The organism is Cupriavidus sp. C2SS-8b, assembly GCF_057073745.1.
The window spans coordinates 2,664,890-2,722,033 of the sequence record NZ_CP172717.1 but is presented as its reverse complement, the minus strand read 5'-3'; the positions used below and the strand labels follow the sequence as shown (position 1 = coordinate 2,722,033).

Here is a 57,144-nt window from a genome sequence, read left to right as displayed (position 1 = left end):
TGGCTCAGCATCGCCGAGAGGATTTCCGGCGCGCCCTTGTACGGGACATGCACGGCCTCGCAGCCGGCCTGGTGCAACAGCGCCTCGACCGCAAGATGCGCGATGCTGCCCTTGCCGCCCGAGCCGTAGTTGAACTTGCCCGGCGCCTTCTTCATCGCCTGGATCAGTTCGGACGCGGTCTTGTAGGGCGAGTCCGCCGGCACCACCAGCGCGGTCGGGCCGCCCGAAATGGCAGAAATCGCGGTGAAGTCGTGCGCCGGATCGTACGGCGGCTGCCGGTACATATGCACGTTGATGACATGCGTATTCGCCAGCAAGCCGATGGTGTAGCCGTCGGCGGCGGCGCGCTTGAGCGCATTGGCGCCGATGATGCCGCCTGCGCCGGGCATGTTCTCGACCACCAGGGGCTGGCCGAGCCGCGCGCCGAGTTCGGCCGAAACGGTCCGCGCCGTGTTGTCGGGCGAACTGCCCGCAAGGAAAGGAACGATCAGCCGGATCGGGCGGTTGGGATAAGCGGCGGTCGCGGCGGTCGCGGCGGTCGCCGCGCGCACCGGTGCCAGCACGGAACTCACGGCGGCTGCGCCTGCCGTGGCAAGCCATTGTCGGCGGTTCATGGTTGTCTCCGTGGCGGGCGCCGTGTCCAGCGCCGCCTGATGTCGTTTGGGATGAAGCTGGCGGGCCGCGCAACGCGGCTTACGCCGCCGCCGGTGCCGGTTCGAGAATCGCCTTTGCAATGGTGTTGCGCTGGATCTCGCTGGTGCCGGTGAAGACGCGGAACATGCGCAGCTTGCGGAACGCCTGCTCGACCGGATGGCCGCGCGTCACGCCCACGTTGCCGTGGATCTGCACGGCCTTGTCGGCGACCTCGAAGCAGCGCTCCGACACGAACAGCTTGCACGCGGCGGCCTTCATGCGCAGGTCCGCGCCGGCATCGGCGAGCGCGGCGGTCTGCGCGATCATGCATTCGCAAGCCCACAGCGCCGCAGCCATGTCGGCCAGCATGTGCTGGATGGCCTGGAAGCGGGCGATCGGTCCGCCGAACTGGCGCCTGCGGCCCGCGTATTCCACCGACGACCGGTAAGCCTGTGTCGCCAGTCCGAGCATCGTCGGGCAGTGCAACAGGCGGTTGACGTTGATGCGCGACATGCCGAGGCGGAAGCCATTGCCCTCGCCGCCGAGGATGTTGGCGCGCGGCACGCGCACGTTGTCGAAGGCAATGTCGGCGTCGATATGCTGGCCCGACATCGGCACATAAGCCTGCGTCACCGTCACGCCCGGGAGGTCGAGGTCGACCAGCACGGCGCTGATGGCCGGCGGCGACACGCTCGCGTCGGTCACGCACATGACGATGGCGAAGTCGGCGAACGGCGCCCCGCTGATGTAGTGCTTGCCGCCGTTGATCACGAGTTCATCGCCATCCGCTACGGCAGTGGTGGCGATGCTTTGCGCATCGGAGCCCGAATGCGTTTCGGTGAGCGCGAAGCACGTCGACTTCTCGCCGCGGATCACGGGACGGAAGTAGCGTTGGAGTTGATCCGGCGTGGCGTACTTGAGCATATTGCCCACGCGCGGCGGCCCGCCGAGGTCGCCCAGCACATGTGGCGCCAGTGTGCAGCCGCTGGCCGCGAGGTCCGCCTTCAGCGCGCACTGCTCGGCGATATTCAGTCCCTTGCCACCAAGCGCTTCAGGCAGGCACGCGGCGTAGAGACCAAGCTCGCTGGAGCGGCGCCACACGCCGCGCAGGGTCTCGACGGGCCACGGGTCTTCCGAGCCAAGGCCGAGTTCGCGCTCCAGCGGGCGCAGCTCTTCATCGATAAAGCGCCGGATGGCTGCGCGCGTTTCAAGCAGCGCGGGATTGGTCAGAGTATCGAACATGGTGGTGCTTTCCTCAGTTCACGCGGCGCGATGCGCCGTGCCAGTACGGCTCGCGCACGAGCTTGCGGGCCAGCTTGCCGCTGGCGTTCTTGGGCAGTTCATCGACGAAGTCGACCGAACGCGGCGACTTGTAGTCGGCAATCCGTTCGCGGCAATGGGCAATCAATGCCTGCGCGCTGGCCTCGCGTCCCGGGCGCAGCGTGACCACGGCCTTCACGCTTTCGCCCCAGGTGTCGTCGGGCACGCTGATCACGCAGGCTTCGAGCACGTCGGGGTGCTGGTACAGCGTGGCCTCAACCTCGGTCGGGTAGACGTTGAAGCCGCCGGAAATGATCATGTCCTTCTTGCGGTCCACCAGGTAGAGGTAGCCCTGCGCATCGACACGCGCCATGTCGCCGGTGCGCAACCAGCCATCGACCAGCACCTCCTGCGTCAGAGCGGTCTCGCCCCAGTAGCCCTGGAAGACATCCTCGCCGCGGATCACCAGTTCGCCGATCTGGCCGACGTCGACCTCGCGGCCCTGGTCATCGACCACACGCACTTCGGTCTCGCCTAATGCACGGCCGCAAGAGGCCAGCCTTTCCGGGCACGACGCCATCGCCAGCGCGTGGTCGGCGATGGACAGGCGCGTGACGCCCGAGGTCGATTCGCTCGCGCCATAGCCTTGCGACAGCACCGGGCCAATGCGTTCCCACGCCTCGCGGATCCGCGCCGGGGCCATCGGCGCGGCGCCGTAGGCGAGCGTCTTCAGGCTGCTGAGGTCCGCGCTGGCGAGAGACGGCTCGGCCAGCAGCATGTTGATCATGGCCGGCACCATGAACACGTGCGTGATGCGCAGGCGCGCCACTTCGGCAAGGAAGTGCGCGGGCTCGTACTTCTCGAACAGCACCAGCGTGGCGCCGCAGTACAGGTAGGGCTGCATCAGCATGCCGGAGGCGTGCGTGACGGGGCCGATCAGCGCCAGGCGATCGCCGGGGCGCGGCGGGCAGTCCATGCTCATCAGCATCTTGCGCAGCGCCGCCAGCCGGTTGCCGTAGCTCTGCATGGCGGCCTTGATCTTGCCGGTCGATCCGGAAGAGAAGTGCAAGACGGCAAGGTCATCGGCTGCCGGCACAATATCGGGCAGTTCTGTGTCCGCCTGTGCCAGCAGGGCCTCGTAGCCCGCGTAGCCTGAAGCGCCGTCACCGATGGCGATGAAGGTCTCCACCGAGCCGAAGCCGCGCGTGGCGGACGCGTAGCCGGTGTAGCCGGGCCCCGCGATCAATACGCGCGGCTTGCAGTTGTCCACCACGTCAGAGGCTTCGGCAGCCGTGAAACGCGGGTTCAGCGCGGCCTTCACCAGCCCCGCCTTGTACAGCGCGCATTCGATCTCGACCAGTTCCGGGCGGTTGCGCGACTGCACGGCCACGCGGTCGCCCTTGCGCAGCCCGAGCGCGATCAGCGCGTTGGCGAGCCGCGTGGAGCGCTCATCCAGCTGCCGATAGGTCAACACCTGGTCGCGGTAAAGAACGGCCGGCTGGTCGCCCCAATAGCGCGCCGCGCGGCGCAGGAAGTATGCAAAGCCCATGGGCGTCTCCGTGTATTCGTTTTTGCGTCTTGCCTGGGGCTAAGTCTGTAAGATGGGCGACATCACCACAATGCAGGAACGGCTATAAAGCCATAACCGATGGGAATGCCCGTATGGAGACACGCGACGTTGAATACATCCTTGCCGTGGAACGCTGCGGAGGGATCGGCCGGGCCGCGGACCAATTGGGCATCAGCCAGCCCGCCCTGACCAAGGCCGTGCAGCGCGTCGAAGCCCAGGCTGGCCTGCCGCTGTTCGAGCGGACGGCCAACGGCATGAGCGTGACCCACGCGGGCCGGCGCTTTATCGAACGTGCGCGCCGCATCCATCTGGAATACGAAGACGCACTCAAGGAGATGCAAGGCATCCGCAGCGGCGAACTGGGCGTGCTGCGGCTCGGATATTCGCCGTCGCTGCCACATGCCATCGTGCTGGGCGCGTGCAGCCAGCTCATGAAGGAGCGGCCCGTGGCACGCCTGAAGCTGCGCCGCCGCCTTGCGCGTGACCTGATGGACCTGCTCGCGGCTGGGGAGCTTGACCTGGTGGTGGCACCCGTGCCGCGGCAGGCAAACGATGCCTTTGCCATCGAAGCGCTGTTCGACGACAAGCTGGTCGTGGTGGCCGACGAGTCCCATCCGCTGCAGCAGCGGCGCAACCTGAGCCTGGCGGACCTGGCCGGGCAGGAATGGCTGCTGCCCGAAGGACATATCCTGCTGCGCCAGCAGGTCGACGAGGCCTTCCGCCAGCGTGGCCTGCCGGCCGTTGTCTTGCGCGTCGAAGTCGATTTCGGTACCGCGTCGCTGTTCGCGCTGGTGCGCGGCACGCCAATGCTGAGCGTTTCCAGCGCCCAGGTCGAAGCCATCATGCCGGGGCTCAGGCCGCTGGACGTGGGCCTCGATGAACTGGACTTGAGGCGGCGCATCGGCGTGATGACGCGCGCGGGTGCCTATCTTTCGCCACTGGCACAGCGCATGACAACCTTGCTGCGCGAACAGGTCGGCTGAACTACGCACCCCAAAAGCGAAACCGCTGGCCCGCGGCGCCGACTCCGTTTAAGATTGCGCGATTATCGAACAAGACACGCAAGATGGAGACTACCCGCCCCCTTGGCATCGGCCAGGCACAGGCCGATTCGGTCCGAGTTGCCCGCCCGCAATCCGACCTGCTCGGCAGTTTCTCGGGCGATCCGAACTTCATGCTGTCGCTGGCGCGCGGGCTGACCGTGCTCGAAGCGTTTTCCGAGCGCAAGCGTCCGCTGACGATCTCGCAGGTGGCCCAGCGCACGCAGCTGTCGCGCGCGTCGGTGCGCCGCTGCCTGTACACGCTCGAGCAGCTCGGCTACGTGAGCCAGCAGGACGGCCAGTTCGCGCTGCGTCCGCGCGTGCTGCACCTGGGACATGCGTATTTCTCGTCGACGTCGCTGGTGTCGCTGTCGCAGCCGATCCTGGACAACCTGAGCGCGCGCATCCACGAGACCTGCACGCTGGCCATCCTGGACGGCACCGACATCCTGTACCTGGTGCGCTCGGAAGTGCAGCGCGTGGTCAATTACTCGCTGGGCATGGGCAGCCGGCTGCCGGCCTACTGCACGTCCAACGGGCGCCTGCTGCTGGCGCACCAGCCACCGTCGGTGCTCGACGGCTTCTTCGAGCATGCCGACTTGCGCCCGCGCACGCTGCAGACCAAGGTATCGCGCCAGGAACTGGAAAGCTGCTTTGAGCGCGCGCGGGAGCTGGACTACGTGATCGTCGATGAAGAGCTGGAACCCGGCCTGCGCGCGATCGCGGTGCCGGTGCGCTCGGCCGCCGGCATCGTGCTGGCGGGCATCAGCGTGAGCGTGCGCGCGGCCAAGGTGACCGAGGCGGAGATGGTGTCGCGCCTGCTGCCGCCGATGCGCGAAGCCGCCGCGGCCATCGGGCGCCTGATCACGGCGTGATCAGCGCGTGATCAGCCGGGAGGCGTTTTGGTCAGGCTTCGGCCGGGTACTTCATTCGAACACATCGAGGCCGGGACGCTCCTGCTCGGCGGGCTGTGTGGCAACAGCCGCCTCGAAATCCGCGTCGACGGGGCCGAGCAGAGGCGCCAGCCACGCCCAGTCTTGGGCGACGGGCTCCAGGATCACCGCTGCACCGTGCCGACGGATCCGGACTTCGGCGCTGTCAAAGCGGAAATCCCCGCTCGACGCCAACGCCGTGATTGCGATGCTCAAGGGCGAGCCCGCCATGCTGGCGCAATTGCACGCGCAGCTTCCCGCTGATTTCGGACTCCCGTCCCATGTTCGCCTCCTGCTGTTATCTACAAAACATAGATACGCTATGCCGATGAGGTTGGCGATGCAACTGCACGGCACGCTAGATGCTTTATGAGGCACTTTGAATCTTACTCCTCGTCGTGCCCGCATGGAATCTGGCGGCTTGAAGCCGCACTGACACGATGCCGCGATGCGAGGGGAAACCGAGCGCGCCCCCGCGTCAGCCGCGGTGCGCAAGCTCCAGCGAGAACACCAGCCTCTGCAGGAAGTTCTCCATGCGGCCGTCCGGGCTGACAAAGGCGCAGCCGTAGTGGTGAATGGCGCTGTCGTCGTTGCCGACCAGCCAGTGGCCCACGACCTGCAGGTCGACGTCGAGCTTGCCCAGCTCGCGGAAGTCCAGCCGGCAGCGGCTCACCATGGTGCCGACCGGCAGCTTGTCCACGCCCACGGTCCTGGAACGCAGGCCCACGCCAGACAGCGACAGATCGGCGATGTCCAGCGCCAGCACGCTGTTGTCCGGGTTGCGGATCTCGCAGCGGTAGCCCTTGGTCACCAGCGTGCGCGCGCGGAAATGGCGGCGGCGCTGGAAGTGGTAGAGCTTCTCGGGAAACTCCACGATGAAGGCCGGGCCTTCCTCGTAGCGCGTGGCCGACGGCCTGCCGACCATGAAGTTGACCGGCACGCCGCGCAACAAGCCGGAGAACGCGTTCTCGTCCGAGGTCATCAGCGCGTGGCGCTCGGCATCGGCGTTGCACCAGTCGAAGATAAAGGTGCGGTTGACCGGATCCATGTGCAGCACCGAGGTCACGAACTGATGGCCCGTGCGCGTGCGCACCGTGATCAGGCACTTCTGCCAGGACAGGTCCCGCAGCACCGTGCCGATCTGCGAGGTATGGGTCAGGCGGTAGCGCTCGTCAGGCTGCGCCGCGCCGGCCTCCGTGTCGGTTTCGTCTTGCCGGCCGGAACCGGCTTGGGTGGACTCGGAGGAATCTTGGAAGCTCATGGAATCACGCAACATCAGAGTGGCAGCACCGCGCGTTGGCAGGGGCGCCGCGGCAGGATCGGCTTGCGGCCCGAGCGCCGCATATTAAGGGGACGCTCCATTGGACGGCAAGACTCATGGCATGGGCTTCGGCATTCTGTGGCGAAACTTGAGCACAGACTTTTGAGGGGTAGCGCTTGCGCCGCTTTCGCGCTGCGGCGGGGCGGATCCCATTCACGCAGAAACGGGTACGCTTGCCGTCGTGTGCGTGTCGCCGGGGTCGATGAGCGGCCATGTGCCGATTGGCAAGTGCGTGGCACCGTGCCGGTCCAGGCGGCTCTCGAACAGGACGAAGCACCGCGCTTGCCAAGGGGGCAAGGCTAGCTCCCGATGCGCAGCAACCCAGTCGCGCAGCATCGCGTCGGGAACGGCCGGGCGGCACCGCGCAATCGTCAGGTGGGCGCGGAAATGGCGCCGCTCGGGCGCGATGCCTGCGGCCTGCAGGGCATCGGTCACGGCCGCATGGAGCGCGTCGAGCGCGGGGCACGGCGCAAGGCCGGCCCACAGCACGCTGCCCTGCTGGCCGCGGAAGCGTCCGGCGCCGGTCACGCGCAGCGTGAAATCCTCGGCAGCCAGCGTGTCGAGCGCGGCGGTGATGCGTCCGGCCTGCTCCGCATCGCACTCACCCAGGAAACGCAAGGTCAGGTGCACCTGCGCAGCTGGCGTGGGGCGGATGCCGCTTGCCGCCGGCACGATGCCCACCAGATGCGCCGCGATCGCCGGCGGTGTTTCCACGGCGATAAACAGGCGGGCCATGCTGGCTGCGCTGCCGCGCCTACGCTAACGCCAGCGCGGACTGCTGCATGATCGGCAGGCGCGCGGCCGCGGCAAAGCTTTCGAGCCTGAGCAGCGCGCGCTTGCGGTCGGTGCCGCCCGCATAGCCAGTCAGGTCCCCGTCGGCGCCCAGCACGCGGTGGCACGGCACGATCACCGACAGCGGATTGCGCCCCACCGCGCCACCGACCGCGCGGACATGGCCATGCGGCAGTTCGAGCTGCCGGGTCAGCTGGCCATAGGACACGGTCTCGCCAAACGGAATGGCCCGCAGCGCCTCCCACACGCGCATCTGGAAGTCGGTGCCCGCCAGCCGCAGCGGCACCGAGAACGCTTCGAGCGATCCATCGAAGTAGGCCGCGATCTGCGCCTCCACGTCGTCGAACAGGCTCGCGGTGGCTTCGGGCACGGCGCTTGGCACCGCGCCGTGCGGATAGTACTTCTGCCCGTCGAAATAGACACCTGTCAGGTAGTTGGCCTCCGCGCGCAGCAGCATGGCGCCAAGCGGGCTGTCGATCAGGCGGTAGCTGGTCATGTCATCACCTCGATATCGGGATTGGTAGGGACAGGGGCAGGAATCATGGCTGCCAAAGGTACCACTGCGCCGTCGCCCTGTGACTTCATCGCTTCATAGCGATGCCACAGGTGGATGGCGGCATACGCGCGCCACGGCGCCCACTGCGCGGTGCGGGCCTGCATGGCGCGCACGGTGTTCACGCCCAGCACCTTGCGCAATGCATAGTCGGTGCCCGGGAACGCGTCGGGCCATCCCAGCGCGCGCATCGCGACGTACTGCGCCGTCCAGTCGCCGATCCCGTCGATCTCGCGCAGCGACGCCACGGTCTGCTCGGGCGCCGTGTGCGGCTCCAGCGGCAGTTCGCCGCTGGCGACGCGCTGCGCCAGCGCACGCAGCGTACGCGCCTTGATCGGCGACACGCCGGCCACAGCCATCGCGGCGTCGGGCAGCGCGGCGAGCGCTGCGGCGGAGGGAAAACAGTGCTCCAGCGGCGTACAACCATCGATCGGCATCGCCGCGGCTGGCAAGGCATCTCCCGCCGCCTGCGCGAGCCGCGCCAGGATGCGCCGTGCCTGCACCACCGAAATCACTTGCCCGATCACGGCGCGCACCGCGATCTCGAAGCCGTCGACGCTACCCGGCAGGCGCATGCCCGGCACGTCGGCGGCCAGCTCGCCGAGATGGCGGTCGACGATATCGGGCCGGCAGCCGAGGTCGCACAGCCGCCGCACCTTGCCCAGCGCTTGCGGAATCACGCGCGCGAGCGAGGCCGACAGGGTCACGCGCAGCACCGACCGCGCAGGCACATGGTCCAGCCGCAGCCAGCCGCGATGCATCACGCCACCGGCTTCCACCGCCAGCGTGCGGGCATAGGCGCCATCGCGCACCTGCTCGATGCCATCGACCGCGCGCACGGCCAGGAAGCCCAGCAGCGCCTGCCACGCCAGCGGCGGGCGGTAGCCCAGCTCGAACACCAGCCGGTCGGCCACGCCGTCCGAGGCGCGCTTGCGCAAGGCCATCGGCGTCAGGCCGTAGCGCGTGCGCAGCACGTCGTTGAAGCGGCGCACGCTGCCGAAGCCCGCGGCCAGTGCCACTTCGGTCACGGGCAACGCGGTATCGGTCAGCAGGCGCTTGGCCAGCAGCAAGCGCTGCGTCTGCACGTACTCCAGCACCGACACGCCGAACTGCGCCGTGAACAGGCGATGCAGGTGGCGTTCGGTCACGCCGATGCGGGCCGCCAGCGCGGCCACGCCGGCATCGGCCATGAAGCCTTCGTCGATCAGCGTGGCCGCGGCCTGCGCGAGGCGGCCGGACAGGTCGGCCAGCCCGTGGCCGGGCGCCAGTTCGGGACGGCAGCGCAGGCACGGGCGAAAGCCTTGCTTCTCCGCGGCCGCGGCGCTTTCGTAGAAGGTGCAGTTCTCGCGCTTCGGGGTACGCACCGCGCACACGGGCCGGCAATAGATGCCCGTGGACGACACGCCCACGAAGAAGCGGCCGTCGAAGCGGCGATCGTGCGAGGCCACGGCCTTGTAGCAGGTATCGGGATCGAGTTCCATGCAGGCATGCTACCGCTTCAGGCACGCCCGCACCCGCTGGATTCGGACATTCCCCTCTGGCCAGCGACCGTGCCATGGAGCACAGTGACAGCCACGCCGTCCGGCTAGAATCACCAGCCTGTGTTGTTTCCCGGAGATTCCATGCGCCCAGCCACACCGCTTCCGCTGACCTGCTCGCTCGCGCTCGCGGGGCTGCTATGGCTTGGCTTGCCAGCGGCTGCCTCAGCCGCGCCGGCCACAGCCGCAGCGGCGGCCCAGTCGGCGGCAAGCGCGGTCGAGGTCACCTCGGTCGAGGGCATCACCGAGTACCGGCTGCCCAATGGCCTGCGTATCGTGCTCGCGCCCGATGCGGCCAAGCCGACCACCACGGTCAACATGACCTACCTGGTTGGCAGCCGCAACGAGAACTATGGCGAGACCGGCATGGCGCACCTGCTCGAACACCTGCTGTTCAAGGGCACGCCCACGTTGCCGAGCAAGACCATCCCGACCGAGTTCGCGCGGCGCGGCATGTCATCCAACGGCACCACGGCGCAGGACCGCACCAACTACTTCGAGACCTTCACCGCCAGCGACGACAACCTCGACTGGGCGCTGCGCATGGAGGCGGACCGCATGGTCAACAGCTTCGTCTCGCGCGCCGACCTCGACAGCGAGATGACGGTGGTGCGCAACGAGATGGAGATGGGCGAGAACAGCCCGGGCCGCATGCTGATCCAGCAGATGATGTCCGCCTCGTACCGCTGGCACAACTACGGCAAGGCGCCGATCGGCGCGCGCAGCGACGTGGAGCAGGTCAGCATCGACAACCTGCGCGCGTTCTACCGCCGCTACTACCAGCCCGACAATGCGGTGCTGGTGGTGGCCGGCAAGTTCGATCCGGCGTGGGCGCTCGCGCGCATCGAACGCTATTTCGGCCCGATCGCGCGCCCGACGCGCGTGCTGCCGCCCGAGCACACCGTGGAACCGCCGCAGGAAGGCGCGCGCGAACTGGTCGTGACGCGCCCCGGCGACAGCGGGCTGGTGGCGGCGCAGTACCACGTCAGCGCTGGCGCGCACCCCGATACCACGGCGCTGTCGATGCTGACCATCATCCTCGGCGACACGCCCGGCGGGCGCCTGTACAAGGCGCTCGTGGAGCAGAAGAAGGCCACCTCGGTCGGCACCTCGTTCAGTGCGATGAAGGATCCCGGCACGCTGCTTTTCATGGCCGAGACCTCGAAAGACCAGTCGCTGGCAGCGGCGCGCGCGGGGCTGATCACGCAGGTCGAGGGCTTCGCCGAAGCACCCGTGACGCCCGAGGAACTGGAACGTGCGCGCGTGCGCATGCGCAACGCCTACGAACACTACCTGAACGATCCGGGCGCACTCGGCATTGCACTGTCGGAGGCCATTGCCAAGGGCGACTGGCGCCTGTTCCTGATCGCGCGCGACCGCATCGAGACCGTGACACTTGAAGACGTGCAGCGCGTCGCGCTCAACTACTTCCAGACCTCGAACCGCACGGTAGGCGTGTTCCTGCCGCAGGACAAGCCGCTGCGCGCGCAGATTCCAGCGACTCCCGACGTGGCCGCGCAGGTGCGCGGCTACCAGGGCAAGCCGGCGCTGGCGGCGGTGCCGGCGTTCGATCCGAGCCCTGCCAACATCGAGGCCCACACCCGGCGCCAGACCCTGGCCAACGGCATGCAGCTGGCGCTGCTGCCCAAGCCCACGCGCGGCGGCGTGGTCAACGGCACGCTGATCCTGCGCATGGGCGATGTCCAGAGCCTGCAGGGCCTGACCACGGTGGGCGACCTGACGGCATCGATGCTCAAGCGCGGTGCCGGCAATATGGACCGCCTGCAGCTTGCCGACCGCATCGAGGCCCTGCGCGCGCGCGTGATGGTCTCGGGTGGTTCCGAGCGCGTCACCGTCAGCTTCGAAACCCGGCGCGAACAGCTGCCGGAACTGCTGGCGCTGCTGCGCGACATCTTGCGCGCGCCGACCTTCCCGCAAGCGGAATTCGATACGCTGCGCAGCACCGCCATCGCCGATATCGAAAGCGTGCGCCGGCAGCCGGGCGTGATGGCCTCCGATGCGCTGGGCCGCCATGGCGACCCCTACCCGGTCGGCGATCCGCGCCACGCGGCCACGTTCGACGAGACCATTGCCGCGCTCCAGGCCGCCACGCTGGAGCAGGTGCGCGATTTCCATGCGCGCTTCTACGGCTTGGGCAATGGGCAACTGAGCCTGGTGGGCGACTTCGACGCCGACGCGGCCACCGCGCAGGCGGCCGAGCTGTTCGGCGACTGGCGCGCGCAACAGCCGTTTGCGCGCGTGGAGCGGCCCTTCGTGGCGATTGCCCCGGCCGACTTCACGCTCGCCACCCCAGGCAAGGCCAACGCCGTGTACGTTGCCGCCGAACCGATCGACCTGGTCAGCGACCACCCCGACTTCGCGCTGATGCTGATCGCCAACCGCGTCTTTGGCGGCGGCTCGCTGCGCAGCCGCCTGGCCGACCGCCTGCGCCAGAAGGAAGGGCTCAGCTATGGTGCGTCGAGCTGGGTGAACGTGGGTGCGCTGGACCGCGCCGGCCGCTTCGGCCTGCAGGCACAATACGCCCCGCAGAACCTGGAGCGCCTGCAACGTGCCGTGGCCGAAGAGTTGCAGCGCTTCGTGCGCGACGGCATCAGCGCGCCGGAACTGTCGGAAGCCGTCAGCGGCATCCTGCAGCAGGGCATGGTGAGCCGCAGCAGCGACGGCGCATTGGCCGGCGCGCTCGCCAATCAGCTTTACCTCGGCCGCACCATGGCCTACACCGAAGAACTGGAAGCGCGATTGCGCGCGGCCACGCCCGAGGCGGTGAATGCGGCGATTCGCAAGTACGTGCGCCCGGACGGGCTGTCGCAAGTCTACGCGGGCGACTTCGCCACCGCACCGGCACCCGAGGGCGCCGCGGCAGGCGAGGTGCCGGCTGTGCGCCCGTAGCCGCTGTCACGCTAGCGACAAGGAGACAGGCCACAATCGACCGCTCCGGCATCCGGGCGCAGGAGCGGGGCAGCCCCTTGCCGTGCCCTGGTGTTGACTGTATATTCGTACAGTATAAGTAGAGATAAGAGGTGTGGATGTCAAACGTGCGGGCTGGCAGCAAGGCGGAAGCGCTCCGGCTTCTCGCCGCGGAAGGCGTGCTGGGTCTGGAGCTGGACTACGAGACCGGATGGCAGGACGCCGTCGAACTCGGCAGGCTAGGGGAGAAGCGCGGCATCAAGGTGCAGTATCGCGGCCAGGAAAGTGTCGCCGTACGCTCGCGCGAAGCGCTGATCGAGGGCCTCACCAAGGTCAAGGCAACATTCCGGCAACGTAACCTGTACTGTCAGTTCGATCTCGGCACGCTGACGGACCACGAATTGCTCGATCTCGAAGCCCGGGCCACACGGCTTGGCGACTACATTCTTGCCGGACACCTGCTGCGCGACGTGGACTGCGTCTGGCCTGCCGAATAAGGCGCGGGCGCCGCTTCCTCCAATAAGGCGCAGGCGCCGATTCCGAATCCGAATCCTCCCAAAACGAACATGCCGCCAACCGGCGGCATGTTTGCTTCATAGCGGGCAGCGCGTCACTCAGTGCCAGACGCGCGCGGCATTGGCCCAGCGCGCGGCGGCTGACTGCACCATCGCACTGCCGGCGACCTCCTCGACAACGGCGTCGCACGGCGTTGCCGCCGGCTGGATCGCGGTATGCCAGAGCACCGCCGACACCAGCGTCTGGCAGTCGCGACGCTCGCCATGGGCGAGCGCCAGCAGGCGCTCATAGCCATCGATCACAATCAGACGGTCACCGGCTTGTGGCCGCATTTCCAGCGCATACAGGTGGTCACATTCGCAATGCATGCGGCCCCCGCTTACCGCCACCACGATCGCGCCGGGCAGCGCGATGCCGCTGGCATGCACGTCTTCACGCAGGCGCTCCAGGTGCGCATGCGCGCGCGGATCGCGCGCCGCCGCCAGGTCGCCGGGCATGGCGCTGAGCGCCATCAGCTCGGCCGGGGACACCGCCAGCGTGTAGGCCGGAAAATCCGTCCGGTAGGTCGCCACCACGGCGCGCAGGCGACGCACGCCACGGCCATCCGGAAGGCTGCCCGGGTCGCGTCCCGAAGCCGTGACCGCCATCAGTCGCGCAGCAGGTGCTTGGCGATGATGACCTGCTGGATCTGCGTGGTGCCTTCGTACAGGCGCAGCAGGCGCACGTCGCGGTAGAAGCGCTCGGCCGTGTACTCGGCGATGTAGCCGGCGCCGCCATGGATCTGCACGGCACGGTCGGCAATGCGCCCGACCATTTCGGTACAGAACATCTTGGTGCACGAGGCCAGCATGCTGACTTCCGGATCGCTCTTGCCGGCCGGCTTGGCGTCATAGCGCTGCGCGCAATCGCGCATCATCGACAGGCCCGCGTACAACTCGGCCTGGCTGTCGGCCAGCATGCCCTGGATCAGCTGGAAGTCGCCGATCGGCTTGCCGAACTGCTTGCGTTCCTTGGCATAGGCCACGGCGTCGGTGATCAGGCGGTGCGCCATGCCGCAGGCCAGCGCCGACAGGTGCAGGCGGCCGCGGTCGAGCACTTTCATCGCGGTCTTGAAACCCACGCCGGGCACGCCGCCGATGATGTTGGCGGCCGGCACGCGCGCGTTTTCCAGCACCACGTCGCAGGTCTTGGTGCCGCGCTGGCCCATTTTCTTGTCCGGCTTGCCCAGCGAGATGCCCGGGGTGTCGGCCGGCACGATGAACGACGAGATGCCGGAGGCACCGGGACCGCCCGTGCGCGCCATCAGCGTGAAGGCACCGGCGCGCGGCGCGTTGGTGATGAAGCGCTTGGTGCCGTTGATGACGTAATGGTCGCCGTCCAGCTCGGCCTTGGTCTGCAGCGAAGCGGCGTCGGAGCCGGCGTTCGGCTCGGTCAGCGCGAACGAGATGATCAGCTCGCCGCTGGCGATCTTCGGCAGGTAGGCCTGCTTCTGCGCTTCGGTGCCATCCATCAGGATGCCTTGCGAGCCGATGCCGACATTGGTGCCGAACACCGAACGGAACGCGAACGCGGTGTGGCCCAGGTCGTAGACCACGTCGCATTCCTGCGACATCGACAGGCCGATGCCGCCGTAGTTTTCGGGGATGGAGATGCCGAACAGGCCCATTTCCTTCATGTCGGCGACGATGTCGGCCGGCACGTCGTCGAGCTCTTCGAGCGTGTCTTCCGCCGGCTTCAGGCGCTCGTCGATGAAGCGCTGCACCGAGGCGCGCAGCAGGGCAAAGGATTCCTGGTCAAGGGCCATGTTGGTTCTCCGATCAAGCCAATTCGACAGTATGGGCGCCAATGGTACGCGCACCGCCTGATTTGACAATCCACCCGATATTAGACAGAAGCGTCAACAAAATTTGACATTCAACCGCGTGTGACGGCGACCAGGCCTGCAAGGCCGATGGCCATCGCCGCGAGCGCATCGCCCGCAATCATCCCGCCGCCAACCAGCGACGTGGTGCTCATGTCGTCCGGCATGGACCGGCTTGCCCGGCGTGCCCCGAACCGTTCGGCGAGCCCCGACACGACGCCGCCGGCCGCCATCCATGCCGCGGCCGGCAGGTTGACGAAGCCGCCGAACGACGAGGCATAGGGAGAAGGCAGCAAGACGGCGTCCACCACGAAATCCAACGTCCCGCCCGCTTTGCCGGATTGTGCGAAGCGCCGGTAGCCCGCGTGCGCCCGCAGCCCCTTGCGCAGCACTTCCGTCAGCAGGCCAATCGCGACCCCGATGATGACGGCAAGGTGCTGGTAGCCGCGCGCCTCGGCCAGCCCGCGCAGCACGCCGACAATCTTGTACGTCATGGCCGAGGTCCAGCGCGCCGGCTGCTGCGCGGCCGTGAGCATGGTCTGGTCCAGCGCCAGCACCGGATACGCCTGCATGAACAGCCGCGCCAGCGCCACGGCAAGCAGCGCGCCGACGATGATCCCGGCAACCTGGTAGCCGAACTGCACCATGCGGTTGCTGCCCAGGCGCCAGCCGGTGGAGCGGTCCTGCTGCATGTCGCAGGCCTCGGCGGTGGACACCAGCAGCACGGTCGCGGCGATCAGGCCGACATGCGGCGCGCGCAGCCCGGCGGCGGCCATGAGGATCACGCACAGCACGAATGCCGACGAGATCGGGTTCTGGTCGACCATGCCGACGGAAATGCCATTGACCAGCGCGAACACCAGCACCAGCAGCACCGCCATCAGCTGGTAGCCCAGCGGCTGCCCGAACCAGGCCACGCCCGCGGCCACCACGGCCGCGCCCCAGAACAGCACCCATGCCGCCACCCAGCGCATGTCAGGCCCGCTGGCTTGCCGCGTCGCGGGCGCGGCGCCGCCACGCCACTGTCGCCACGCACGCACCAGCAGCAGCGAGACGTCGACCACCGCCGCCCCCACGATCATGCCGAGCGCGATCAGGAAGGTGATCTTGCGGAAGGGCTCGCCCGGGGCCAGCCAGCCGATCGAGACGAAGCTCGGGGTCATCGCCCATCCCGCCAGGCCGCCGGTCAGCGCGGCAATGCCGATGCGCGCGCCGACGATCATGCCGGCGCCGAGGGTCGAGGCCGACACATCGAGCGCCGCCAGCGGCGCCAGCCTGGAGAGCCACAGGCCGCTGGCCAGCCCCGCCGCCATGCCACCGGCCAGCCGCGACACCGAGCGGCGCAAGAGCTGCCGATCGGTCAGCGCGCGCAGGATATTCGCCACTGCCAGCCCGGACGGGAAGGTGAGCTGCATGCGGTCCACCAGCAGCGGCGTGTACAGCATGCCGACGCCAACGCCATACATGCCGATGCACAGCATGTATCCGACCAATTGCCATAGCGGCGGCTGGGCCAGCCCGAGCCAGCTCATCGCCTGGATCACGACGGCCATGCCGCCCATGCCGGCGACCGATGCCGCCGCGGTCTGGATGTAGTTGGCGCCATGCCGCCCCGAGGCACCGTAGCCGCAGGTCACCACCGAGCCAAGGATGCCGGCCAGCACCTGCCCGCCCACGAAAAAGCCGAGCGAGAAGTTCATATAGGCCGCGGCGATCCCGCCCAGCGGCCCGAGCACCAGCATGCCCGCCGCGCCGAGCAGCAGATGGTATGGCCAGCTCCCCGGCGCGGGTAGCCACTGCAGGCGCGGAGCAGTTTCTGATGGGACTGAGGGCATGGCAAAGGGCGGCGTGCCGGACAAGTGCTTCAGGCAAAGCATAGGCGAGAGCCGGCTCCGCCTGGGTTTACACTAGTTTCGTGCGCAACTATATTGTCGATATAGTTGCGCACGAAACTACATTGCAGAGGGTGTCCATGCCAGACCTTTCCGTCCCCGCTAGCGCGGCCATGCCCGCGCCGCCTGCCACCGGGCCGCGCCCATGGCCTTCATCCGTCCCGGTTCTCATCGCCGGCGGCGGCCCGGTAGGGCTGGCATTGAGCGCCCTGCTCGCGCGGCAGGGCATTGACTCGCTGGTGGTGGAGGCCGATGACGGCTACTGCGCGGGCAGCCGCGCCATCTGCATGTCGCGCCGTTCGCTGGAAATCCTCGGCTGGGTGGACGCCGACCAGGCCACCGTCGACAAGGGCCTGCCCTGGGTCGGCGGGCGCAGCTACTACCGCGACACGGAAGTGCTGCACTTCCAGATGCCAAGCGAACCCGGCGAGCGCTTCGCGCCGATGGTCAACATCCAGCAGTACTACCTGGAGGCCTTCGCCCACCAGGCCGCGCTGGCCTGCGGTCCGCACGCCGACGTGCGCTTCGGCGCGCGCGTGGCCGCCGTGCGCCACGATGCGGACGGCGTCAGCGTGGACATCGAGACCGCGCAGGGCAGCCGGCAGGTCCGCGTCCAATGGCTGGTGGCATGCGACGGCGGCCGCAGCACCGTGCGCGAACAGCTCGGCCTGCGCATGGAAGGCACGCAGTACGAAGGCCGCTACGTGATCGTCGATATCGTGCAGAAGACGCGGCGCGAGGTGGAGCGGCTGGCGTGGTTCGATCCGCCGTCGAATCCGGGCTCCACCATCCTGATGCACCGCCAGCCCGATGACGTCTGGCGCATCGACTACCAGATCCGCGACGACGAGGATCCGGTTGAAGCCGTCAAGCCCAAAAACGTGCTGCCGCGCGTGCAGAGCCATCTCGACATGATCGGCGAGACCGAACCGTGGGAACCGCTGTGGATTTCGATCTACAACGCCAAGTGCCTCACGCTCGATGCGTACCGGCACGGCCGCGTGCTGTTCGCCGGCGATGCCGCGCACCTGGTGCCGATCTTCGGCGTGCGCGGGCTCAACTCCGGGCTGGACGATGCCGGCAACCTGGCCTGGAAGCTCGCCTCGGTCATCGCGGGCCGCGCCGACGCGAGCCTGCTCGATTCCTATTCGACCGAACGTGTTCACGCCACGCGGCAGAACATCGCCTACGGCGCCAAGAGCACGGAGTTCATGGCGCCGCCCAATTTCGCCTTCAGCCTGATGCGCGAGGCCACGCTGCGCCTGGCGCTCGATCAACCGGCAGTGCGTTCGCTGATCAACCCGCGCCAGTCGGCGCCGATCGCCTATACGGGCGCCGGCGCGGCGCTGAACGGCCCGTCGGACTTCGGCGACGATTGTCCCGGCGCCGCACCCGGCATGCCCGCGCCGGAAGCGCGGCTCGATGGCGCACATTTGAGCGCCAGCTTCGGCCAGCGCTTCACGCTGCTGTGGTTCGGCGATCGCGCGGCCTTACCGGCTGAACTGGCGGCCTTTGCGCAGACGCATGCGGCGAACGTGCAGCTGCGCGTGGTGGTTCCCGCCGGCAGCCTGCCACAGGACGGCGCGCTGGCCGATATCGACGGCCACGCCTTTACACGCTATGGCGCGCAAGCGGGCACGCTGTACGTGATCCGTCCCGATGGCTATGTACTCGCGCGCTGGCGCGCACCGCAAGCGGCGCAGGTACGCGCCGCCCTCGCCCCTTTCCTGCAAACCCGCGCTGACGGAGCCAGCCATGCAAGCTGAAGAACTCGACCTCGCCTACACCCGCTTGTGCGAAGCCGTGGCCGGTGTCGGCCAGGACAAGGCGTCGCTGCTGCTCGCCATGGTTTGCCTGGGCCTGATGAGCCGCCAGGATGCACTGGACCCCGTGCTCGCCTTGATCGAAACCGCCCGGGCGCGGGTGTAAACTTCCGCTCCCCTGCACGGATCCGCTATGAAAGCCCTGCCCCGCCTGGACCAGTTCCTGACCTACCGCCTGCACCAGGTCAACAAACTCAGCGACAAGGACAGCGCCTACGCCTACCTGGAGCAATGTGGCCTGCTGCTCAGCGAAGGCCGCTGCCTGGCCGCCATTGGTGCGTTCGCGCCGCTGTCGGTCAATGCGCTGGCGCAGAAGGCCAACCTGACCAAGGGCCAGGCGAGCCGCTCGGCGCAAGCGCTGGTCGATCGCGGCCTGGTCAGCAAGTCCGCGAGCGAGGCGGACGGGCGCGGCGTGGTGCTCGCGCTAACGCCGCAAGGCAAGCCGATGTATCGGCAGGCCATTGCCATGATCGCCCGGCGCAACGAGGAAATCTTTGGCTGCCTGAACGAGCAGGAGCAGGCGGTGCTGGGCGGCTTGCTCGACAAGCTGGTGGCCCACGCCACCCGCGACGACCCGTCCGGCGACGCTTAGCGCCGCAGCCCGTCGACGTGGTCGCGCGCCGCGCCGCGTCGCGCGGCCTCGGCGACCTCGTTGGGCACCACGGTCTGCCCGATCGGTGCCAGCGCGATGCCGGCCAGCTTCAGGTGCTGGATGGCGAACGGAATGCCGATGATGGTCACGAAGCACGCGATGGCCGACATCACGTGGCCGATCGCCAGCCAGATCCCGGCAAAGAGGAACCACAGCACATTGCCGACCATGCCGAGCGCGCCGGTGCCGATATCGTCGCGCTGGTTCAGCTCGCGCCGACTGATCGCCTGCTGGCCGAACGGAAAGAACGTGAAGCTGCCGATCACGAAGCACGCCTTGCCCCAGGGAATGCCGATGATCGAGCAGAAGGCCAGCAGTCCCGCGAGCCACCAGGCCAGCCCCATGAACACGCCGCCAAGGACGAACCAGAGGAAATTACCAATCGCGCGCATGCATGGATTCCGGAAGTGAAGGACGGGACCATCATACGCGCCGGCAAAAGCGTACCCGTTTCTGCGTGCATCGCAAAAGCCCGGCAAGCCGCTGGATTTCTTCAATCAATCGCTATGCCGGTCAGCGCAAACGCGACCCATCCGAGATGGTGTGACGGTACTAAGCGTACCCATTTCTGCGCGCGTACCCGTTTCTGCGGATGCCGGGACGGCAAAAGCGTACCCGTTTCTGCGGTGATGACCCGTCGCATAGCACCGGCCGTCGGCGACGTCCGCGGTGCTGCGGGCGGCTGTGCTCAGGCGGCGGGGAACACCACTCGCACGCGCAGGCCCGGCGCGGCGTCTTCGAGCACCAGGCGGGCGCCGTGCGATTGCGCGATCTCGGCGACGATGGCCAGGCCGAGCCCGCTGCCGCCGGTCGGCGCATCGGGCAGGCGGTAGAAGCGGTCGAACACGCGCCCGCGCTCGGCTGCCGGAATGCCCGGCCCGTCGTCCTGCACCGCCAGCTCCACCTCGCTGCCCGCCTGCCTGACCTGCACGTCGACGCGGCTGCCGCGCGGAACGTACGCAAGCGCGTTGTCGATCAGGTTGGTCAGCAGGATGCGCAGGGCATCGGCATCGCCGCGTATGCGCGCTGCCGGCATGCTGTCGGCGTCCATGCCGAGGTCGATTTCACGGTCAAGCGCGGCCTGCGCCATATCGGCCACCACGCCGGCTGCCAGCTCGGGCAAGTCCAGCGGCTCATGCGGCAGCGTCACCGCGCCGGGCTCCTGGCGCGCCAGCGTCAGCAACTGCGCCACCAGGTGCGTCAGGCGCTCCAGCCCCTGGCGCAGCTTGCCGACCGCCTCGCGCCGGGCCTGCGGATCTTCGGCACGCTCCACCAGTTGCGCCTGCAGCTGCAATGCCGTCAGCGGCGTGCGCAGGGCATGCGCGGCATCGGCCACGAACGCGCGCTGGGTATCGAGCGCGTGCGACAGCCGTCCCAGCAGCTGGTCGAGTGCGGCGCTGAGCGGCGCGATCTCGTCGGGCATGGGGCGCTTGGCCAGTGGCGCGAGCGAACTGGCGTCGCGCGCCCGCACTTCGGTCGCGATCTCGCGCAAGGGCCGCAGCCCGCGGCCCACCGCCATCCATACCAGCCAGGCCAGCAACGGCAGCAGGAGCAGCAGCGGCGCCACGGTGCGCAGCGCCATGCGCGCGGCCAGCGTGCGCCGCGCGCTCATGGGCTGCGCGATCTGGACCACGGCGGGCCCCAGCTGCATGCTGTAGAGCCGCCATTCGCCTTCGCCGGTGGTGACATTGGAAAAGCCCAGCTCCGCCCGCGCCGGCAACGCCGGATGCGCGTGCGACAGGTACAGGCTGCGGCCCGAGCCATCCCAGATATGGATGACCACGTCCTCGTCCGCGTGCAGCAGGTCGGCGCTGGCGCCCCCTTCCATGATGAACGGCGCCGCCACCGGGTCCGCGAACTGGCTCGGCAAGGCGGCCGCGACCTGCTTCATCTGGTAGTCGAACAGCGCATTGGCCTCCTGGCGCGCCTGCCCGTAGATCAGCACGGTGGCCATGGCAATGCCGGCGAGCAGGCCGGCCGCGAGCCACCACAGCAGGGTTCGCTGGATCGAGCGCATCAGTGTCCTGGTTCCTCTTCGAGCCGGGGCACGACATAGCCCACGCCCCGGATATTGCGGATCAGCGCGGCGCCGAATTTCTTGCGCAGCGCGTGGATATAGACCTCCACGGTATTGCTGCCGACCTCGTCGTCCCAGCCGTACAAGCGCTCCTGCAGCTGCGCCACCGACCAGACCTTGCCCGGACGCGCCATCAGCGCCGACAGCAGCGAGAATTCGCGCGCGGACAGCCGCACGGGCTCGCCGCTCATCGTCACTTCGCGGGTCGCCGCATTGAGCGAAATCGTGCCGTAGCTGAGGATCGGCTCGGCCCGTCCTTCCGCGCGGCGTGCCAGCGCATGCATGCGCGCGGCCAGTTCCTGCAGGTCGAAGGGCTTGACGAGATAATCGTCCGCGCCCGCGTTGAGCCCCGCCACGCGGTCGGCCACCGCATCGCGTGCGGTCAGGATCAGCACCGGCGTGGAAACGCCGCGCGCGCGCAGCGCACGCAGCACATCCAGGCCCGACCGGCGCGGCAGTCCGAGGTCCAGCAGGATCAGGTCATAGCAGGCTGCGTCGCCGGACCCACCCGCGGGCGTGGCGGCGGCAAGACCGGCCTCGCCGTCCTGGACCCAGTCCACGGCAAACCCTTCCTGGCGCAGCGCGAGCTTCACGCTGTCGCCGATCATGGCATCGTCTTCCACCAGCAACACACGCATGTCTTATCCGATCGATGGCTGGCCGGGATGAAGCGTATCCGCCAGCGCGCGCGCCAGCCCTGGCAGCGCGGGATAGCTGGCGGTAATCACGTATACCGGCAGCTGGTCGAGGTAGCCCTGCATGCGTCCCTTGGCGGCGAAGCGCGCGTTGAACGTGGACGCCTGCAGCGCCGGCACGAAACGCGGCAGGATGCCGCCGCCCAGGTAAACGCCGCCGAGTGCGCCGAGCACCAGCGCCACATCCGCCGCGACCGAGCCGAGCAGGCCGAAGAATACCGCCATGGTGCGCTCGCAGAGCGGATCGTGGCGCTCGAACGCGCCCGTGGTGACCTGCTCCGGCGTCAGCGGCGCGTCGGGGAGCGTACCCGTTTCTGCGGACAGCGCGGCGTGGATATGCGACAGCCCCATGCCCGACAAAAGACGCTCCGCCGACACGCGTCCGAAGGTACGGTGCGCGGCTTGCCAGGCGATCCATTCGTCGTCGGTCACGGGCATCAGCTCGATATGGCCGCCCTCTCCCGCCAAGGCCACGGCACTGCCAGCAGGAGACGGCACAAGCCCCGACACGCCCAGCCCGGTGCCGGGCCCCACCAGTGCACGCGGCGCGGTGGCCACGGCTTGGCCGGGCCGCACCTGCACGAGATCGCTCGCGCGGAGGTAAGGCAAGGCCAGTGCAAGCGAAGTGAAGTCGTTGATGGCGACCAGCCGCTCCAGCCCGACCGCCTGCCGCGTGGCTTCGATCGAGAAAGCCCAGTCGTGGTTGGTCAGCCGCACTTGATCGCCGGTGACCGGATTGGCCAGGCCGATGGCCGCATGGCGCGGCAGCGTGGCACGCGCGGCGCGCAAGCCTTCCAGGTAGTGTCGCATGGCCGCTTCCAGCGACGCGTGGTCGGCCACTTTCAGGGCGGTCACCGCGCCGATCTGCATCGGCGCCGTTTCGAGCGCAAAGCGCACGTTGGTGCCGCCCACGTCGGCGAGCAGGCGCGGGTAGGTGTCGTCGACAGACACGGCCGAAGCAGTCATGGCATGGCTCATGCGCGGAAAATATCGAAACCGTGACGCTGGTTGGCCAGCACGATGCTGACCGGCAAGGCGGGCGTCGGCCCCTGTTTGGCGCGATCGAGCACCTTGCCTTTGACCTCGCCGGCAATGGCCAGGAACGTCCGCTCGGCGGCCAGTATCGCGGCCATGTTCAGCGTCACGCGGACATGCGGCGCGTTGGTCGGGTGCGTGACGAGGTAGCCTGCCTTGGGGTCGCTCAGTGCGGTCTGCAGTTCGGGCGCGTCGGGAAACAGCGAACCGGTGTGGCCGTCCTCGCCCATGCCGAGGACGATGACATCGGGCTGGCGGTACGCCTGGTTCAGGCGCGCCACCGCGCGCTCGGGATCGGCCACTTCGGCGGCGTCGGCGATCAGCGGCACGAACGCCGCGCTGGCCGCCGCCTCGCGCAGCAGGTGCGCGCGCACCAGCCCGCCGTTGCTGTCAGGGTCGTCCGGCGGCACCACACGTTCGTCGACCAGCGTGACGGTCACGGCTTCCCAGCGCACGGGCCGGTAACGCAGGCGCTCGAACATCGGGATCGGCGAGCGGCTGCCCGAGACCGCGAGCACGGCCCAGCCGTTGACGCGAATCGCCAGGTCCAGCGCATGGCCGATGGAGATCGCCAGCGCCTCGGCCTGGTCCATCACCGTTGCATGTTCGAACTCGCGCATGATGTGTATCTCCGTGTCAGGCTTCCTCGTGCCACAGCGCGTCGTCGCGCGACATCAGCGCCGACGAGGCGGCCGGGCCCCACGTGCCGGCGGTATACGGCTTGGGCGGCACGTTGCTTTCCTGCCAGGTGTCGAGGATCGGCTCGACCCAGCGCCACGCCTGCACCTGCTCGTCACGCCGCACGAACAGGCCCAGCCGGCCGCGGATCACGTCGAGCAGCAGGCGCTCATAGGCACCGGCGCGGCGCACCTTGAACGAGTTGGCGAAATCGAGATCGAGCGACGTCGGCGTCAGCTCCAGCGTGTCGCCGGGCTGCTTGACCAGGAAGTACAGCCGGATGCTCTCTTCCGGCTGCAGCTGGATCACCAGCCGGTTCTGCGGCGACAGCGTCAGCGGGCGCGGAAAGATGGCGTGCGGCACGTCGCGGAAATGAATCACGATCTCGGCCACGCGCGACTGCATGCGCTTGCCGGTGCGCAGGTAGAACGGCACGCCTTCCCAGCGCCAGTTGGCGATCTCCGCCTTGATGGCGACGAAGGTCTCGGTGCGGCTGTCGGCGGCAATGCCCTTCTCGTCGAGATAGCCCGCCACCGGCTTGCCGCCGATAGCGCCGGCCCGGTACTGGCCGCGCACGGTCTTCTCGGCCACCGCCTGTGGCGTGATCGGCTTGAGCGCCTTGAGGATCTTGATCTTCTCGTCGCGGATGGCGTCTTCGGACAGGCTCGCGGGCGGCTCCATGGCCACCATGCACAGCAGTTGCAGCAGGTGGTTCTGCACCATGTCGCGCAGCGCGCCGGTCTGGTCGTAGAAGTCGCCGCGCGTTTCGACGCCGAGCTCCTCGGCAATGGTGATCTGCACGTCCTGCACCCATTCGCGTCGCCACAGCGGCTCGAACAGCGCATTGCCGAAGCGGATCGCCATCAGGTTCTGCACCGACTCCTTGCCCAGGTAGTGATCGATGCGATAGATCTGGTCCTCGGCAAAGAACTTCGCCACGGCGGCGTTGATCGCTTCCGAAGATTCGAGGTCGTGCCCCAGCGGCTTTTCCAGCACGATGCGCACATTGGGCGTGTTCAGCCCCGTGCGCGCGAGCTGCTCGCAGATTGGCACGAACAGGTGCGGCGCGGTGGCCAGGTAGCACACCACGACTTCAGGACGGCGCGACAGTACCTTTTCTGCGAGTGCGTCGAAGTGCGCGGGCACGCGTGCGTCGGCCTGCACGTAGCAGATGCGGGCCAGGAACGCGGCCCATGACTCCGGCGGCGCATGAGCCAGCCCCGGGCGCACGCCCTGCTCCAGCGAATCGAGGTAATCCTGCTGGCTGAGCGGCTGGCTTCCCGTAGCCAGGATGCGCGCCTGCGGATGCAGCAGCCCGGCGTGATGGGCTTCAAACAAGGATGGCAGCAGCTTGCGCCGCGCCAGGTCACCGGTGCCGCCAAACAGCACCATGTCGAAATCAGGCATGCTCACCGTGGACTCCTTGAAGGATGGCGGTCAGAACACTGCGAGCGCTGCGAACGCGGCCCTGCCCGATGCGGCCTCATGGAATGAGTGTCTGCCCGCGGCGCATAAGTTCCGGGCAGTTTACGTGAGTCCCCGCCGCTTGGCGAGGCGCGCGCGCCACAAGCGTACCCGTTTCTGCGTGACCGGCGCCGATCCCGTGGCGCGTGCAGCGTGGCGCGAAGTGCGCTAGGCTGGAAGCAACCCCGCAGGAGAATCCTATGCCACGTCACCCAGTCCTCGAACGGGTCACGGCCCGCATCGTCTCGCGCAGCGGCCCTTCCCGGCAGGCCTACCTCGCTCGCACCCGCGCCATGGCGGGCCAGAAAGTCGAGCGCTCCCAGATATCGTGTACCAACCTTGCGCACGCCATCGCCGCCATGCCGGACGAAGCCAAGATCCGGCTCAAGGCCGACGAGCGGCCCAACCTGGCGATCGTCTCCGCGTACAACGACATGCTGTCCGCGCACCAGCCGCTGGCAGCGTTCCCGAAGTGGCTCAAGGAAGCCGCGCTGGAGGCCGGCGGCACCGCGCAGTTCGCCGGCGGCACGCCCGCCATGTGCGACGGCGTGACCCAGGGGCAGGACGGCATGGACTTGTCGCTGTTTTCGCGCGATGTGATCGCGCTGGCCACGGCGGTAGCGCTGTCGCACCAGATGTTCGATGGCGCGCTGTACCTCGGCGTGTGCGACAAGATCGTGCCGGGGCTGGTGATGGGCGCGCTGTCGTTCGGCCACCTGCCCGCGGTGTTCGTGCCCGGCGGCCCGATGACCACGGGGATCAGCAACGACGAGAAGGCGCATGTGCGCCAGCTCTATGCCGAAGGCAAGATCGGCCGCAAGGAACTGCTCGAAGCCGAGACACGCTCCTACCACGGCCCCGGCACCTGCACGTTCTACGGCACGGCCAACTCCAACCAGATGCTGATGGAGATGATGGGCCTGCATCTGCCGGGGACGGCCTTCATCAACCCGAACACGCCGCTGCGCGAAGCGCTCACGCGCGAATCGGCGCGGCAGGCGCTGCGGCTGGTGCATGGCGGTGAACGCTATACGCCCGTCGCCGAGGTGCTGGACGAGCATGCCTTCGTCAACGGCATCGTCGGCCTGCTCGCGACTGGGGGCTCGACCAACCACACGCTGCACCTGATCGCCATGGCGCGCGTCGCGGGCATCGTGCTGACGTGGGATGACTTCGACGAGCTGTCGGCAGCGGTGCCGCTGCTCGCGCGCGTCTATCCGAATGGCAAGGCCGACGTGAACCAGTTCCAGGCTGCGGGCGGGCTCTCCGTGGTGATCCGCGGGCTGCTCGAACTGGGCCTGCTCCATGACGACGTGAACACGGTCGTCGGCCGCGGGCTGGAAGCCTACACGCGCGAGCCGGTGCTGCGCGACGGCAAGCTCGAATGGATCGACGGGCCGGTGGCCACGCTGGAGGACACCATCGTGCGCGGTGCTGCGCAGCCGTTTCTGCCGGACGGCGGCATCAAGCTGCTCGATGGCAAGTTGGGTCGCGCGGTGATCAAGACCTCTGCAGTGAAGCCGGAGCACCAGGTGGTGGAAGCGCCTGCCATCGTGTTCGAGCACCAGGACGACGTGATTGCCGCGTTCAAGCGCGGCGAACTGGAGCGCGACTTCGTCGCGGTGCTGCCGTGGCAAGGGCCGGCGTCATGCGGCATGCCCGAACTGCACAAGCTCACGCCCACGCTGACCGTGCTGCAGGATCGCGGCTTCCATGTCGCGCTGGTGACCGACGGGCGCATGTCGGGTGCATCGGGCAAGGTTCCCGCGGCCATCCACGTCTGTCCGGAAGCGCTGAACGGCGGCGGCATCGGGCGCGTGCGAACCGGCGACATGGTGCGCGTCGACGCGCCCGCCGGTGTGCTGACCGTGCTGGTGCCCGACGCGGAGTGGAACGCGCGCGAATCCGTGCGCCCCGATTTGAGCGCCAATCGTCATGGCGTGGGCCGCGACCTCTTCGCGACCTTCCGCCGCAACGTCAGCGACGCCGAAGCCGGCGCCTGCACGCTGTTCGCGGATGAAGACGCGCGCGGCTAGCCCGCGCGGCGCAACGGGTTCGCGCGCGGATCCGGCGTGGCCGCGGCCGGCGTGGTCACAGGCGTGACGCCCGGGTCCGGCATGCGGACTTCCTGGATGGGCACGGCGATCTTGCAGCCGGCGTCCTCCAGCACGTGCTTGATGCGCTCATAGAACGCGTATCGCACGGCCCAGTAGTGTTCGTTGGAAGTCCAGCAGCGCAGGTTCAACGTAATGCCTTGCTGCGTGTAGTTGACCACCATCGCTTCGGGCTTGGGCTCGGGCAGCAGGCGCGGTTCATCGGACAGCAGCTTGCGCAGCGCGTCGAGCCCCTTGTGCATGTCGCTGCCGAACGCCACGGTGGTCTCGATGTCCATGCGGCGCGAGGGGTTCTCGCTGTAGTTCGTGATCGCGCTGCCCCACAGCTTGCCGTTCGGCACGCGCAGGCAGACCCCGTCGGCCGTGGTCAGCTCCGTCATGAACAAACCCGTCTCGCGCACCGTGCCCGCCACACCCTGCGCGTCGATGTACTGCCCGACGCGAAACGGCCGCAGCAGCACCAGCATGATGCCCGCCGCAATGTTCTGCAGCGTGCCTTGCAGCGCCAGCCCGATCGCAAGGCCGGCGGCACCGAGCATGGCGATGATGCTCGCGGTCTGCACCCCGAACTGCGACAGCACCAGCACGATGGTCAGCACGCGAACCGTCCACTGGATCGCGCTGGCGAGCAGCGGCCGTATGGTCTCGTCGACGTGGGTGCGGTCGAGTGCGCGGTGGATGGCCGCGGCCGCGCAGCCGGACAGCCACCAGCCGGCGATCAGGATCAGCAGGGCTGCAATGGCGTTCAGGCCCTGGTGCAGGGAAAACTGCACGAGGAAATTCCAGGCAGTCTCGAGTTTGGCGGCGTCGATGCTCCAGTTATTCAAAAGCGGCTCCTGTCTGTGGGGGCGTACCCGTTTCTGCGCGCGCAAATCTGCATGGCGCGACGGTCCAGGCCGCCGCAAAGCCATATATACGCCCCTTGATCGCGTAAAAATGTCGGACATTCACCGACAAAGGGCGCGATTGCGCAAGTTTGTCCTGCTTCTAAGAGGACCAGTACAAGGAGGATTTGTTTCCCGCGTCAGGGAATGCAATCACGCAGAAACGGGTACGCTCGCCATCCGGCGCTCAGCCCGGATGGTCGTGCAGGCGATCGCGGTGGGTCAGTGCCGGGAACATGCGCATCCACAGCGCCACCACCAGCAGCGTGCCCACGCCGCCGAGGACCACCGCGCCGATCGGGCCCAGCAGCGCCGCGGTCACGCCGGACTCGAACTCGCCCAATTGATTGGACGCGCCAATGAAGACCGAGTTGACGGCGCCGACGCGCCCGCGCATGTCGTCGGGCGTATCGAGCTGGACCAGCGTCGAGCGCACCACCACGCTGATCATGTCCGACGCGCCCAGCACGACCAGCGCAGCCATCGACAAGGGCAGCCAGTGCGACACGCCGAACACCAGCGTGGCCGAGCCGAATACCGCCACGGCGCCGAACATCACCTTGCCCGCGCGGCGATTGAGCGGATGCCGCGCCAGCCACAGCGCGGTGACCAGCGCGCCGATGGCCGGCGACGAGCGCAGCAGTCCCAGGCCCCACGGGCCAGTGTGCAGGATGTCGCGCGCATAGATCGGCAGCAGCGCCGTCGCGCCGCCAAGCAGCACCGCGAACAGGTCCAGCGAGATCGCGCCGAGCAGCACCGGGCGGCTGCGGATATAGGCAAACCCCGCAAACAGGGTCTTGACGCTGACCGGTGCGGTCAGCCGCTGCATGGGCTGGCGCAGCGTCAGGCCGCTGACGAGGACCGCGGCAACCGCGAACAGCGTCGCGCTCAGCGCATACACTACGCCGGGACCCGCCACATAGGCAAAGCCCCCGATGGCCGGGCCGATGATAATGGCGGCCTGCGCGGCCGAACTGGCCAGCGCCACGGCGCGCGGCAACTGGCGCGGTGTCACCACGCTGGGCAGCAGCGCCTGCAGCGTCGGCGTCTCGAACGCGCGCGTGGCACCGATCAGCGCGACGAACACGAAGATGTGCCCGGGGTTGATCCGGCCGGAAAGGCTCGCCACTGCCATCGCCACGGCGATCAGCGCTTCGAGCGCCTGGCAGGTACGGACGATGCGCCGGCGGTCGAAGCGGTCCGCTACGTGGCCCGACATCAGGATCAGCACAACCGACGGCAGAAATTGCACCAGCCCCACCAGCCCGAGCATGAACGCGTCGCGCGTCAGGTCGTACATCTGCCACCCGACCGCCACGGTGAAGATCTGGTAACCGATGGTGGTGCACAGGCGCGCGAACCAGAAGCGACGGAACGAGGTATCGCCGAAGATGCGGTCAGACGCATCGGCGGCAGCAGGGGCGGCAGGGGAAGACATGAACGGGATCGCTGGCGGGCCGGGCAGGACAAACAAGATGCGCCGCTTCGGGCACTAAGTACGCCAGCGTGACGGTAAAACCGCTATTTTAAGACGAGCCACAGTTCTGCGTGCATGCAGCTGCCGACATTCGCACACGACGCGTTTCCCTCGTGCCTGAAATGTATCAAACATGATGCATGGAAACGACAGAAGCTCGACAAGATTCGCGTTTGCGAATCATTCGTATTTATAATCGCGCCCTGACGCAGCGTGCTCTCCACTTTCCGCTGCGCGTTTTTCAGGACCTTTCATTTTGCAGCCCGCTTTTCGCCTGACGGGGGGTGCGCTTGGCGCCGCCCAACGCGGTGTATATCGACGACACCATCGACATCGGCAACTGGACCATCACGCCGGGCCTGCGCTACGAGTTCATCCGCTCGTACGCGACCGCGCTAACCCCGGGCAAGCCGGACGTGCGCTCGGAAGTCAGCGCCAATGAGCCGCTGCCATCGCTGTCGGTGATGTACCACGTGAACGACAAGTGGAACGTGTTCGCCAACGCGGGCGTGTCGTTCGGCCCGATGCAGTACTTCCAGATCATCCAGAGCACCAACAACCTGCAGCCCGAGAAGGCCAAGACCTATGAACTCGGCACGCACGTCGAAGGGCTCAACGGCTGGGCCGGCGAGCTGACGCTGTTCAACATCGACTTCTCGCAGGAACTGCAGCTCAACAACGGCGAGTGGACCAATCTCGGCGCCACCACGCACCGCGGCGTCGAAGCGGGCCTGCGCTACGACTTCAGCAAGATCGCGCCGACGCTGGCCGGTCTGTCGGCCTACGCCACGTACACCTACACGTCGGCCACCTTCAACCAGGGCAACTTCTCCGGCCGCGACCTGCCGTTCTACTCGCGCCACGTGGGCACGGTGGGCATGCGCTACGAGCGCAACCGCTGGTCGCTCAATGTCGATGCGTTTGCGCAATCGAAGCAGCGCTCGCCGGGCGATCCGTCCACCAGCACCGTCTACCAGACGGCTGAAAGCGCCAATGGCGCGCTGGGCGACATTCCGGGCTATATGCTGACTTAACATCCGCGCCGGCTATGACTTCGGCAAGAACGCCAAGATCGCGGTCGGCATCAAGAACCTGTTCGACCGCCAGTATTTCACGCGCTCCAACGACCAGAACTTCGGCAAGTACGTCGGCATGCCGCGCACGTTCTACGTGCAGGCCACGCTGTCGTACTGATCGCAATTCCGGCAAGGCAAATCGGCCCGAGCAATGCGGGCCGTCAGATTACTGGCAAGCCGGGATGCCAGACGGTTCGCTCCCCTCTCCCGCTTGCGGGAGAGGGGCTGGGGGAGAGGGCAGGCGCGTGGCAAGCACCGTACCGCCCCACTTCATGGAAACGCCTGCCCTCTCCCCCGCCCCTCTCCCATAAATGGGAGAGGGGAGACAACCCTCGGAATTTTTAGTTTGTCGGAAAGCAAAACGGCCCGCACATGCGGGCCGTTTCGCCATCTGAGCAAGGTTGGCGTCAGACGATCTCGCGCGTTTCCATGAACTGCACGTTCGGGAACTTCTCCTGCGTGAGCCGCAGGTTGACCATGCTCGGTGCCAGGTAGACGTGATCGCCCGCGCCATCGAGCGCTACGTTGTGGCCGGCCTTGGCAATCAGCTTCTCGATCTCTCCCGGCTCGCCCCGCAGCCAGCGCGCGGTCGCGCATTCATGCGATTCGAAGATCGCGTCGACACCGTACTCATGCTCGAGCCGGTGCGCCACCACGTCGAACTGCAGGATACCCACCGCGCCCAGCACCAGGTCGTTGGACACCAGCGGGCGGAACATCTGCGTAGCGCCCTCTTCGGCCAGCTGCTGCAAGCCCTTCTGCAGCTGCTTGACCTTGAGCGGGTTGTTCAACCGTGCGCGGCGGAAGAACTCCGGCGCGAACGACGGGATGCCCGTGAACTTGAGCGGCTCGCCTTCGGTGAAGACATCGCCCAGGCGGATGGTGCCGTGGTTCGGCACGCCGATGATGTCGCCGGCGTAGGCCTCTTCCGTGGTGTTGCGGTCCTGCGCCATGAAGGTGATGGCGTTGTTGATCGCCACGGTCTTGCCCTGCGACACGTGCAGCAGCTTCATGCCGCGCTCGAAGCGGCCCGAACACACGCGCACGAACGCAATGCGGTCGCGGTGGCGCGGGTCCATATTGGCCTGGATCTTGAACACGAAGCCCGTGAACTTGGTTTCCTGGGGCTCGACCACGCGCGTTTCGGTGTTGCGGGCGAGCGGCGGCGGCGACAGTTGGCACAGCGCGTCGAGCAGCGACTGCACGCCGAAGTTGTTGATCGCCGAACCGAAGTACACCGGCGTCTGCTTGCCGGCGAGGAAGGCGTCCTTGTCGAAGGTATGCGAAGCGCCGCGCACCAGTTCGATCTCCAGGCGCAGTTCATCCGCCTGGCTGCCCAGCATGCGGTCCAGCTCCGGGTTGTCGAGCCCGTCGAGAATCGCCGCCGTGCCCTTGTCGCCGTGCGGGTCGAACAGCTGCACCTTGTCGTCGATCAGGTGGTACACGCCGCGGAACGCCTTGCCCATGCCGATCGGCCAGGTCATCGGCGCGCACTGGATCTGCAGCACGTCCTCGATCTCGTCGAGCAGCTCGATCGGCGAGCGGCCTTCACGGTCGAGCTTGTTGATGAAGGTGAGGATCGGCGTCGCGCGCAGGCGGCAGACGTTGAGCAGCTTGATCGTCTGCGCCTCCACGCCGTTGACCGAGTCGATCACCATCACGGCCGAGTCGACCGCGGTCAGCGTGCGGTAGGTGTCTTCGGAGAAGTCTTCGTGGCCCGGCGTGTCGAGCAGGTTGACGATGTTCTCCTCGGCCTTGCCGTCGGCAGCGTTGGCCACCTCGCGACGGTACGGGAACTGCATCACCGAAGACGTCACGGAAATGCCGCGCTGCTTCTCCAGCTCCATCCAGTCCGACGTGGCGTGGCGGTCGGCCTTGCGCGCCCGCACTTCGCCGGCCACCTGGATCGCGCCGCCGAACCACAGCAGCTTCTCGGTCAGCGTGGTTTTACCCGCGTCAGGGTGGGAAATGATGGCAAAGGTGCGTCGACGCGCAATTTCGGAAACGAGCGAGCTCACGGCGGATAGGAATCGGGAGGATTGCAGGGCCCGGCATGCGGGGGCCGGCCGGGCAACAGCGAGGACCGCACGCGGGCGGTCGGGCCGGCACTGCGGGCACGCACGAAAGGGAATGGGGCGCTATTTTACCGGTTCGCCGCCCGCCCCGGGGATCGCATCCACCTGCTGGCCGCGCAAGCTGCCGAACTGCAGCGCGTACTGGCGCGTGAGTTCGGCACCGAAAAAGAAGATCTGTGCCGAGTAATACACCCATAGCATCAGCGCCACGACCGAGCCGGCGGCCCCGTAGGAAGACGCAACCGCGCTGTTGCCGAGATAGAGGCCAATCACGCGCTTGCCGACCGAGAACAGCAGCGCGGTAATGATCGCGCCCATGGTGACGTCACGCCACGCGATGCGGGCATTGGGCAGCATCTTGAAGATCACCGCGAACAGCAGCGTCACGACGGAGAACGAGAACAGCGTGGACAGCACGTCCGCCACCGGCGCGAACCAGGACTGCGTCCACAGCTGGCCCCAGAAGCGTTCCACCACGGCCAGCGCGGCGTTGACGATCAACGACACGAGCAGCATGAACGCCAGCACCAGCACCAGGCTGAACGACAGCAGGCGCGAGCGCAGCAGCTGCTGCCAGCCCGCGCTGGCCGGCACGGGTACGTGCCAGATATCGTCCAGGCTGCTCTTGAGCTCGACAAAGGCGCTGGTCGCGCCGACAAAGAGGATGCCCGTGGCGACCATGGCGGCCGGGCCGCTGCCGCCGGCACGGTGCGTGGCGGCCAGGATGCCCTGGATCGCGCTGGCGCCCTGCTCGCCGACCAGGCCCTGCAACTGCTCGAAGATTTCGCCGCGCGCCGCTTCGGCGCCGAAGAACAGCCCCGCGATGGAAATCACGAGTACCAGGATCGGGGCCAGCGAGAACAGCATGTAGAACGACAGCGCGGCGCCCTTGCTGGCGGCACGGTGGGCAAACCACGACTGCACTGCAGCCGTCACCACGCGGGCGGTGCGCTGGCCGGTATGGCGATCAGGCAAGTAACGCCGCGTGTACGAGGACGGGCGCGGCGCAGGATCGCCGGGGTGGCGATGTCGGTTATCGGGCAGGTTATGTTCTTCAGCAGCCATGCTCGGGAGTCCTTCGCAGCACTAGGGACAGCACGCAGCTAACGCGGCACCTGCGTTCATGATACTGCGCATCGTTGCGCTTCACCGAGGCCTCGGCGCCATGCCCGGCAGTGCGGAACCAACCTGCTACAGTAAGAAAAGGCACGCTTGCCAGCGCCTGCGATGCGACCTGCGCCGCAAGGACTGCGAAAGGAGGCAATGTGACCCACATCACCCCGGGGCGGACCCTGACCGCCCTCTTTCTGCTCGGATTGAGCCTCGTGGCCGGAGGATGCGAGCGTAGCCAGCCCGGCCCCAAGCCGATTTCGGGCGCCGCAAGCGGTGCCAGCCAGTCGGCGGCCCCGGCGCAACCGCCCTCAGCACCGCGCTGAAGCGTACCCGTTTCTGCGTCCTGCCGTGTCAGCGTCCAAGGGACACGGACGTGGCCCCTGTATCAGCGCTGTAACCGCGTCCGATTCGCCGGGCTTTGCGCCTGCCGAGGCGTCACGCCGCGCGGGGCGGGGGATCGCGGCATGTGAGTCTTAAGCCCGCTGGTTGTCGCGCTGCCCGACTGGGAATGTCGGCGTTGCAGCAACGTAACCGATTCGTCAGCGGCCGCGGCGCAAGCCCGCCATCAGCCCCTCGCACTTCCCCGAAAGCCGCATAAAACAAGCGTTTGCGGCCATTGGCATACTTGTCGCTCTCTGTCTGACCGGGAGTCGTCAAGAGACATAGCAAAATGACCTGCAGCATGCAGGAGGAGCCCCAGCCATGCGTCATCCGCCAGCACGCATGACAGCACGTCGGCGCTCACACCGGTTGGCAGGACCGCCACCCTCCGTGATCGACCTGTTGTCGGCGCCGTTGCTGCCGTATCCGCGTTTGCCCGCGCAGCCCGTATCGCCGTGCGCGCTGTGGAGCCGGGCGCTTGCGATTTCGGCTTACCGGCGCAGGACGGGACACTAGACCTGGACCACGGCGCGCCAGAGCGCCGCAAACCAGCAGGAATTTGTGCTCCGTCCCCCGGCGGGCACTTTTTTCCACCAAGGGAGGAGCCACCCATGAAAGCCGGATGCCTTGCCGCCGCCCTGATTCTGTTCTCGACCAGCGCCGCAGCGGCCAGCTATGCCTGGTTCGACCGGCCCGACAATGCCAGCGCCAACTCGCATGCCGCGGTCAGCAACGATATCTATGTACGCGGCTTTGGCTGGGCATGGGGCGAATTGCAGTTCAAGCAGGACCCGGGCGCCGCGACGCCGAGTGAGCGGCAGGCACGCGATGGCCTGGACCGCCGCGACACGGCGCCCGGCCGCCACAACGAAGGCGGCGAAGGCGGCGAAGGCGGCTATACGCAGCCGCGCCACACGCGCGGCAAGGTCAGCATGAACCTGGCGACCACGTCGGCCGCCGGGACGCAAGACACCGCCGGGACGGGGCGCAAGCCATCCGTGCCGGCCAACACCGTAGTGCGCTGACGTGCCGCAAGGCATGGGGAAAGGGGAACCGGCGAGCGGACGTCGCCAGTTCCCCTTTCCCTGGAGCGCCTGGGGTGCGCGACGCCAGCCTCGCGACCCGCAGCGTGGCGGGCCCGGTGCTACTCGCCTGCGGCGGGCTGCGTTTCCACGCGGATGTTGTGCTTGTGCATGAGCCGGTACAACGTCACGCGCGACACGTTCAGTTCGCGCGCGGCGGGCACGACGTGAAAGCCGTGGCTGGCCATGACGCTGCGGATCGCCTCGCGTTCGGCTTCTTCGCGAATGGCATCTAGCGTCTTGCGCGGCAACTCCGTTCCGCCATGCAGCTGCAGGTCCTCCGCCGTGATCTTGCGGTTGTCGGTCATGACGATGGCACGCCGCACCCGGTTGATCAGCTCGCGCACATTGCCCGGCCATGCGTACTGCATCATCGCCTGCGTGGCGCAGGGGGAGAATCCGCGGATGCGCCGGTGGGCTTCGTGGCCATGCTCGGCCAGCACGACATTGGCCAGCAGCAGGATGTCCTCGCCACGCTCGCGCAGCGCCGGAATGGTCAGCGTCAGCACGCACAGCCGGTGGAACAGGTCCGAGCGAAAGCGGCCATCGGCCTGCGCCGCCACCAGGTCCACGTGCGTGGCCGAGATGATGCGCAGGTCCAGCGGAATGGACTGGTGTCCGCCCAGGCGGGTGATGGTGCCCTGCTGCAGGAAGCGCAACAGCGCCACCTGGCTTTCGAGCGGCAGGTCGCCGATTTCATCGAGGAACAAGGTGCCGCCCTGCGCCTGCTCGATCCAGCCGATCTTGCGCTGGTTCGCACCGGTGAAGGCGCCCTTCTCGTAGCCGAACAGTTCCGACTGCACCAGGTGCGATGGAATGGCACCGCAGTTGATCGCGACAAATGGCCCCTTGCGCCGGCTCGAGGCTTCGTGGATCGCCTGGGCGGCGAGCTCCTTGCCCGTGCCCGATTCGCCCGAAATGAATACCGGCGCTTCGTTGTGCGCGACTTTCGCCAACGAACGGAACATGCTGCGCATGGGCGGGCATTCGCCGATCATCGTGCCGTGCGACGCCATCTCCGTGGTGCGGCCGTGATGCAGGCAGGCCATGCCATGCGCGTGCTTGAGGGTGTAGAGCAACTCGTCGTGCGAGAACGGCGTACGCACGTAGTCGACGCAGTAATCGCGGATCAGGATGCGCACGCGCTGGTCCGCGAGCTGGGCGTCGGTGGTGATCGCCACCCACGTCACGTGCTGGTGTTGCAGGCTCTGCTCGAGTTGCGCGAGTTCTGCATCACTGTATTCAGCCTGCAGGTCGATCACGCCCGCCATGGGCGCGCTCCCGCGGACGACCCGCTCGAGGTCGCGCACCTGCTGGATGCGGCGCACGTCCCAGCCCGGCCCGAACTGGGCAGGGGTAAAGCCAAAATCCTCATGACGCGACACGACCACGACCTGCGCAGCGCGTGCCGGCGCCTTGCACAGTCGGTCCATAACGATCTCCCGGACGTTGGGCTTATTGTTTATCCCGGTTTCCCGGCGCATTGGCACCGGCCCTCCCGGCCGGTGCGCACGCCGCGGACTCGACGTCGGTATCACGAACTGGACTGACTATGCGCCGGCTCGCCCATGACAGCGAGCGGATCGCTGCCCAGGTGCAGCTGCTCCTGGAGGCGGCGGCGGACAATATCGCGCTCGCGCATCAACTCGACGCGCGGCGCCTCGGGCGTCTGCCCGGAATACTGGTAGTACAGCGCCTTGTAGGTCTGCTGGCTCAGGATCCATTCCTGCAGCAGTTCGCGTTGGCGGACCAGCTCGGCTTCAAGCAGCCGATGCCGCCGCAGCAGGTTCTCAACGGCCTGGCGCGTGGTCGAGGACAAATCGCCGTCCTCGAGCAGAGTGGTCACGTCGGACACCGCTGCGCCGTCATGGCGGATCTTGCGGGTCGCTGAATCTCCTCTGGCGTCTCCCAACACTGCCCAGGTTCGATGCATGGAACGATGGGCGGACTCGCTGATGGGCCCGATGGCGGGTCGCCGGATTTCTCCTGCGTTCATATCTGATCCCCGTTGTACAACACCCCCGGCACTACACGTTCGCGTTTACCACTCTTCTGTCTTGAAATTTTTGTTTGTTTGGCGCACGTGTGTCCGCACGCTCTGTCTTCGTGGTGGCGATGCCGTATTGAAATACGGTCTGATCGGATGCGTCCCACGACGGGCGGACTTGCCGAAGATCTATCGCGGCGCTCGCTGGCGCCTTGCCGGGATGAACCGGAGTCGAGAAGGGGCGCGTCACGCGCCCCCCGTTTGCCACGCCTCTAGTTCAGTGCATTTGCGACGGTTTGTCCAGCCCCGAGTGGGGGATGTCCGACCAATCTCATGCCGGACTCATCCTTTGGGATGAAGCGCGCGTGAAGCATCGTATTCGCTGCATTTTTCGCAAACAACCGCTTCCATGGCAATCCGGCACGCTGTGGCCGCCCCGCAGAAACGGGTACGCTTTGCCTCGCCATACCACGCAGAAACGGGTACGCGGCAGCCGCCGCAGCATGCATTCCGGACAGGCAAGCTGTGGCGTTCCGGTGTCAGTGACCTGGCAAATAGTAGAACTTGAAGATAAACACGGCCGCGATGATCCACACCATGGCCGGCACCTGCCGGGCCCGACCGGTCAGCAGCTTGAGCACCGCGTAGGTGATGAAACCGAACGCCACGCCATTGGCCACCGAGTAGGTGAATGGCATGCCAAGCGCCGTCAGCACGGCCGGAACGACTTCGGTCACGTCATTCCAGTCGATGTCGAGCAGCTCGCGCAGCATCAGGCAGGACACATAGAGCAGTGCCGGCGCGGTGGCATAGGCGGGAACCGTGCCGGCCAGCGGCGCGATGAACAGGCAGGCCAGGAACAAGACCGCGACGGTTACCGCGGTGAGGCCGGTGCGTCCTCCGGCCTGCACGCCCGACGCGCTTTCGATATAGGCCGTGGTCGACGACGTGCCGAGGAACGAACCGGCCATGATGGCCGTGCTGTCAGCCATCAGCGCCTTGTTGAGTCGGTCCATGCGGCCGGCCTTGAGAAGGCCGGCGCGGTTGGCCACGCCCATCAGCGTGCCGGTCGCATCGAACAGTTCGACCAGGAAGAAGACCAGCACCACGTTGATGATGCCGATCGACAACGCCGCCGACACATCGAGCTTGAACAGCGTGGGGCTGATCGACGGCGGCGCGGAGAACACGCCGTGGAACGTATTGCCAGCGAAGAGGAAGCTCAGCACCGTGGTCAGCAGGATGCCGATCAGGATGGCGCCCTTCACCTTCAGCTGGTCCAGCGAAACGATGACGAAGAAGCCGACAATCGCGAGCACGGCGGACGGCTGGTGCAGGTCGCCGATAGTGACGAGCGTGGCCGGACTGGCGGTGACGATGCCCGCGTTCTTGAGCGCGACGATCGCCAGAAACAGGCCGATGCCCGCGGTGATCGCCACGCGGATCGAGTGCGGAATGCCGTTGACGATCATTTCACGCACGCGGAACAGCGTCACCAGCAGGAACAGGCAGCCCGAGATGAACACGGCGCCCAGCGCGGCTTGCCATGCGAAGCCCATGCCCTTCACCACGGTATACGCAAAGTAGGCATTCAGGCCCATGCCCGGCGCCATGGCGATCGGATAGTTGGCGTAAAAACCCATGATCAGCGTGCCGATCGCGGCGGCCACGCAGGTCGCCACGAAGACCGCATCCTTGGGCATGCCGGCATCCCCCAGGATCGACGGGTTCACGAAGATGATGTACGCCATCGTGAGGAACGTGGTCATCCCCGCCAGGACTTCGGTGCGCACATCGGTCTGGTGCTCGGATAGCTTGAAGATCCGCTCGAGCACGGAAGGCGTGGGCTGGCTTGCGGCGGGGCCGCCCGCTTTGGAAGCGGGTTCCGGTATCGACATCAAAGGTCTCCTGAAAGTCTGTCGTTATGGCATCGGGCTGCGCATGGACAACCGCCGCCGCGGAAGGGGCAGCAAGGGGCCGCGGCATGGGCAAGCATTGCGCGCCGGGCTGCCGCCAGCGTACTGTGGTACAGATTGGCTGCGCAGGTGCCTGCGCCGACGCATGAACGACATGCAAAGCGCGTGATGATCCCACAGCGCAGGAATGTGATGCCAGCCCCCGCTACGGGCCATCCCGAACTTGACGGTAGCATCGTTCCCCCGTATAAATCGCACTAGATTCAAGCGACGAGGCAACAGTTCATTCGTTAGCCACCGTCTGGTACTTCGGTTGTCCATGGTGTCCTTTCCTTGAGTTCCGTGTAGAGTGGCGCATTCGCCATTCGTTTATTTTATTTTTTCTGGAAAGCAAATCATGCAAACCGGTATCGTCAAATGGTTCAACGACGCCAAGGGCTTCGGCTTCATCAAGCCGGACGCAGGTGGTGACGACCTCTTCGCCCACTTCTCGGAAATCCGCTCGGACGGTTTCAAGTCGCTGCAGGAAAACCAACGCGTGTCGTTCGAAGTCAAGAACGGCCCGAAGGGTCTGCAAGCCGCGAACATCACCCCGCTGTAAGCTGGTACGCGGCGCGCCCCGCGCGCCACGATAAGAAACCCGCCCCTGAGGCGGGTTTTTTTGTGCCCGGCGCCGCGCACCTCGGCCGCCCGCGCCGTTTTCATCCCCCTTTCACCTGGCCCGCTCGGGCCCAGTCCCCGGGCGGCTACAGCACATTCTTCCGCAGCCAACTCTCGTTCGCAGAAACGGGTACGCCCGCGCTCGATTCCCCTTCGTTTGAAGTAACGCATTGCGGCGCAACACGCAGAAGTGGGTACGTGGGCGCCGCCTCTTGTACGCAGAAACAGGTACGCAGCACGCCGAACATGATTCCCTGCCGGAAACTGTCGCGCAGAAACGGGTACGCAGAAGCCTGGATACGCGCAGTTGGCCTCGCCTGCGTTGCGTAAACGCACACGACCGCTTGCGCCGGTCAGCATCACTTTCTTTCGCAGAAACGGGTACGCGCGATGTTGCGGCGCGACATCCCGCCAATCAAGAGGTCGTGTTTACGGGCGCCGCAGAAATGGGTACGCCCTTTTTTGTTTTCCCGCCCGCAACGACGCGCAGAAATAGGTACGCCCGTCAGCAACTCGATGTCGGGTCGCCGTCTATTGGCCTCGCTCGGCAGCGCGAGCCTCGCAGAAACGGGTACGGCTCGGATATCCGCATACAGCTGCGTATACGGGAGAAGTGAGTGCTGGCTTTTAACGAGATGGTGATGTATAATGGAAAGTGCCGTGAGAATTTGGGCGCTGGTGGAGAGCAACTCGCAGAAACGGGTACGCTAGTTGCCGCAGGCTCGGACTTGATAGACGCAGAAATGGGTACGGCAACACTGCGCTTCCCACATTGAGTCGCAATCGCAGAAATAGGTACGCCGCAGAATTGGGTACGCCCGCTAGATCCCAGTGGCGAACCAGGCCTCAGCGCAGAATCGGGTACGCTTTACGCCGAGGCGGCGCAGAAACGGGTACGCTTTGCGGCGGATAGGCGATGGGTATACTCCGACACGAACCCATTTCTGCGTGGATAACTCCGTAAACCGGCCGCCCTGGCCCGTTCCCCCCCAAAAACCGCACTTTCATCGCAGAAACGGGTACGCTAACGAGGTGTCTTGCTGTGGAAAAGCCTGTGGGAACAACAGGTTATCCACGCAGAATCCGGTTCGGGGACTGCGCTGAAACAGGTTCGCTCTTGCGCAGATTCGGGTTCGGGCCTACGCAGAATCGAGTACGGTTCTCCGCAGAATCTGGTTCGCGGGCAGTTCGAATCCTCTTTGAAATCAATGCCCTGACCTCTCCGTATACGGTTTACAAGTAGTTAACCCGTATCTGTATCGTTTACTGGTAGACAAGGCCTGGCCATCCGTGGACAACCCCTGCGGGTTGCCCACCGACAGCCAGCCTGCCATCAACGAGGTAAACACGGCACCTCAACCCAATCGGCATTCAGGGAAGCACCGTAGAAACGTATACGTACCCGTTTCTGCGTGACAAGGTTTACGGGTTCGCGTAAAAAGGCGGGTAATCCGAAGCACGCCAATATGCCCATCAAACGCTCCCCGGTCGCCGCGGGGGATCGCTCCGTCCTGGATATGGACGGCGAGCCATCCCGCATCATTGTTCCTGGCAACGAGAACAGCCTGGTTCCGTCCGAGAAATTTCAACGTCTGTTCGACGAGGCGCAAGCCATGGAGCGCGAAGACGCCTGGCAAAGCGGCGAAGTCGGGTTCCTCAGTCGTGCCAGCGTGCAGGTCACGCTGCCGTATCGCGCGCCCAAAGGCGCGCCACCGGTATGGACGCGTACCAGCGGCAACATTTCGCTGATGATCCAGCCTGGCTACTTCACGCAGCAGCGATCGGAGCGCGCCAGCAATGGCCGGCAGAAGTTGGTTTCCGAAACCGTGTCGCTAGGCTATCCGTATGGGTCGTATCCGCGCCTGATGCTTGCCTGGATCGGCAAGGAAATCATGGCCAAGAAGAAGCGGGGGGAATTCACCGGCACGGTGGAAGACCGACGCATCTCGCTGGGCAATTCCTTGTCGGAATTCATGTACAACCTCGGCATTCCGATGGCGACGGGTGGCAAGCGCGGCACGATGACGCTGGTCCGGCAGCAGATGATCCGCCTGTTCTCGGCGACCATCGCGATCGTCCAGAACAAGTCCACGCCAAGCCAGAACCAGAACAGCAGCCACGAGCCCTTGTCCATCGACCGCGTCGGCTACTTGCTGGCCGATCAGCTGTCGACGTGGTGGGATCCCATGCAGCCCGGCCAGGGCTCCATGTTCGAGAGCTTCGTAGTGCTCTCTGAGCCCTTCTTCAACGAGTTGGTTAACCGTCCCGTACCGGTCGACATGCGTGCACTGAAGGCGCTCAAGCAGTCGCCGTTCGCGCTGGACGTTTACTCGTGGCTGACGTACCGGTTTTTTACGATCCAGCGGCGCACCGAGATCCCGTGGGAAGCCCTGCAGATGCAGTTCGGCACGGAAACCGAAAGCGAGCGCAAATTCCGCGCACTGTTCCGCAAGGCGCTCAAGGACGTGCTGGTGGTCTACCCGGGCGCCAAGGTCGATGCGGACTCTTCGAAGGCCCTGATCCTGCAGCCATCCCGAACCAGCGTCAGAAAGCTGGGCTGATCAACGCGCCGACAACAAAAAAGGCAAGCGCGAGGCTTGCCTTTTTTGCTTTCGGGCGACGGGCCACGCAGCAAGCTGCGTGGCCCATGCTCATCAGGCGGGCTTGATAGCCGATGCCTGCAGACCCTTCGGGCCTTGCTTGACCTCAAAGGTCACGCGTTGACCGTCCTTCAGGGTCTTGAAGCCAGCGCCCTGGATTTCGGAGAAGTGCGCAAACAGATCTGCACCGCCGTCGTCCGGGGTAATGAAGCCAAAGCCCTTGGTCTCGTTGAACCACTTGACCGTACCGGTTGCCATAAGAATTTCCTTTCGAAGCAAGTTCTCTTGTACACCACGCAAACAACCGTTCAAGCACGTTGATTCTCGTAGATACCGAACGGAAGCCGACGAGGTGACACGACTTGACTCGACTGTAGGGCGCATCATAACCAGATTTGTCCTGGTCTGTCATGTGCGCCGTAAAGCGCACTACAAATACTTTAGGCGGATTGTCTGCCGCATTTCAAGCGGAAATATCAAACAGTGGTGGTTTCACCAATGGCGGTGAGAAACAACACACGCTTGCCCGATTACAAATGTTATAAAAATTTAGAATACGGTTGATACGCCACCTGGATTTGGCTAAAGTGGCGCCTAAAGTTAACCGCGCTTTCAGCGCTGAAAGAGAGGTCCTTGTGGCAGCAAAAATCATCACAGTCTTCAACCAGAAGGGCGGGTGCGGCAAGACGACGGTGAGCATGCATCTGGCCGGAACGCTGGGCCTGCGCGGCGCGCGCTCGATGCTGGTCGATATGGACGAGCAAGGCACGGCGACACGATGGGCGGCTCAGGCCAGCGATGAGCGTCCGTTCCCCGCCTCGGTGATCGGTCTGGCGCCGTCCGGCGGGGCGATGCACCGGGAAGTCCGCAAATTCGTCAATGATTACGATTACATCGTTGTCGACTGCCCGCCGGCCGTGCATTCGGCTGCACCCTCCAGCGCTCTGCTGATTTCCGATCTGGCCATCATTCCGGTGGTACCGTCACCGCCCGACCTCTGGGCTGCGGTGGCGGCAAAAACCCTCGCACAACACGCGCAGGTCCAGAATGAAACGCTGTTGATTCGCGTGATGGCGAACATGGTGCAAAGGCGTGTTTCGATCGCGCGTCAGGCGATCGAGATCCTTGGTGACGACGGTGAAGTTCCGCTGCTGAATTCGATGATCGGATCTCGTTCGGCGTTTCGGGAGTGCCAGGCGATCGGTTGCACCGTCCATGGCGTAGCGGGCGCGCGTGAAGCCGTGCAGGAGGTCGACATGATGGTCGATGAAGTATTGTCTTTGATTGAGCATTAAGGCATGGCTACAAAACTGAAGAGCCTGAAAGCAGGCATGCTGGCCGGGATGGCAGCGGAAAAGACCCGTAACGATTCCATGGACCGCTTTGCGCGCGCGGAGGCTGCGATCTCACAGCATCCGAACGGGCTGCTACAGGGACGCCCGCCAGAACCGGCGCTGTCTTTCAGCGCTGAAAGTGCGGAAACGGAAAGCTCCCGTCCCCTGGTCCGGATTCCCCTGACCCACCTGCACGACAATCCGCTCAACGCGCGCCGGATCTACGACCCCGCCGTGGTGCAGGAGCGTGCCGCGTCGATCGCCACGCACGGGCAGAAGACGCCCGGCCTTGCCGCACCGGATCCATCCCGTCCGGGCCACTACATCCTGATCGATGGCCACTATCGCAAGCGTGCCCTGGCTTCTGCCGGCAAGCTGGAGATGGAGTGCTTTGTCGAAAATGATCTCAGTGATCTGGACTTCTATCGCCTGTCCTTCATGCTCAACGAGCAGCGGTCGGACCAGTCCGCGCTCGACAACGCGATCGCCTGGCGCCAGCTGCTGGACGAAGGCAAGGTGCAGAAGGAGGAGGACATCTGCGAACTGACCGGCATCTCCGCCGGCACGGTGAACAAGACGCTCGCCTTGCTGCGATTGCCGGAATCGGTGCTCGGGGTCATGCGTGAACGGCCGAACGCAATCGGCATCGCGGCGGGGTACGAACTGACACTCTATTTCAAGCTCGCCGGCGAGGACCGCACGCGCGACCTGGCAACGCGCATCATGACCGACGGCTTGTCGAGCCGCGAAGTGGAGTCCATCCGCAAGCAGGCCCAGGAAGGAAAATCACGCAAGGTGAAGGAAATCAGCCGCCAGTACAAGATCCGTACCGACGGTGGCCAGTTGCTCGGCACGATCAAGGAATGGGATTCCGGGCGGGTCATGCTCGATGTGCAGCTCAGCGACCGCGGCGCGCGCGAGGCACTGGTCGAAGCGCTCAAGACGCGTTTTGGCCTGGACAAGACGTTGCTCTGAACGTACCGCCTCAGGTTCCGCGTAGGAGGAGGGCGCCGTGATGGCGTTCCCCCTGTGAGCCTTCAAGCCTTCACTCCGCCGCGGAACGAATCTGTCGAGGTGTGAAAGCAGGCAATGCCTTCGCTTGCGTGCCAGCGTAGGTCTTCCACGCGGCCCGCAGCAACTGATCGAGACCGCTTGCTCCATAGCCGGCTGCGGACCCCGCCAGGCGCTTCGCGGTGCCTCGGCGAGTCGGCGGATAATCCGTCGGCCCAAGGAGCGCCGCGCCACGAGGCGGGGACTCCGTCAGGCCGCGCCGTACCCAATGCTTCCGCAACGCGGCAAGCGTATCCGGGGCCAAGGCGCGAGATCGTGACTTCGCATCATGCCAACGCAAGCAAGCTTCAAAATCTTCTATTTGCAATGCGTCGCACGGGATGCTGGCAAGTTCGCCGAGCCTGAATCCGTCCCGGACCAGCAACGCGGCAGCGAACGCTGCCTGCCACTTTGACTCGTCTTGCCTGCCCAGCCAGTCCAGGAATCCGTCGATGTCGCTGCGTGCGAGCGCACTACGTCCATCTGGCGCGACGACGGCACCAGCGTCGATGGCTGGCGTGTCGACGAGATCGATGCTGCCCGCACACGCCTTCGCCATCGACAGCGACTTCAACATGGCACGAATCACCCGCAGTGCCGCCGTCTGCGAACTGGCGCGCAGTGGTCCCTCGAAAGGCCGCCAATGTACGCGATCCCGTGGGCTGGCCGGCCCACACCAGAACGCGGCAGGCTCGGGGGCCCGCAGAAAGGTGACATATCTTTGCAACGATTCCACCGTGAGATCTGCCAGCTGCAGACGCTCTCTCGCCAGCCAGAGCAGTAGCCGTTCGGCTTCCTTTCGGTAACTGCTTCGCGTATGGGGCGACCTCGGCTTGGCGTCCAGCCATTGCCGCACACGCTCCACGTCCGATCCCGCCGCGCCCAAGTTAGGTTGGCCCGACAGCGGCCCCTGCATATGTTCCAGCGGCACCGGGTACGCCATGTGTGGACCCAAGGGAAGCGGCACGATGGAGGGGCGCTGAGAGACCTCGGAAGGCGGCACGATATGCGCCTCAATAAGTGCTTTATGATTATCTTTTGAGGGTTTGCGTTGTTCGATCAACCATCGCGTAATGACCTCCGCCGACTTCGGGCCAATCCGTGGCACCGCGCGCCACCAGCTACTGCCGCGCGCATTGGCGAGGCCGGCGAGATCGGAAACCTTGTGAATGCCGGCGGCGGCGAGACGGCGGGCCAGGCTTGGGCCGAACCACAGTCCGACTTCGTGCCCCGAGGCCGGCCGACCCTGCCCCAATCCTTCCAGCGACGAGAGCGCATCGACCCGGCGCGTCATGCCCACGTCGGACCGTCCGCGCAGCGCCTCAAACATTTCCGCGATATCCGGGCGGTCATGCTGCAGGGCAAACTGGACGAGGCGGTCCCGCAGCGCCAGGATGCGCGCGATGGCCTGGCTCTCGGTCAGCGCGTCGTCATCGTCCGGATCGGACAGGTAGCGGTTGGCGATGTCGACCGGCCGCATGCCCTGCGCGTACGCGCGCACAACCGCGAATTCCGTGCGGGTCAGCTTGGTGGCGGCCGATGCGCCGTGATCTTCGCTCATCCTAGGTTCTTAGCTAAGTGACTGAACTATAACAACATTATTCGAAGTGGATTCCGAGCAGGCCACTTTTGCGGCACCAAAGTTAATGTAAATTATTTTTGTGCGAGTCACCATACTTCATTGGCTCGAACTTGTGATTTCGGACTGTGTGGCGGCCCCCCTCGCTAGATTGCCACCCGGCTAACGGGGACTTGCGGCAGTTCTCGGCTGAGGTCGCGAGAGCGAAAGCGTACCCATTTCTGCGTGTGCATTACCCGATCGCAGAACTGGAACGCTGGGCGCGCGGAATGCCCGATATAAAGGCGAGCCAGGCGCTGCGGCCAAGCAAACGTCGATAGCGACGTCGATGCGGCTCCGGCGAAACACATATATGGCTTGCCGCACATAGATACGCCCTGACGCTGCCAGCACCGCCGATAATTCTTGAAACCGGGTAAGGCGCCAAACCATCCGTCTGTCCGGATCGCTCACACGTTCAAGCATCGTGTCTGATGCTGAGGATTCTCATTGCCGCGGAGATTTGCGAGCGCTCTGCATTCTGCAATGCGCTGATCTGGGTGTCATTCAAGGCGGACGAAGCGTGGCCGGCGCCGATGCTTCGCAGTTGGCGGCTTGGCTGAAAGACGTTACCTCTCTATCCCGACACATCAATGAACCACGACCTTGCCTTCGCGCCGCCGGCACGGCCACTGGACGTTGCGATCGATTTCGAGCGTCTCTTCGGCGTCCTGGTTGCGCAGCGCCCGCTGATCGCCACCTCGGCGTTGGCGCGCGGCCTTGAAATCCTGCACTCGCGCCTTGCGGTCGCGAGCGCGGCGGATGATCTTCAACGCTATGTCGAAGCCGAGCCGAAATTCTTCCCCTTGATGCGTCGATGGCTGGTGAGCAGGATGAAGCCGCGTTCAGATCCTGGCCTGAGATTGCCAGGCTCGACCACAGATTGAGATCGTGTAGATCATGCGGCTATCCCATATTTCCTGGAATCTGGCTGGATTGGCGCTCCCATTACTCGTCGCCGCTATCACGGTCCCGCAACTCATACAGAAACTCGGAAATGAACGGTTTGGGTTGCTAGCGCTGGCATGGGGATTGATCGGCTATGCGGGCGCGCTGGATCTCGGGATCGGCCGTGCACTGACGCAATTGGTATCCAGTTTGCGGGGCGCAGACAATCTGGCAGATATACCGCACGTGCTGGCGACAGCCCGCCGGATTACTCTTGTGGCTGGGCTGGTCGGTGGCATTTTGGTCGCGGCGACCGCGTTGCTGGGTGGATACGCCTGGATCGATGCCCATGGTACTCCCCCGCTTGAGATCCGCTCGGCCATGATATTGCTAGCGATCGCGCTACCGGCCCAGGCGATGAGTGCCACCTATCGCGGGATGAACGAAGCCTTCCTGAACTTCAAGGGCATTAGCTTATTGCGCGCGGGACTCGGCGTCATCAATTTTGGCGGGCCGTATCTGGTGACGCTCTACACCAATCAACTTCCATGGCTGATTGCAACGCTAGTGGTCAGTAGGGTCCTTGCCTTGTTTGCATTTGACTACCTGGCTGCCCGATGCATGCGAAATGGTGGAGTTGCATATAAGGGCGTCTATTCTTCGAAAATTGCGCGATCGCTGTTCGCTTTCGGCGGATGGGTCACCGTCAGCAGCATAGTAAGCCCGATCCTGGTCCAGGCAGATCGCTTTGTCATTGCCTCGGTCATCTCTGCTGCGGCAGTGACGGTCTATGTTTTGCCTTATGAGATGGTGACGCAGAGCTTGATATTGGTAAGCTCGGTGTCGTCCGTCATGTTTCCAACCTTGAGCCGGTTGATGCGTGAGCATCCTGGCGAGTGGCGCCCCTATTTTCGTCGCTGGCTGTTCATCATGATCGGAATAATGGCCGTGGTGAGCATATTAATGGCCTTGCTTCTGCCTGAGGTGCTCTTGTGGTGGATAAAGGGGCATCTGAAACCCGAATCGATTGCAATCGGCCAAGTACTGTGTCTTGGAGTCTTTGCCAATGCGATCGGCTCCATGTTTTACGCGTTGATTCAGGCCGGCGGGCGAGCCAATCTGACTGCGACATTGCATGTCATTGAACTGCCGATTTTTGTTGTCGCGCTATATTTTCTCCTGGATAGATACGGTATTCATGGTGCGGCTTGGGCCTGGGTGGGTCGTATGATCTTCGACGCCAGCGCGTTAGCATACTATTCTAGGGTGCGGAATGTTTGAGGTATTGCTGCTCGTTACGTTGGCGGGGTTGCTGGCAGCGAGTCGGCGACAATTGGGGTTTGGGAATCCATTCCAGATCTACTTCTTCCTTTGGTTCGCCCTGCTCCTTGGGTATTATCTGTCGCGGGATAGCTTTATCCCGGTTTCAACGGAATTTATCCTTCTTATTCTGACGGCAAAGCTTCTTGCGTTGCTTATTATGTTCTGGTGCCATCTCCGACTCCGGAGGGAAAGCACAAAAGTCTGGCGGCACGGGGTCATTGCGAAAAAAAACAGATTTATTGACCTGGCGCAGCTAGTGGCGATCATTGCCCTCCCGCTCGTCTACGGGCGAGCTACGGAAATTGCGGACGGGGAGAGTGTTTTTACTGTCGTGGGTTATATAACCCTCCGTGCGGGGATGACCGAGGACGGGCAGGGTTACGGAATATTGGCATACCTGTGGGTACTTTCTTTTGCGACTACCTCCGTGTCGATATTTCTTTACCGCCAGTCAAATTTGGGAGCTGGTCGCCTGTTCCTTTCCTTTGCGGTGAGCCTGTGTTATTGCTACCTTAGCACTGGTCGGACCTATATCTTATTCTTTTTGTGTCTGGCTCTCGTGCCGTTGATGACTGTCGGCGCAATTCGTCTGCGCGGATTATTCGTTGCGCTACTCATATTTACAGCATTATTGGTATTTGTGACGACGATGACTGCGAAGGGGATTTCCGCGGATGACGGCGTTGCGGAAAATACAACATCTTTTCTCGAAAGCCTGCGGGGCTATACGATTGGCCCTCTTCTAGCGTTTTCCCGCCTTGTGGAGTGGAATCCGGATTTAAGCTGGGGCGAGAATACCTTTCGCCTGTTTATCTCCATTCAATATGCGCTGGGCCTTTCAGATATGGCCCCCGTATCGTTGATGAAAGGGTATGCGTTCGTCCCGGATCCAACCAATGTGTATACGGTGTACGAAGTTTACTTCCGCGACTTTTCGTACCTCGGCGTGCTAATTCCACCGGTGTTCCTGATTTTGCACTCCTGGCTGTATAGGAAAGCGCGCTCGAGTGGCGGGGTCTGGATTTTTTATTATTCTGCCTCGGTGTACCCGTTGGTGATGCAGTTCTTCCAAGATCAGTATTTTTCTTTGCTGTCAACCTGGATTCAGGTCTGGTTCTGGTATTGGCTCTTTACGACGCCGAACCGATTTAGATGGAAGAAAGGAGGGCTCGGTCATGCTTGATATTGTTCTGGTGAACTGGAATAGCCGAGGACAACTTTCGGATGCCATCGCAAGTATTGTGCAGCATCACGACGGTCTGGTCAGGTCGGTAATTGTTGTCGACAACGCGTCAAGTGACGATTCGCTTTCGCTGGCGGAAGCGGCGGCATCCAATTCGCCATTTGATGTAAAGGTAATAGTTAACACCAGAAATCGCGGCTTTGGTGCGGCCTGTAATCAAGGCGCGGCGCTTGCCGAAGCGGAGTTTGTGCTCTTCTTGAACCCGGATGCGAGAATATTTGCCGGGTCTTTGCTTGTACCGTTGACTTATCTTAAGGAACCGGGGGCGGCGGACGTGGGGATTGTCGGTGTTTCACTTGTGGACGAGAAGAATCAAGTGGCGCGCAGTTGCTCGCGTTTTCCGACGGTGGCATCTTTCTTTGCCAACGCCACCGGACTCAATCGTCTTCCGGGCCTCCGGCGATGGACGCAGGCCATGGTGGAATGGCCGCACGATTCGAACAGGCAGGTAGACCAGGTGATCGGTGCATTCTTCTTGATGCGTCGTGACCTGTTTGTGGCACTGGGCGGATTTGACGAACGATTCTTTGTTTACTTCGAGGAAGTTGACTTATCGCTACGCGCCCTTCAAGCCGGATTCCGGAGCATGTATATCGCTGACGTCCAGGCGTTTCACGCCGGTGGCGGCACCTCGCAACAGGTAAAGGGACATCGGTTGTTTTACTCCCTGCGTAGCCGCTTGCTTTACGGGTTCAAACATTTCAGGCGGATGCCCGCGTGGACGTTGGTTTTTGTGACGCTTTGCCTGGAACCGTTAAGTCGCATAGGCTTTCTGCTAATCGCCGGAAAAATTGATGATGCGCGCAATACGTTGATGGGCTATCGCATGCTGATTGGAGATCTCGGCGATATATTGATGAGGGCGAACCGGCCATGAAAATACTTATGCTGTTCCGCCTGCGCTTCAAGCAAAAGAACCGCGCTGGAGCGATGGCAAATGAGTATGGTGTTGCCACGATATGAGTCAAAGGCGGAGGATTCTTTTCGGAGGGCTTGCAACGGGCATTGGTGCTTCGCTGCTCCGGTGGCAAACAGGTCTCGCCGGCACTGAAGAGCGCTCTCCATCGCCTCGTCCGGGGGACGAACCGACAAGCGTAAGGCGGTTTGGTGCGCGGGGAGATGGTGTTGCCGATGACACTGCTGCCGTCGTGGCTGCCGTGGCGGGGGTCAGGGATGGCGGTACGTTGGTGTTTCCGGCCGGCGGTCGCTACAGGCTGACGGAGGTGGACCTTTCCGGAAAGGCGGTCACGGTCGTCGCGTACGGGGCCGAAATCATATGTGCCATCGAGGGCAAAGGCGCCATACGGAAAAGCGATCACGGAAAGAAGCTGACGATCTGCGGTGGCAAATTCACCGGGCGGGGTATCGGCATCAGGTGGGTGACCGGCACCAGCACGACTCAATACGATGATTTCTTGCTGGTCGGCGTCAATTTCATGAATGCCGACTACGGCGTATATCTCGATGGAGTGCGCGAAGGGACGCTAGTCGGGTGTTCCTTTGACGGTGCGTTTGGCAACAAGGGGGTTTACCGTGTCAGGACAGTCAATACGCAGCTTATAGGCTGCAATTGGAAGAATACGGCATATATGGTCAATGATGACGGTGACTATAGCCCTTATTCTGCTGGTCTGATTATCAATGGCGGTGCCGCCATCGGCTGTGCGATCGGCGTCTATTCCCAGGGAACTGATTTGGTAACGATCACCGGGGGGGCGGTGATTGATTATTGTGATGCCCCCGTATTGCTGCGTGGGGTTGATGGCGTCGAGATCAATGGTGGGTGCTACCTGTCAAGTCGCCAGCTTCGCGGGGGAAAATCCAATCCCGCGTTGGAGGTCACCCTGGCTGGCAACGGCGACCCCACGAGAAACCTCAAGATTGGCTTTATTTCGACACTGAACCATTCGAACGATGCCGGCGCGGATTGCATCAGGCTGCGAGGTGTCGCTTCGGGATTCCTGGTGCACTGTACGATCTCATTCTTTAGACGGTTTGGGGTCGATTTCGCTGGCTGCACGCGCTTCCAGGTTAACGAGAACACGCTGGCTCGCGGGGCGGGTTCGCCTGCCACGACGGCAATCATTGAATCGGCGGACGGTGAAAGCAGCAACAGCGTGAGCCGAAATGATACCGGGGGGATGCGGATATCTACCTTGTTCGCCAGGGTTGAAGGCAACCTGGGGTTCGCTACCGAAGGAAGTGGCGAGGCAATGGCCGCTGCAGATGCATCTTCGGTGATGGTGAAGCATGGCTTGAGCTATACACCGGCCAAGAGCGAAATTGCATTGACAGCCACCAACCGGGAGGCAGCGAACGCCAGGCCGTATATCGCGGCCGTATCATCCACGACATTCACGATCGGTTTCGCCTCTGCTACGACGTCAAGTGCAAGCGTGGCTTGGCATGTAAAGAAAAAAACGTTCTGACCTGGCGCTGGGCGCGGCCGAACCACGGACGTGTCAGGAATTTCGTGTGCTGAGGTCGTTGTAAGAAATCTCAGCCGATGGCGTTGGTGAATCGCTCGCCAAACAGAATGGCGAACTGATTGACTGCCTGCCGCCAGGTGATAGGCGGCATCTTCCAATCCTTTTCGATGTTGCGCAAGGCCAGAAACAACAGCTTGCTGGCCGCTTCGTCGCTGGGGAAGTGGCCTCGATTCTTGACGATCTTGCGCAACTGCATGTGCATGCTTTCAATGGCGTTGGTCGTATATATGATTCTGCGTACTTCCGGTGGATAGGCAAAGAAGGGAATCACTTGCTCCCACTGGCGTTGCCACATGGCCGCGACGGTAGGGAATTTACGACCCCATTCGCCTTGGGAGAAAGCCTCCAGCGCCGCTGCTGCCGCATCGGCCGTGGCGGCCTGATAGATCGGCTTGAGCGCCGCAGCGAGCGGCTTGCGATCCTTCCAACTCGCCAGACTCAGCGAATTGCGGATCAGATGCACAATGCAGGTCTGGATCTGGGCATCCGGATAGACCGCTTCGATCGCCTCGGGAAAGCCGCGCAAGCCATCGACCACTGCGATTAGGATGTCGTTCAAACCGCGGTTCTTCAATTCGTTGAAGACCTTCAGCCAGAACTTGGCGCCCTCGGTTTGCTCGATCCACAGGCCCAGTACTTCCTTGCGGCCGTCGGCCCGAATGCCCAGCGCCAGATAGACCGCCTTGTTCTTGACCGTGCCTTCGTCGCGAATCTTCAGCCGGAGCGCGTCAAAGTACACGATCGGATACATGGCCTCGAGCGGCCGTTGCTGCCATTGCTCGACGTCGGCCAGCACCTCATCCGTGACCGTGGAAATCAGATCGGGCGACACCTGGAGCCCGTATAGCTCCAGCAGATGGCCCTGAATCTCGCGCACGCTCATGCCGCGCGCATACATGCTGATGACGTGGTCGTCGAAGCCTGGAAGCCGGCGTTGATACTTGCCAACCAACTGCGGCTCGAACGTTGCCTGCCGATCGCGCGGGATATCGAGCGTCAGCTCGCCGTTGGGCGTAATGACTGTCTTGGGGCTCTTGCCGTTGCGGTGGTTGCCGGCTTTGCCTTGCTCCGCCTCGCTCTCCAGGTGATGAGTCAGTTCGGCCGCCAACATTCGCTCGGCCAATTGCTTCTTCAACTGCCCAGCCAGGCCTGATTCGCCGAGGATCGACTCGGCATCTTGGGCCTGTCAGAAATTTTGTGTTTAGGGCATAACATGTCGCCAAGGAGCATGTCATGCCACGTAGAAACAAGACGAGTCAGGCCGCCGATCGTGAGCTGCCGATCATTCCCGAGGATCTGATCGCCCATTTCGTAAAGGGCCCGATGACTGCCGAGGCCGTGCAGGACGCCTCAATGGCATTCAAGAAGGCCCTGATCGAGCGGGCCTTGGGCGCTGAACTCGGTCATCATCTGGGCTACCCGGCTGGCGCTGAGCGCCCAGCCGGCACAGCCAATCAACGCAATGGCAAGAGTGCTAAGACGGTTTTGACCGAGGACGGGCCGCTGCGAGTGGATATTCCGCGCGACCGCGACGGCAGCTTCGATCCGATCCTGATTCCCAAGCACGAGCGGCGCTTCACCGGGTTCGACGACAAGATCGTCGCCATGTACGCCCGCGGCATGACCGTGCGCGAGATCCAGGCGTTTCTGGCCGAACAGTACGGCACCGAGGTGTCGCCAGAATTCATCAGTTCTGTAACTGATGCAGTCATGGACGAGGTCACCACCTGGCAAGCCCGCCCGCTGGAGGCGATGTACCCGGTGGTGTTCTTCGACGCGCTGCGGGTCAAGATGCGTGAGGACGGCGTGGTACGCAACAAGGCCGTCTATCTGGCCTTGGGCGTGCTGCCCGACGGCACGCGCGACATCCTGGGCCTGTGGATCGAGAGCACCGAAGGCGCCAAGTTCTGGATGAAGGTGTTCAACGACCTGAAGATCCGCGGCACGCAGGACATCCTGATTGCAGTGACCGACGGGCTCAAGGGCATGGAACAGGCCCTGAACGCGGTGTTCCCGGCCACGACGCTACAGACCTGCATCGTGCATCTGATCCGAAACAGCTTGAGCTACGCCGGTTGGAAAGAGCGCCGGACCGTGGCTGCGGCGCTTAAGCCCGTGTACACCGCGCCCACTGTTGAGGCGGCGCTGGCCGAACTGGCGGCGTTCGAGCAGAGCGAATGGGCTAAGAAGTACCCCCCGATCGCCGCGTCCTGGCGTCGCGCCTGGGATCAGGTGATCCCGTTCTTTACATTCCCACCGGCGATCCGCAAGATCATCTACACGACGAACGCGATCGAGAGCATCAACGCGCAACTACGTAAGATCATCAAGACCCGGGGGCACTTCCCCAGTGACGAGGCGGCAACGAAGCTGCTATGGCTGGCCCTGCGCAACATCACCGGTAAGTGGGGCAGCTCAACGCATGACTGGAAGGCTGCCATGAACCAGTTTGCGATTCTCTATGAGGAACGCTTTACCCACCCGCATCACTGAGATAATCCTGGCTCACCGGTTAAGTCGACGGTGCGCCTTTAACTGCCCTGAACACAAAAACGCTGACAGGCCCGGCATCTTTGTTCTGGACCTGCGCCAGCAGTTGATCGATCAGTTCATCAGGGAACAGCTTGGGTGCCTTCGGGCTCTTGCTCTTCTTGGTCACTGTTGTGTCGGTCATAGGACGTTTCCGTAATCGTCTCATGACCTCGTCACACTAAAAATCTGACAGGCTCCGAACCACTTGTCGGCGCCCACCGACACCATAATCATCCCCAGCCGCCTTCATCCCCTTCGATCCGCCGACGTATGATGCCCACGTCTCCCCACTCCAGGGACATCGCGGCCGCCTGCCGGCCGCAGCGCATCAGGAGGCATGCTTGGACCTACCCCGACCGCTTTCCTCCGACACGCCACGCGGCGGCGATCTCATCCTCGCCCGCCCGGAAGGCCTTTACTGCCCGCCCGGCGATTTCTACATCGATCCCTGGCGTCCGGTGGACCGTGCGGTCATCACTCATGCCCACTCCGACCATGCCCGCGTCGGCCACGCGCACTACCTGTGTGCCGAGCCCGGCCGCGGCGTGCTGCTGGCGCGGCTGCCCGGCATCCCGCTCGACACGTTGCCCTACGGCCAGCGCATCACCCACCACGGCGTCACGCTGAGCCTGCATCCGGCCGGGCATGTGCTCGGTTCCGCGCAGGTGCGGCTCGAATACGGCGGCCAGGTGTGGGTGGCCTCGGGCGACTACAAGCTCGAGGCGGATGGCACGTGCGACCCGTTCGAGCCCATGCGGTGCGACACCTTCATTACCGAAAGCACCTTCGGCCTGCCGATCTACCGCTGGCCGCCGCAGGCGGCGCTGATGGCTGAGATCTTCCACTGGTGGCAGGCCAACGCGCAGGCGGGGCGCGCCAGCATCGTCTATGCCTATACCTTCGGCAAGGCGCAGCGCATCCTGCACGGCTTGCTGCGCCACGCCGGCGCGGACGGCCTGCCCGGGCCGGTGATCGTCCATGGCGCGCTGGCCATGCTCAACGCCGCCTATGCCGAAGCCGGGGTGGCGCTGCCGCCGATGTCGGTGGCCCCCGACCTGCCGCCGCGCAGCCCGCTGCTGCGGCGGGCCCTGGTGGTGGCACCGCCCTCGGCGCAGCGCTCGCCGTGGCTGCGCCGCTTTGGCGATGCCTCCGATGCGTTTGCCAGTGGCTGGATGCAACTGCGCGGCACGCGCCGCCGCCGTGGCGTGGACCGCGGCTTCGCGCTGTCCGACCATGCCGACTGGCCGGGGCTGCTGCAGGCGATCGATGCCACCGGCGCGGAGCGCATCATCGTGACCCACGGCAACGTGCCGGTGATGGTGCGCTACCTGAGCGAGCGCGGCTGGAAGGCGCAGGCCTTCGAGACCGAATTCGGCGATGACGACGAATCCGCGCGCACCGAGGCGCAAGCGGAGTCCGCCGCCGACGGCGAGCCAGCGTTGCCATGAAGGCCTTCGCCGAACTCTACGCCGCGCTCGACGGCACCACCTCCACCAAGGCGCGGCTGGCTGCGCTGGTGGACTACCTGCGCGCGGCGCCGCCGCAGGATGCTGCCTGGGCCGTATATTTCCTGGCCGGTGGCAAGCCGCGGCAGATCGTGCCGGTGTCGATGCTGCGCGAGCTGGCGCGCCAGGCCGCCGACCTGCCGGACTGGCTGTTCGAGGAAAGCTACCAGGCCGTCGGCGACCTGGCCGAGACCATCGCGCTGCTGCTGCCGGACCCGATGGATGCCGACCGCGCCGGCCTGGCTGAATGGGTCGAGCAGCGCCTGCTGCCGCTGCGCGGCCTGCCGCCTGACGCCTTGATGCCGCGCCTGGACGCACTGTGGCGGCCGCTCGACGCGCACGGCCGGCTGGTGCTGTTCAAGCTGATCACCGGTGCGTTCCGCGTAGGCGTATCGCGGCTGCTGGTGACGCGCGCATTGGGCGAGGTGGCGGGCATCGATCCCAAGCGCGTGGCCGAGCGCATGGTCGGCTACACGGACTTGTCGGCGCGGCCCGACGCGGCACGATTCCAGGCGTTGATCGCATCGGAAAGCGACG

At 65.0% G+C, this 57,144-nt stretch carries 48 protein-coding genes and 2 pseudogenes (2 of these 50 only partly in view); 22 read left to right on the top strand and 28 right to left on the bottom strand.

The annotated features are described in order from the left end of the window. From ACIGJB_RS29210 to ACIGJB_RS29200, 3 genes are all read right to left on the bottom strand, one after another. A protein-coding gene (locus tag ACIGJB_RS29210; RefSeq protein ID WP_483733408.1) for a tripartite tricarboxylate transporter substrate-binding protein crosses the window boundary here: on the bottom strand, positions 1–614 show its 5' portion. 391 nt of this gene lie to the left of the window's left edge; the window shows 614 of its 1,005 coding nt (coding positions 1–614); it begins with the start codon at positions 612–614; its stop codon lies off the left edge, out of view. Between the two features lie 79 nt (positions 615–693). Next, positions 694–1,875, bottom strand: coding sequence for an acyl-CoA dehydrogenase family protein (locus ACIGJB_RS29205; RefSeq protein WP_483733407.1), 1,182 nt, complete (start codon positions 1,873–1,875; stop codon positions 694–696). Positions 1,876–1,888: 13 nt separating this feature from the next. Next, positions 1,889–3,442, bottom strand: a complete 1,554-nt coding sequence (locus ACIGJB_RS29200; RefSeq protein ID WP_483733406.1) for an acyl-CoA synthetase — start codon at positions 3,440–3,442, stop codon at positions 1,889–1,891. A gap of 113 nt (positions 3,443–3,555) precedes the next feature. Here ACIGJB_RS29200 and ACIGJB_RS29195 point away from each other — a divergent pair, with 113 nt between their 5' ends. Beyond that, entirely contained in the window at positions 3,556–4,446 is an 891-nt protein-coding gene (locus ACIGJB_RS29195; protein WP_483733405.1) for a LysR family transcriptional regulator, read from the top strand. 83 nt (positions 4,447–4,529) lie between these two features. Then, positions 4,530–5,378, top strand: a complete 849-nt coding sequence (locus ACIGJB_RS29190) for an IclR family transcriptional regulator domain-containing protein (RefSeq protein ID WP_483733404.1) — start codon at positions 4,530–4,532, stop codon at positions 5,376–5,378. Positions 5,379–5,429: 51 nt separating this feature from the next. On the opposite strand, the gene ACIGJB_RS29185 is transcribed toward ACIGJB_RS29190, so the two are convergent. The 5 genes from ACIGJB_RS29185 to ACIGJB_RS29165 all read right to left on the bottom strand — a co-directional run bounded on the left by ACIGJB_RS29185 (position 5,430) and on the right by ACIGJB_RS29165 (position 9,582). Further along, positions 5,430–5,651 (bottom strand): antitoxin, encoded by a 222-nt coding sequence (locus ACIGJB_RS29185; RefSeq protein ID WP_483733403.1) that lies wholly within the window; start codon positions 5,649–5,651, stop codon positions 5,430–5,432. A gap of 262 nt (positions 5,652–5,913) precedes the next feature. Continuing rightward, positions 5,914–6,696 (bottom strand): flagellar brake protein, encoded by a 783-nt coding sequence (locus ACIGJB_RS29180; protein WP_483733402.1) that lies wholly within the window; start codon positions 6,694–6,696, stop codon positions 5,914–5,916. A 213-nt stretch (positions 6,697–6,909) separates the two neighbouring features. Beyond that, a complete protein-coding gene (gene thpR / locus ACIGJB_RS29175; RefSeq protein ID WP_483733401.1) occupies positions 6,910–7,491 on the bottom strand; it encodes an RNA 2',3'-cyclic phosphodiesterase in 582 nt (193 codons plus the stop codon). A gap of 19 nt (positions 7,492–7,510) precedes the next feature. Beyond that, entirely contained in the window at positions 7,511–8,044 is a 534-nt protein-coding gene (locus ACIGJB_RS29170; RefSeq protein ID WP_483733400.1) for a methylated-DNA--[protein]-cysteine S-methyltransferase, read from the bottom strand. Beyond that, positions 8,041–9,582 carry a DNA-3-methyladenine glycosylase 2 family protein gene (locus tag ACIGJB_RS29165; RefSeq protein WP_483733399.1) on the bottom strand — a complete coding sequence of 514 codons (1,542 nt, stop codon included), beginning with the start codon at positions 9,580–9,582 and terminating at the stop codon, positions 8,041–8,043. Before ACIGJB_RS29165 ends, ACIGJB_RS29170 begins: the two co-directional genes overlap by 4 nt. Positions 9,583–9,723: 141 nt before the next feature. On the opposite strand from ACIGJB_RS29165, the gene ACIGJB_RS29160 reads away from it, so the two are divergent. Continuing rightward, positions 9,724–12,549, top strand: a complete 2,826-nt coding sequence (locus ACIGJB_RS29160; protein ID WP_483733398.1) for a M16 family metallopeptidase — start codon at positions 9,724–9,726, stop codon at positions 12,547–12,549. A 137-nt stretch (positions 12,550–12,686) separates the two neighbouring features. Then, entirely contained in the window at positions 12,687–13,064 is a 378-nt protein-coding gene (locus ACIGJB_RS29155; RefSeq protein WP_483733397.1) for a PHA-granule associated protein 4, read from the top strand. A 117-nt stretch (positions 13,065–13,181) separates the two neighbouring features. On the opposite strand, the gene ACIGJB_RS29150 is transcribed toward ACIGJB_RS29155, so the two are convergent. The 3 genes from ACIGJB_RS29150 to ACIGJB_RS29140 all read right to left on the bottom strand — a co-directional run bounded on the left by ACIGJB_RS29150 (position 13,182) and on the right by ACIGJB_RS29140 (position 16,779). Further along, positions 13,182–13,730, bottom strand: coding sequence for a hypothetical protein (locus ACIGJB_RS29150; RefSeq protein WP_483733396.1), 549 nt, complete (start codon positions 13,728–13,730; stop codon positions 13,182–13,184). Further along, a complete protein-coding gene (locus tag ACIGJB_RS29145; RefSeq protein ID WP_483733395.1) occupies positions 13,730–14,887 on the bottom strand; it encodes an acyl-CoA dehydrogenase family protein in 1,158 nt (385 codons plus the stop codon). The genes ACIGJB_RS29150 and ACIGJB_RS29145 overlap by 1 nt, the downstream gene beginning before the upstream one ends. Before the next feature lie 110 nt (positions 14,888–14,997). Next, on the bottom strand, positions 14,998–16,779 hold the full coding sequence (locus ACIGJB_RS29140; RefSeq protein WP_483733394.1) for an OPT/YSL family transporter: 1,782 nt from the start codon (positions 16,777–16,779) through the stop codon (positions 14,998–15,000). Between the two features lie 137 nt (positions 16,780–16,916). On the opposite strand from ACIGJB_RS29140, the gene ACIGJB_RS29135 reads away from it, so the two are divergent. The 3 genes from ACIGJB_RS29135 to ACIGJB_RS29125 are packed head-to-tail and all read left to right on the top strand — an operon-like array spanning position 16,917 to position 19,251. Then, positions 16,917–18,602 (top strand): FAD-dependent oxidoreductase, encoded by a 1,686-nt coding sequence (locus ACIGJB_RS29135; protein ID WP_483733393.1) that lies wholly within the window; start codon positions 16,917–16,919, stop codon positions 18,600–18,602. Further along, on the top strand, positions 18,592–18,765 hold the full coding sequence (locus ACIGJB_RS29130; protein WP_483733392.1) for a hypothetical protein: 174 nt from the start codon (positions 18,592–18,594) through the stop codon (positions 18,763–18,765). Before ACIGJB_RS29135 ends, ACIGJB_RS29130 begins: the two co-directional genes overlap by 11 nt. 27 nt (positions 18,766–18,792) lie before the next feature. Continuing rightward, positions 18,793–19,251, top strand: coding sequence for a MarR family winged helix-turn-helix transcriptional regulator (locus ACIGJB_RS29125; RefSeq protein ID WP_483733391.1), 459 nt, complete (start codon positions 18,793–18,795; stop codon positions 19,249–19,251). Here ACIGJB_RS29125 and ACIGJB_RS29120 read toward each other — a convergent pair. The 6 genes from ACIGJB_RS29120 to zwf all read right to left on the bottom strand — a co-directional run bounded on the left by ACIGJB_RS29120 (position 19,248) and on the right by zwf (position 25,203). Then, positions 19,248–19,703 (bottom strand): YccF domain-containing protein, encoded by a 456-nt coding sequence (locus ACIGJB_RS29120; protein ID WP_483733390.1) that lies wholly within the window; start codon positions 19,701–19,703, stop codon positions 19,248–19,250. The two genes, ACIGJB_RS29125 and ACIGJB_RS29120, sit on opposite strands and share 4 nt — an antisense overlap. Positions 19,704–19,999: 296 nt before the next feature. Continuing rightward, positions 20,000–21,328, bottom strand: coding sequence for a sensor histidine kinase (locus ACIGJB_RS29115; RefSeq protein ID WP_483733389.1), 1,329 nt, complete (start codon positions 21,326–21,328; stop codon positions 20,000–20,002). After that, positions 21,328–22,026, bottom strand: a complete 699-nt coding sequence (locus ACIGJB_RS29110; protein WP_483733388.1) for a response regulator — start codon at positions 22,024–22,026, stop codon at positions 21,328–21,330. Before ACIGJB_RS29110 ends, ACIGJB_RS29115 begins: the two co-directional genes overlap by 1 nt. Before the next feature lie 3 nt (positions 22,027–22,029). After that, on the bottom strand, positions 22,030–23,049 hold the full coding sequence (locus ACIGJB_RS29105; RefSeq protein WP_483733387.1) for a glucokinase: 1,020 nt from the start codon (positions 23,047–23,049) through the stop codon (positions 22,030–22,032). A gap of 8 nt (positions 23,050–23,057) precedes the next feature. Continuing rightward, on the bottom strand, positions 23,058–23,738 hold the full coding sequence (pgl, locus tag ACIGJB_RS29100) for a 6-phosphogluconolactonase (RefSeq protein ID WP_483733386.1): 681 nt from the start codon (positions 23,736–23,738) through the stop codon (positions 23,058–23,060). A gap of 16 nt (positions 23,739–23,754) precedes the next feature. After that, positions 23,755–25,203, bottom strand: coding sequence for a glucose-6-phosphate dehydrogenase (gene zwf, locus ACIGJB_RS29095; RefSeq protein WP_483734697.1), 1,449 nt, complete (start codon positions 25,201–25,203; stop codon positions 23,755–23,757). Between the two features lie 257 nt (positions 25,204–25,460). Between zwf and edd the strand changes: the two genes are divergently transcribed. Continuing rightward, positions 25,461–27,296, top strand: a complete 1,836-nt coding sequence (gene edd, locus ACIGJB_RS29090; protein WP_483733385.1) for a phosphogluconate dehydratase — start codon at positions 25,461–25,463, stop codon at positions 27,294–27,296. On the opposite strand, the gene ACIGJB_RS29085 is transcribed toward edd, so the two are convergent. Beyond that, a complete protein-coding gene (locus tag ACIGJB_RS29085) occupies positions 27,293–28,201 on the bottom strand; it encodes a mechanosensitive ion channel family protein (RefSeq protein ID WP_483733384.1) in 909 nt (302 codons plus the stop codon). The genes edd and ACIGJB_RS29085 overlap by 4 nt on opposite strands. A 244-nt stretch (positions 28,202–28,445) precedes the next feature. Further along, the gene (locus ACIGJB_RS29080; RefSeq protein WP_483733383.1) at positions 28,446–29,696 is read right to left on the bottom strand and encodes an MFS transporter; all 1,251 of its coding nucleotides are present in this window, start codon (positions 29,694–29,696) and stop codon (positions 28,446–28,448) included. Positions 29,697–30,037: 341 nt separating this feature from the next. On the opposite strand from ACIGJB_RS29080, the pseudogene ACIGJB_RS29075 reads away from it, so the two are divergent. Continuing rightward, a pseudogene (locus ACIGJB_RS29075) lies at positions 30,038–30,929 on the top strand (TonB-dependent receptor family protein); the annotation flags it as partial. Positions 30,930–31,218: 289 nt separating this feature from the next. On the opposite strand, the gene ACIGJB_RS29070 reads toward ACIGJB_RS29075, so the two are convergent. Further along, entirely contained in the window at positions 31,219–32,829 is a 1,611-nt protein-coding gene (locus tag ACIGJB_RS29070; RefSeq protein ID WP_483733382.1) for a peptide chain release factor 3, read from the bottom strand. Positions 32,830–32,949: 120 nt separating this feature from the next. Further along, the gene (locus ACIGJB_RS29065) at positions 32,950–33,951 is read right to left on the bottom strand and encodes a YihY/virulence factor BrkB family protein (protein ID WP_483733381.1); all 1,002 of its coding nucleotides are present in this window, start codon (positions 33,949–33,951) and stop codon (positions 32,950–32,952) included. A gap of 1,040 nt (positions 33,952–34,991) precedes the next feature. Between ACIGJB_RS29065 and ACIGJB_RS29060 the strand changes: the two genes are divergently transcribed. Beyond that, positions 34,992–35,405, top strand: a complete 414-nt coding sequence (locus ACIGJB_RS29060; RefSeq protein ID WP_483733380.1) for a hypothetical protein — start codon at positions 34,992–34,994, stop codon at positions 35,403–35,405. 119 nt (positions 35,406–35,524) lie between these two features. Here ACIGJB_RS29060 and ACIGJB_RS29055 read toward each other — a convergent pair whose 3' ends face one another. From ACIGJB_RS29055 to ACIGJB_RS29045, 3 genes are all read right to left on the bottom strand, one after another. After that, positions 35,525–36,895, bottom strand: coding sequence for a sigma 54-interacting transcriptional regulator (locus tag ACIGJB_RS29055; RefSeq protein WP_483733379.1), 1,371 nt, complete (start codon positions 36,893–36,895; stop codon positions 35,525–35,527). A gap of 101 nt (positions 36,896–36,996) precedes the next feature. Beyond that, a complete protein-coding gene (locus tag ACIGJB_RS29050) occupies positions 36,997–37,308 on the bottom strand; it encodes a hypothetical protein (protein WP_483733378.1) in 312 nt (103 codons plus the stop codon). Between the two features lie 680 nt (positions 37,309–37,988). After that, positions 37,989–39,347, bottom strand: coding sequence for an NCS2 family permease (locus tag ACIGJB_RS29045; protein ID WP_483733377.1), 1,359 nt, complete (start codon positions 39,345–39,347; stop codon positions 37,989–37,991). A gap of 415 nt (positions 39,348–39,762) precedes the next feature. Between ACIGJB_RS29045 and ACIGJB_RS29040 the strand changes: the two genes are divergently transcribed. After that, positions 39,763–39,966: a cold-shock protein gene (locus ACIGJB_RS29040; RefSeq protein WP_006159057.1), complete on the top strand. Its 204-nt coding sequence runs from the start codon at positions 39,763–39,765 to the stop codon at positions 39,964–39,966. A gap of 1,525 nt (positions 39,967–41,491) precedes the next feature. Further along, entirely contained in the window at positions 41,492–42,586 is a 1,095-nt protein-coding gene (locus tag ACIGJB_RS29035; RefSeq protein WP_483733376.1) for a replication protein RepA, read from the top strand. A 93-nt stretch (positions 42,587–42,679) separates the two neighbouring features. Here the strand turns inward: ACIGJB_RS29035 and ACIGJB_RS29030 are convergent, their stop codons facing one another. Next, positions 42,680–42,883, bottom strand: coding sequence for a cold-shock protein (locus tag ACIGJB_RS29030; RefSeq protein ID WP_042880443.1), 204 nt, complete (start codon positions 42,881–42,883; stop codon positions 42,680–42,682). Between the two features lie 377 nt (positions 42,884–43,260). Here ACIGJB_RS29030 and ACIGJB_RS29025 point away from each other — a divergent pair, with 377 nt between their 5' ends. Beyond that, a complete protein-coding gene (locus tag ACIGJB_RS29025; RefSeq protein ID WP_483712825.1) occupies positions 43,261–43,920 on the top strand; it encodes an AAA family ATPase in 660 nt (219 codons plus the stop codon). A 3-nt stretch (positions 43,921–43,923) separates the two neighbouring features. Beyond that, on the top strand, positions 43,924–44,934 hold the full coding sequence (locus tag ACIGJB_RS29020; RefSeq protein WP_483733375.1) for a ParB/RepB/Spo0J family partition protein: 1,011 nt from the start codon (positions 43,924–43,926) through the stop codon (positions 44,932–44,934). A gap of 70 nt (positions 44,935–45,004) precedes the next feature. Here the strand turns inward: ACIGJB_RS29020 and ACIGJB_RS29015 are convergent, their stop codons facing one another. Continuing rightward, positions 45,005–46,570, bottom strand: coding sequence for a phage integrase family protein (locus ACIGJB_RS29015; RefSeq protein ID WP_483733374.1), 1,566 nt, complete (start codon positions 46,568–46,570; stop codon positions 45,005–45,007). A 650-nt stretch (positions 46,571–47,220) separates the two neighbouring features. On the opposite strand from ACIGJB_RS29015, the gene ACIGJB_RS29010 reads away from it, so the two are divergent. The 5 genes from ACIGJB_RS29010 (at position 47,221) to ACIGJB_RS28990 (ending at position 52,510) form a co-directional block, all read left to right on the top strand. After that, positions 47,221–47,514, top strand: a complete 294-nt coding sequence (locus ACIGJB_RS29010) for a hypothetical protein (protein ID WP_483733373.1) — start codon at positions 47,221–47,223, stop codon at positions 47,512–47,514. A gap of 13 nt (positions 47,515–47,527) precedes the next feature. Next, on the top strand, positions 47,528–48,796 hold the full coding sequence (locus tag ACIGJB_RS29005; RefSeq protein ID WP_483733372.1) for a flippase: 1,269 nt from the start codon (positions 47,528–47,530) through the stop codon (positions 48,794–48,796). Further along, positions 48,789–50,021: an O-antigen polymerase gene (locus ACIGJB_RS29000; RefSeq protein WP_483733371.1), complete on the top strand. Its 1,233-nt coding sequence runs from the start codon at positions 48,789–48,791 to the stop codon at positions 50,019–50,021. The genes ACIGJB_RS29005 and ACIGJB_RS29000 overlap by 8 nt, the downstream gene beginning before the upstream one ends. Then, positions 50,014–50,958 carry a glycosyltransferase family 2 protein gene (locus ACIGJB_RS28995; RefSeq protein ID WP_483733370.1) on the top strand — a complete coding sequence of 315 codons (945 nt, stop codon included), beginning with the start codon at positions 50,014–50,016 and terminating at the stop codon, positions 50,956–50,958. The genes ACIGJB_RS29000 and ACIGJB_RS28995 overlap by 8 nt, the downstream gene beginning before the upstream one ends. A 271-nt stretch (positions 50,959–51,229) precedes the next feature. After that, positions 51,230–52,510: a hypothetical protein gene (locus ACIGJB_RS28990; protein ID WP_483733369.1), complete on the top strand. Its 1,281-nt coding sequence runs from the start codon at positions 51,230–51,232 to the stop codon at positions 52,508–52,510. Between the two features lie 70 nt (positions 52,511–52,580). On the opposite strand, the pseudogene ACIGJB_RS28985 reads toward ACIGJB_RS28990, so the two are convergent. Continuing rightward, positions 52,581–53,747 (bottom strand): annotated as a pseudogene (locus ACIGJB_RS28985) (IS256 family transposase); the annotation flags it as partial. A gap of 56 nt (positions 53,748–53,803) precedes the next feature. Between ACIGJB_RS28985 and ACIGJB_RS28980 the strand changes: the two are divergent. Beyond that, on the top strand, positions 53,804–55,063 hold the full coding sequence (locus ACIGJB_RS28980; RefSeq protein ID WP_483730391.1) for an IS256 family transposase: 1,260 nt from the start codon (positions 53,804–53,806) through the stop codon (positions 55,061–55,063). A 19-nt stretch (positions 55,064–55,082) separates the two neighbouring features. Here ACIGJB_RS28980 and ACIGJB_RS28975 read toward each other — a convergent pair whose 3' ends face one another. Further along, positions 55,083–55,244: a hypothetical protein gene (locus ACIGJB_RS28975; RefSeq protein ID WP_483732376.1), complete on the bottom strand. Its 162-nt coding sequence runs from the start codon at positions 55,242–55,244 to the stop codon at positions 55,083–55,085. Between the two features lie 199 nt (positions 55,245–55,443). On the opposite strand from ACIGJB_RS28975, the gene ACIGJB_RS28970 reads away from it, so the two are divergent. Both ACIGJB_RS28970 and ACIGJB_RS28965 read left to right on the top strand, forming a co-directional pair. Further along, positions 55,444–56,550, top strand: coding sequence for a ligase-associated DNA damage response exonuclease (locus ACIGJB_RS28970; RefSeq protein ID WP_483733368.1), 1,107 nt, complete (start codon positions 55,444–55,446; stop codon positions 56,548–56,550). Continuing rightward, positions 56,547–57,144 carry the 5' portion of an ATP-dependent DNA ligase gene (locus tag ACIGJB_RS28965; protein ID WP_483733367.1) on the top strand. Its footprint extends 1,103 nt past the window's final position, so the window shows 598 of its 1,701 coding nt (coding positions 1–598); it begins with the start codon at positions 56,547–56,549; its stop codon lies beyond the right edge, outside the window. Before ACIGJB_RS28970 ends, ACIGJB_RS28965 begins: the two co-directional genes overlap by 4 nt.

Bases quoted from the DNA above. Each gene is read 5' to 3' on its own strand.
- ACIGJB_RS29205 (WP_483733407.1), bottom strand. From the start codon at position 1,875: ATGTTCGATACTCTGACCAATCCCGCGCTGCTTGAAACGCGCGCAGCC.
- ACIGJB_RS29200 (WP_483733406.1), bottom strand. From the start codon at position 3,442: ATGGGCTTTGCATACTTCCTGCGCCGCGCGGCGCGCTATTGGGGCGAC.
- ACIGJB_RS29195 (WP_483733405.1), top strand. From the start codon at position 3,556: ATGGAGACACGCGACGTTGAATACATCCTTGCCGTGGAACGCTGCGGA.
- ACIGJB_RS29190 (WP_483733404.1), top strand. From the start codon at position 4,530: ATGGAGACTACCCGCCCCCTTGGCATCGGCCAGGCACAGGCCGATTCG.
- ACIGJB_RS29180 (WP_483733402.1), bottom strand. From the start codon at position 6,696: ATGAGCTTCCAAGATTCCTCCGAGTCCACCCAAGCCGGTTCCGGCCGG.
- thpR (WP_483733401.1), bottom strand. From the start codon at position 7,491: ATGGCCCGCCTGTTTATCGCCGTGGAAACACCGCCGGCGATCGCGGCG.
- ACIGJB_RS29170 (WP_483733400.1), bottom strand. From the start codon at position 8,044: ATGACCAGCTACCGCCTGATCGACAGCCCGCTTGGCGCCATGCTGCTG.
- ACIGJB_RS29165 (WP_483733399.1), bottom strand. From the start codon at position 9,582: ATGGAACTCGATCCCGATACCTGCTACAAGGCCGTGGCCTCGCACGAT.
- ACIGJB_RS29160 (WP_483733398.1), top strand. From the start codon at position 9,724: ATGCGCCCAGCCACACCGCTTCCGCTGACCTGCTCGCTCGCGCTCGCG.
- ACIGJB_RS29155 (WP_483733397.1), top strand. From the start codon at position 12,687: ATGTCAAACGTGCGGGCTGGCAGCAAGGCGGAAGCGCTCCGGCTTCTC.
- ACIGJB_RS29150 (WP_483733396.1), bottom strand. From the start codon at position 13,730: ATGGCGGTCACGGCTTCGGGACGCGACCCGGGCAGCCTTCCGGATGGC.
- ACIGJB_RS29145 (WP_483733395.1), bottom strand. From the start codon at position 14,887: ATGGCCCTTGACCAGGAATCCTTTGCCCTGCTGCGCGCCTCGGTGCAG.
- ACIGJB_RS29140 (WP_483733394.1), bottom strand. From the start codon at position 16,779: ATGCCCTCAGTCCCATCAGAAACTGCTCCGCGCCTGCAGTGGCTACCC.
- ACIGJB_RS29135 (WP_483733393.1), top strand. From the start codon at position 16,917: ATGCCAGACCTTTCCGTCCCCGCTAGCGCGGCCATGCCCGCGCCGCCT.
- ACIGJB_RS29130 (WP_483733392.1), top strand. From the start codon at position 18,592: ATGCAAGCTGAAGAACTCGACCTCGCCTACACCCGCTTGTGCGAAGCC.
- ACIGJB_RS29125 (WP_483733391.1), top strand. From the start codon at position 18,793: ATGAAAGCCCTGCCCCGCCTGGACCAGTTCCTGACCTACCGCCTGCAC.
- ACIGJB_RS29120 (WP_483733390.1), bottom strand. From the start codon at position 19,703: ATGCGCGCGATTGGTAATTTCCTCTGGTTCGTCCTTGGCGGCGTGTTC.
- ACIGJB_RS29115 (WP_483733389.1), bottom strand. From the start codon at position 21,328: ATGCGCTCGATCCAGCGAACCCTGCTGTGGTGGCTCGCGGCCGGCCTG.
- ACIGJB_RS29110 (WP_483733388.1), bottom strand. From the start codon at position 22,026: ATGCGTGTGTTGCTGGTGGAAGACGATGCCATGATCGGCGACAGCGTG.
- ACIGJB_RS29105 (WP_483733387.1), bottom strand. From the start codon at position 23,049: ATGACTGCTTCGGCCGTGTCTGTCGACGACACCTACCCGCGCCTGCTC.
- pgl (WP_483733386.1), bottom strand. From the start codon at position 23,738: ATGCGCGAGTTCGAACATGCAACGGTGATGGACCAGGCCGAGGCGCTG.
- zwf (WP_483734697.1), bottom strand. From the start codon at position 25,203: ATGCCTGATTTCGACATGGTGCTGTTTGGCGGCACCGGTGACCTGGCG.
- edd (WP_483733385.1), top strand. From the start codon at position 25,461: ATGCCACGTCACCCAGTCCTCGAACGGGTCACGGCCCGCATCGTCTCG.
- ACIGJB_RS29080 (WP_483733383.1), bottom strand. From the start codon at position 29,696: ATGTCTTCCCCTGCCGCCCCTGCTGCCGCCGATGCGTCTGACCGCATC.
- ACIGJB_RS29065 (WP_483733381.1), bottom strand. From the start codon at position 33,951: ATGGCTGCTGAAGAACATAACCTGCCCGATAACCGACATCGCCACCCC.
- ACIGJB_RS29060 (WP_483733380.1), top strand. From the start codon at position 34,992: ATGAAAGCCGGATGCCTTGCCGCCGCCCTGATTCTGTTCTCGACCAGC.
- ACIGJB_RS29055 (WP_483733379.1), bottom strand. From the start codon at position 36,895: ATGGACCGACTGTGCAAGGCGCCGGCACGCGCTGCGCAGGTCGTGGTC.
- ACIGJB_RS29045 (WP_483733377.1), bottom strand. From the start codon at position 39,347: ATGTCGATACCGGAACCCGCTTCCAAAGCGGGCGGCCCCGCCGCAAGC.
- ACIGJB_RS29040 (WP_006159057.1), top strand. From the start codon at position 39,763: ATGCAAACCGGTATCGTCAAATGGTTCAACGACGCCAAGGGCTTCGGC.
- ACIGJB_RS29035 (WP_483733376.1), top strand. From the start codon at position 41,492: ATGCCCATCAAACGCTCCCCGGTCGCCGCGGGGGATCGCTCCGTCCTG.
- ACIGJB_RS29030 (WP_042880443.1), bottom strand. From the start codon at position 42,883: ATGGCAACCGGTACGGTCAAGTGGTTCAACGAGACCAAGGGCTTTGGC.
- ACIGJB_RS29020 (WP_483733375.1), top strand. From the start codon at position 43,924: ATGGCTACAAAACTGAAGAGCCTGAAAGCAGGCATGCTGGCCGGGATG.
- ACIGJB_RS29015 (WP_483733374.1), bottom strand. From the start codon at position 46,570: ATGAGCGAAGATCACGGCGCATCGGCCGCCACCAAGCTGACCCGCACG.
- ACIGJB_RS29010 (WP_483733373.1), top strand. From the start codon at position 47,221: ATGAACCACGACCTTGCCTTCGCGCCGCCGGCACGGCCACTGGACGTT.
- ACIGJB_RS29005 (WP_483733372.1), top strand. From the start codon at position 47,528: ATGCGGCTATCCCATATTTCCTGGAATCTGGCTGGATTGGCGCTCCCA.
- ACIGJB_RS29000 (WP_483733371.1), top strand. From the start codon at position 48,789: ATGTTTGAGGTATTGCTGCTCGTTACGTTGGCGGGGTTGCTGGCAGCG.
- ACIGJB_RS28995 (WP_483733370.1), top strand. From the start codon at position 50,014: ATGCTTGATATTGTTCTGGTGAACTGGAATAGCCGAGGACAACTTTCG.
- ACIGJB_RS28980 (WP_483730391.1), top strand. From the start codon at position 53,804: ATGCCACGTAGAAACAAGACGAGTCAGGCCGCCGATCGTGAGCTGCCG.
- ACIGJB_RS28975 (WP_483732376.1), bottom strand. From the start codon at position 55,244: ATGACCGACACAACAGTGACCAAGAAGAGCAAGAGCCCGAAGGCACCC.